The 57,671-nt window shown below is 70.3% G+C and carries 45 protein-coding genes and 2 pseudogenes (1 of these 47 only partly in view); 20 read left to right on the forward strand and 27 right to left on the reverse strand.

What is annotated here, in order from left to right; genetic code table 11:
• Nucleotides 1–439, forward strand: a pseudogene (locus ACIBX3_RS44170) (nuclear transport factor 2 family protein); its annotated part reaches 320 nt to the left of the window's first position; the annotation flags it as partial.
• Nucleotides 440–542: 103 nt separating this feature from the next.
• Nucleotides 543–758 carry a hypothetical protein gene (locus ACIBX3_RS44175; RefSeq protein WP_397126603.1) on the forward strand — a complete coding sequence of 72 codons (216 nt, stop codon included), beginning with the start codon at nucleotides 543–545 and terminating at the stop codon, nucleotides 756–758.
• A 303-nt stretch (nucleotides 759–1,061) separates the two neighbouring features.
• Here ACIBX3_RS44175 and ACIBX3_RS44180 read toward each other — a convergent pair whose 3' ends face one another.
• From ACIBX3_RS44180 to ACIBX3_RS44195, 4 genes are all read right to left on the reverse strand, one after another.
• Nucleotides 1,062–2,405 carry a hypothetical protein gene (locus ACIBX3_RS44180; RefSeq protein WP_397126604.1) on the reverse strand — a complete coding sequence of 448 codons (1,344 nt, stop codon included), beginning with the start codon at nucleotides 2,403–2,405 and terminating at the stop codon, nucleotides 1,062–1,064.
• A 414-nt stretch (nucleotides 2,406–2,819) separates the two neighbouring features.
• Nucleotides 2,820–2,942 (reverse strand): hypothetical protein, encoded by a 123-nt coding sequence (locus ACIBX3_RS44185; protein WP_397126605.1) that lies wholly within the window; start codon nucleotides 2,940–2,942, stop codon nucleotides 2,820–2,822.
• Nucleotides 2,939–6,151 carry a DUF6493 family protein gene (locus tag ACIBX3_RS44190; protein ID WP_397126606.1) on the reverse strand — a complete coding sequence of 1,071 codons (3,213 nt, stop codon included), beginning with the start codon at nucleotides 6,149–6,151 and terminating at the stop codon, nucleotides 2,939–2,941. Before ACIBX3_RS44190 ends, ACIBX3_RS44185 begins: the two co-directional genes overlap by 4 nt.
• Nucleotides 6,148–7,476: an SWIM zinc finger family protein gene (locus ACIBX3_RS44195; RefSeq protein ID WP_397126607.1), complete on the reverse strand. Its 1,329-nt coding sequence runs from the start codon at nucleotides 7,474–7,476 to the stop codon at nucleotides 6,148–6,150. Before ACIBX3_RS44195 ends, ACIBX3_RS44190 begins: the two co-directional genes overlap by 4 nt.
• 238 nt (nucleotides 7,477–7,714) lie before the next feature.
• On the opposite strand from ACIBX3_RS44195, the gene ACIBX3_RS44200 reads away from it, so the two are divergent.
• Nucleotides 7,715–7,849, forward strand: coding sequence for a hypothetical protein (locus tag ACIBX3_RS44200; protein ID WP_397126608.1), 135 nt, complete (start codon nucleotides 7,715–7,717; stop codon nucleotides 7,847–7,849).
• A 195-nt stretch (nucleotides 7,850–8,044) separates the two neighbouring features.
• On the opposite strand, the gene ACIBX3_RS44205 is transcribed toward ACIBX3_RS44200, so the two are convergent.
• Nucleotides 8,045–9,253, reverse strand: a complete 1,209-nt coding sequence (locus tag ACIBX3_RS44205) for an MFS transporter (protein ID WP_397126609.1) — start codon at nucleotides 9,251–9,253, stop codon at nucleotides 8,045–8,047.
• 59 nt (nucleotides 9,254–9,312) lie between these two features.
• On the opposite strand from ACIBX3_RS44205, the gene ACIBX3_RS44210 reads away from it, so the two are divergent.
• Nucleotides 9,313–10,311: a helix-turn-helix domain-containing protein gene (locus ACIBX3_RS44210; protein ID WP_397126611.1), complete on the forward strand. Its 999-nt coding sequence runs from the start codon at nucleotides 9,313–9,315 to the stop codon at nucleotides 10,309–10,311.
• Nucleotides 10,312–10,561: 250 nt separating this feature from the next.
• Nucleotides 10,562–11,587 carry an NAD(P)/FAD-dependent oxidoreductase gene (locus ACIBX3_RS44215; RefSeq protein WP_397126612.1) on the forward strand — a complete coding sequence of 342 codons (1,026 nt, stop codon included), beginning with the start codon at nucleotides 10,562–10,564 and terminating at the stop codon, nucleotides 11,585–11,587.
• Nucleotides 11,588–11,999: 412 nt separating this feature from the next.
• Here ACIBX3_RS44215 and ACIBX3_RS44220 read toward each other — a convergent pair whose 3' ends face one another.
• From ACIBX3_RS44220 to ACIBX3_RS44235, 4 genes and pseudogenes are all read right to left on the reverse strand, one after another.
• Complete coding sequence (locus ACIBX3_RS44220; protein ID WP_397126613.1) at nucleotides 12,000–13,214, reverse strand: RNA polymerase sigma factor; 1,215 nt, start codon at nucleotides 13,212–13,214, stop codon at nucleotides 12,000–12,002.
• Nucleotides 13,214–13,629: pseudogene (locus tag ACIBX3_RS44225) on the reverse strand (YciI family protein). The gene ACIBX3_RS44220 and the pseudogene ACIBX3_RS44225 overlap by 1 nt, the downstream one beginning before the upstream one ends.
• Before the next feature lie 220 nt (nucleotides 13,630–13,849).
• Complete coding sequence (locus ACIBX3_RS44230) at nucleotides 13,850–14,125, reverse strand: hypothetical protein (protein WP_397126614.1); 276 nt, start codon at nucleotides 14,123–14,125, stop codon at nucleotides 13,850–13,852.
• Nucleotides 14,126–14,144: 19 nt separating this feature from the next.
• Nucleotides 14,145–14,270 (reverse strand): hypothetical protein, encoded by a 126-nt coding sequence (locus ACIBX3_RS44235; protein WP_397126615.1) that lies wholly within the window; start codon nucleotides 14,268–14,270, stop codon nucleotides 14,145–14,147.
• Nucleotides 14,271–14,456: 186 nt separating this feature from the next.
• On the opposite strand from ACIBX3_RS44235, the gene ACIBX3_RS44240 reads away from it, so the two are divergent.
• Entirely contained in the window at nucleotides 14,457–14,636 is a 180-nt protein-coding gene (locus ACIBX3_RS44240) for a hypothetical protein (protein ID WP_397126616.1), read from the forward strand.
• 339 nt (nucleotides 14,637–14,975) lie between these two features.
• Entirely contained in the window at nucleotides 14,976–15,188 is a 213-nt protein-coding gene (locus ACIBX3_RS44245) for a hypothetical protein (protein ID WP_397126617.1), read from the forward strand.
• Nucleotides 15,189–15,498: 310 nt separating this feature from the next.
• Here the strand turns inward: ACIBX3_RS44245 and ACIBX3_RS44250 are convergent, their stop codons facing one another.
• Entirely contained in the window at nucleotides 15,499–18,465 is a 2,967-nt protein-coding gene (locus tag ACIBX3_RS44250; RefSeq protein WP_397126618.1) for a BTAD domain-containing putative transcriptional regulator, read from the reverse strand.
• 326 nt (nucleotides 18,466–18,791) lie between these two features.
• On the opposite strand from ACIBX3_RS44250, the gene ACIBX3_RS44255 reads away from it, so the two are divergent.
• The gene (locus tag ACIBX3_RS44255) at nucleotides 18,792–19,298 is read left to right on the forward strand and encodes a hypothetical protein (RefSeq protein ID WP_397126619.1); all 507 of its coding nucleotides are present in this window, start codon (nucleotides 18,792–18,794) and stop codon (nucleotides 19,296–19,298) included.
• A 647-nt stretch (nucleotides 19,299–19,945) separates the two neighbouring features.
• Here the strand turns inward: ACIBX3_RS44255 and ACIBX3_RS44260 are convergent.
• The 7 genes from ACIBX3_RS44260 to ACIBX3_RS44290 all read right to left on the reverse strand — a co-directional run bounded on the left by ACIBX3_RS44260 (nucleotide 19,946) and on the right by ACIBX3_RS44290 (nucleotide 30,027).
• Nucleotides 19,946–21,880 (reverse strand): TIM-barrel domain-containing protein, encoded by a 1,935-nt coding sequence (locus tag ACIBX3_RS44260; protein WP_397126621.1) that lies wholly within the window; start codon nucleotides 21,878–21,880, stop codon nucleotides 19,946–19,948.
• A complete protein-coding gene (locus tag ACIBX3_RS44265) occupies nucleotides 21,877–24,159 on the reverse strand; it encodes an alpha-L-arabinofuranosidase C-terminal domain-containing protein (protein ID WP_397126622.1) in 2,283 nt (760 codons plus the stop codon). Before ACIBX3_RS44265 ends, ACIBX3_RS44260 begins: the two co-directional genes overlap by 4 nt.
• On the reverse strand, nucleotides 24,156–25,682 hold the full coding sequence (locus ACIBX3_RS44270) for an alpha-N-arabinofuranosidase (protein WP_397126623.1): 1,527 nt from the start codon (nucleotides 25,680–25,682) through the stop codon (nucleotides 24,156–24,158). Before ACIBX3_RS44270 ends, ACIBX3_RS44265 begins: the two co-directional genes overlap by 4 nt.
• On the reverse strand, nucleotides 25,679–25,933 hold the full coding sequence (locus ACIBX3_RS44275) for a hypothetical protein (protein WP_397126624.1): 255 nt from the start codon (nucleotides 25,931–25,933) through the stop codon (nucleotides 25,679–25,681). The genes ACIBX3_RS44270 and ACIBX3_RS44275 overlap by 4 nt, the downstream gene beginning before the upstream one ends.
• A gap of 78 nt (nucleotides 25,934–26,011) precedes the next feature.
• Complete coding sequence (locus ACIBX3_RS44280) at nucleotides 26,012–27,781, reverse strand: glycoside hydrolase family 127 protein (protein WP_397126625.1); 1,770 nt, start codon at nucleotides 27,779–27,781, stop codon at nucleotides 26,012–26,014.
• Nucleotides 27,782–28,003: 222 nt separating this feature from the next.
• Nucleotides 28,004–29,002 (reverse strand): LacI family DNA-binding transcriptional regulator, encoded by a 999-nt coding sequence (locus tag ACIBX3_RS44285; protein ID WP_397126626.1) that lies wholly within the window; start codon nucleotides 29,000–29,002, stop codon nucleotides 28,004–28,006.
• Nucleotides 28,999–30,027, reverse strand: a complete 1,029-nt coding sequence (locus tag ACIBX3_RS44290) for a LacI family DNA-binding transcriptional regulator (RefSeq protein WP_397126627.1) — start codon at nucleotides 30,025–30,027, stop codon at nucleotides 28,999–29,001. The genes ACIBX3_RS44285 and ACIBX3_RS44290 overlap by 4 nt, the downstream gene beginning before the upstream one ends.
• Nucleotides 30,028–30,102: 75 nt before the next feature.
• On the opposite strand from ACIBX3_RS44290, the gene ACIBX3_RS44295 reads away from it, so the two are divergent.
• Entirely contained in the window at nucleotides 30,103–30,492 is a 390-nt protein-coding gene (locus ACIBX3_RS44295) for a hypothetical protein (protein WP_397126709.1), read from the forward strand.
• Nucleotides 30,493–30,594: 102 nt separating this feature from the next.
• Nucleotides 30,595–31,083, forward strand: a complete 489-nt coding sequence (locus tag ACIBX3_RS44300; protein WP_397126628.1) for an inorganic diphosphatase — start codon at nucleotides 30,595–30,597, stop codon at nucleotides 31,081–31,083.
• 70 nt (nucleotides 31,084–31,153) lie between these two features.
• Here the strand turns inward: ACIBX3_RS44300 and ACIBX3_RS44305 are convergent, their stop codons facing one another.
• The 7 genes from ACIBX3_RS44305 to ACIBX3_RS44335 form a co-directional block, all read right to left on the reverse strand.
• Nucleotides 31,154–35,743 (reverse strand): ThuA domain-containing protein, encoded by a 4,590-nt coding sequence (locus ACIBX3_RS44305; protein ID WP_397126629.1) that lies wholly within the window; start codon nucleotides 35,741–35,743, stop codon nucleotides 31,154–31,156.
• A gap of 179 nt (nucleotides 35,744–35,922) precedes the next feature.
• A complete protein-coding gene (locus tag ACIBX3_RS44310; RefSeq protein ID WP_397126630.1) occupies nucleotides 35,923–36,756 on the reverse strand; it encodes a sugar phosphate isomerase/epimerase family protein in 834 nt (277 codons plus the stop codon).
• A gap of 42 nt (nucleotides 36,757–36,798) precedes the next feature.
• Nucleotides 36,799–38,016 (reverse strand): ABC transporter substrate-binding protein, encoded by a 1,218-nt coding sequence (locus ACIBX3_RS44315; RefSeq protein ID WP_397126631.1) that lies wholly within the window; start codon nucleotides 38,014–38,016, stop codon nucleotides 36,799–36,801.
• Entirely contained in the window at nucleotides 38,003–38,953 is a 951-nt protein-coding gene (locus tag ACIBX3_RS44320) for an ABC transporter permease (protein ID WP_397126633.1), read from the reverse strand. Before ACIBX3_RS44320 ends, ACIBX3_RS44315 begins: the two co-directional genes overlap by 14 nt.
• Nucleotides 38,950–39,933 carry an ABC transporter permease gene (locus ACIBX3_RS44325; protein WP_397126634.1) on the reverse strand — a complete coding sequence of 328 codons (984 nt, stop codon included), beginning with the start codon at nucleotides 39,931–39,933 and terminating at the stop codon, nucleotides 38,950–38,952. The genes ACIBX3_RS44320 and ACIBX3_RS44325 overlap by 4 nt, the downstream gene beginning before the upstream one ends.
• Nucleotides 39,930–41,381, reverse strand: coding sequence for a sugar ABC transporter ATP-binding protein (locus ACIBX3_RS44330; protein ID WP_397126635.1), 1,452 nt, complete (start codon nucleotides 41,379–41,381; stop codon nucleotides 39,930–39,932). The genes ACIBX3_RS44325 and ACIBX3_RS44330 overlap by 4 nt, the downstream gene beginning before the upstream one ends.
• The gene (locus ACIBX3_RS44335; RefSeq protein WP_397126636.1) at nucleotides 41,366–42,460 is read right to left on the reverse strand and encodes a Gfo/Idh/MocA family protein; all 1,095 of its coding nucleotides are present in this window, start codon (nucleotides 42,458–42,460) and stop codon (nucleotides 41,366–41,368) included. Before ACIBX3_RS44335 ends, ACIBX3_RS44330 begins: the two co-directional genes overlap by 16 nt.
• 112 nt (nucleotides 42,461–42,572) lie before the next feature.
• Between ACIBX3_RS44335 and ACIBX3_RS44340 the strand changes: the two genes are divergently transcribed.
• The 9 genes from ACIBX3_RS44340 (at nucleotide 42,573) to ACIBX3_RS44380 (ending at nucleotide 51,321) form a co-directional block, all read left to right on the forward strand.
• Entirely contained in the window at nucleotides 42,573–43,778 is a 1,206-nt protein-coding gene (locus ACIBX3_RS44340) for an ROK family protein (protein WP_397126637.1), read from the forward strand.
• 117 nt (nucleotides 43,779–43,895) lie between these two features.
• The gene (locus ACIBX3_RS44345; protein WP_397126638.1) at nucleotides 43,896–45,035 is read left to right on the forward strand and encodes an inositol-3-phosphate synthase; all 1,140 of its coding nucleotides are present in this window, start codon (nucleotides 43,896–43,898) and stop codon (nucleotides 45,033–45,035) included.
• The gene (locus ACIBX3_RS44350) at nucleotides 45,032–45,877 is read left to right on the forward strand and encodes an SCO3242 family prenyltransferase (protein ID WP_397126639.1); all 846 of its coding nucleotides are present in this window, start codon (nucleotides 45,032–45,034) and stop codon (nucleotides 45,875–45,877) included. Before ACIBX3_RS44345 ends, ACIBX3_RS44350 begins: the two co-directional genes overlap by 4 nt.
• Complete coding sequence (locus ACIBX3_RS44355) at nucleotides 45,874–46,755, forward strand: sugar phosphate isomerase/epimerase family protein (protein WP_397126640.1); 882 nt, start codon at nucleotides 45,874–45,876, stop codon at nucleotides 46,753–46,755. The genes ACIBX3_RS44350 and ACIBX3_RS44355 overlap by 4 nt, the downstream gene beginning before the upstream one ends.
• The gene (locus tag ACIBX3_RS44360; RefSeq protein ID WP_397126641.1) at nucleotides 46,700–47,206 is read left to right on the forward strand and encodes an EboA domain-containing protein; all 507 of its coding nucleotides are present in this window, start codon (nucleotides 46,700–46,702) and stop codon (nucleotides 47,204–47,206) included. Before ACIBX3_RS44355 ends, ACIBX3_RS44360 begins: the two co-directional genes overlap by 56 nt.
• A gap of 1 nt (nucleotide 47,207) precedes the next feature.
• Entirely contained in the window at nucleotides 47,208–48,050 is an 843-nt protein-coding gene (locus tag ACIBX3_RS44365) for a TatD family hydrolase (RefSeq protein ID WP_397126643.1), read from the forward strand.
• 2 nt (nucleotides 48,051–48,052) lie between these two features.
• Nucleotides 48,053–49,165: a metabolite traffic protein EboE gene (gene eboE / locus ACIBX3_RS44370; RefSeq protein ID WP_397126644.1), complete on the forward strand. Its 1,113-nt coding sequence runs from the start codon at nucleotides 48,053–48,055 to the stop codon at nucleotides 49,163–49,165.
• A complete protein-coding gene (locus tag ACIBX3_RS44375; RefSeq protein WP_397126645.1) occupies nucleotides 49,165–50,496 on the forward strand; it encodes a nucleotide pyrophosphatase/phosphodiesterase family protein in 1,332 nt (443 codons plus the stop codon). Before eboE ends, ACIBX3_RS44375 begins: the two co-directional genes overlap by 1 nt.
• A gap of 138 nt (nucleotides 50,497–50,634) precedes the next feature.
• Entirely contained in the window at nucleotides 50,635–51,321 is a 687-nt protein-coding gene (locus ACIBX3_RS44380) for an SRPBCC domain-containing protein (protein WP_397126646.1), read from the forward strand.
• Between the two features lie 549 nt (nucleotides 51,322–51,870).
• Here the strand turns inward: ACIBX3_RS44380 and ACIBX3_RS44385 are convergent.
• The 3 genes from ACIBX3_RS44385 to rox form a co-directional block, all read right to left on the reverse strand.
• Nucleotides 51,871–52,803: a nitroreductase/quinone reductase family protein gene (locus ACIBX3_RS44385; protein ID WP_397126647.1), complete on the reverse strand. Its 933-nt coding sequence runs from the start codon at nucleotides 52,801–52,803 to the stop codon at nucleotides 51,871–51,873.
• A 964-nt stretch (nucleotides 52,804–53,767) separates the two neighbouring features.
• A complete protein-coding gene (locus ACIBX3_RS44390; RefSeq protein ID WP_397126648.1) occupies nucleotides 53,768–54,655 on the reverse strand; it encodes a hypothetical protein in 888 nt (295 codons plus the stop codon).
• 225 nt (nucleotides 54,656–54,880) lie between these two features.
• Nucleotides 54,881–56,305 (reverse strand): rifampin monooxygenase, encoded by a 1,425-nt coding sequence (gene rox, locus ACIBX3_RS44395; protein ID WP_397126710.1) that lies wholly within the window; start codon nucleotides 56,303–56,305, stop codon nucleotides 54,881–54,883.
• Nucleotides 56,306–56,856: 551 nt separating this feature from the next.
• Between rox and ACIBX3_RS44400 the strand changes: the two genes are divergently transcribed.
• Nucleotides 56,857–57,291 (forward strand): DUF6196 family protein, encoded by a 435-nt coding sequence (locus ACIBX3_RS44400; protein ID WP_397126649.1) that lies wholly within the window; start codon nucleotides 56,857–56,859, stop codon nucleotides 57,289–57,291.
• Nucleotides 57,292–57,671 lie beyond the last annotated feature (380 nt).

The raw sequence follows: 57,671 nt of genomic DNA on the forward strand, positions 1-57,671 counted from the left end.
CAGCGGCAATGACATGTTCGCCACGCTCAGCGAGCCGCGGAGCGAGGCGCCGGGGCAGCGGTGGTTCACCGCGTACCACAAGAAGCTGGTCACCGCCTTCGTCGACGAGTTGCTGGTCCGCAAGGACCTGGCCGCCGTCGACACCTATGTTGACACCGAGTACCACGAGCACAACCCGAACATCCCCGACGGCGCGGCCGGTCTGAAGGCCGGGCTGGGCTTCTACTTCGAGCAGTTCCCGCAGCTGAGCGTGACACCGAAACGGGTCATCGCGCAGGGTGATCTGGTCGCCGTGCACAGCCACTACATCGACACACCCGGCGACCGCGGCCGGGCGGTCATCGACCTCTTCCGGGTACGCGACGGAAAGATCGTCGAGCACTGGAACGCCGAACAGGCCGTACCCGAGACCGCCGCCAACGACAACACGATGTTCTGACACCGGCCGGGGCCGCCGCGAATCGCGTACGGCCCTCACCCGGGCGCCCACGAGTCCGCTTCGCGGCGGTTCCTGGGCGGACTGATTCCAGCGCTCTGCGCGGGTGCCGGTGCGGTCGCCGACGGGTGCCCGCGACAAGATCGACTGGCTGCCGGTACGCGCCCCGCACCCGGAGACCGGCGCGTTCCTCGTCCTGTCCAGGCCCGCCGTTGAGCTGATGACCAGCCACCGCCTGACGCCCGAGCAGACGACCGCCGGAAGCATTCCCGGTCACCCCAGCGACGATCTTGCGCTGGCACCGCCACCTGGTAGCGCGTAAATGGACGTTCACCGACAGGAGACGCCCAGGTCGGCCCCGCAGCCACCGGCCGGTCAAGGCACTCATCAGATCTTGAGCGTCACCGCCTAAGCGATCGCTCAAAACGACTTGTGCAGTCACTCAATCGATTGAGCGACTGCACAACATCGCTGGAGCGCCCGCTTGAGCGATGATCTTCCCTCATTGACGACTCGCAAGTGAGACCGTCGGACGCGTTTTCGGCACTCGCGGTGTTCCCGCCCTCGCGCTTGCTCTGACCTGCCTGCACGCCGACTTCTGCAACACCCTTGAGGCGTTCGATCGTCAGCGAGGCGCCTGCGGGGACGAGTCGTTCTTCACCGGGAAGATGACCGTGCCGGTGCTGCCGTTGTAGTTCGTGTTGCCTTCCCAGGTGGCGGTGTAGGTGGTGCTACCTGCCTCGGGCGGGGTGTCGGTGATGGTGAACGTGCCGTTCGCGGACGTCGTCACGGCAGGGAGGTGCTGGGTGGCACCGTCGCCGATCCGGCGGCGCGTGACAATGAGCTGCTGGGCGCCGGGCTCGGTGCCGTCGCTCAGCGTGAGCTTGCCGGTGACGGTGAGCGGCTTGCTGCGCACGGCGTCGGAGGGCGCGGTCAGGGTCAGCGACGATGGGGTGCGGGTGATGTCTTCGATCCGCCACAGGTGCAGTTGGTCCCCGGACCCTCTCAGCAGGGCGTAGAGGTTTGTGCCCGAGAACGCGAGCCCGCCCGTGACGAACCTTCCCGCTGGGTTGTCCCCTGAGAAGACCGTCGCGCCCGTCGCCGCTTCGTAGACCGTGACATCGGTGTTCCAATCACGTCCGCCGGCGACATAGGCATCGCCCGGGCTGATCGCCAGACCTGTGGGGAACGCCTCGTGCCGCTGACCGTAGCGGCGCGCCCGGGACAGGGTCGTGGTGTTCCAGGTGTCGAACCGGTACGGCGTGTCGAACGCCGAGATCACATGCGTTCCGTCGGAGGTCAACGCGAGGTCCCTCACCTCCGACTGGTCTTGCGTCTCGCCGTCGATCTTGCCACGCAAGGTGGGAGTGGGGCCGCTGATGTCATAGACGATCAGGTCGGCAGGGACGCCGGTCACCTCACCGACCACGAGCGTGTCGCCCGCGGCCACGACCTTCGGTGCGCTGTGGAGGCCGAGCCCGATGGCGACCGGCGTAGGTGAGGTCGCCGCCAGGTCGAGAGCGAGGAAGCCGCCCTGGAATCTGTCGAAACAGCCGTAGCCCACCCACAGCCGCTCGCCGGTCAGCGCCAAAGAGGTCGGGCACGGGTGTTCGGGCAGGTCGATTCGGCGCTTGATTTCGAGGGTGCCGGTGTCGATTTCGGCCACCTGGTTCGATCCGGCCATTGCCGCGTAGAGGGAGGAGCCGTCGGCCTTGGCGGCCAGGCCGTACACACTGGACAGGCCCGCGATGGAGCCGGTCAGGTCGCCTTGGGCGTTCGTGACGATGATCCGGTCTTCGGCGGAGACGAAGACCTTGCCGCCGCCGACGGCAAGGTCACCGCTACTCGAACCGTAGGTGAGGGATACGCCGAGGTCGGTCGTGGTGCCGGCGGCCGACGCCGGAGTCGCCAGGGTGGTGGCCATGAGGACGGCCGCCACGGCCAGGCCGGTCAAACGGCGGATGATCACAGGCAGCTCCTTGTTCCGGGAGTGGAGGGAACGCCCTGATCAAGCCAGACCATCCGGACCTCGGTCAAGATCGACGATGCGTGACATCCTCCTTTTTCGAACTAGCGTTCACGTCTCCGTTGACCTGGCGGAACGGCACCTATCGCGCCTTCCTGCGAAAGGTCACTCTCCGCGATACCCCCAGCTCAGCCATTGTCGATCGAGACCAAACCGTGATCAGGTTCGCGTGAGTTGCTGGACTTTCCATTCAGGTCGGGCATATGGCTTCCGCGGCCGCTCTGGCCACGGCGTCCGGGGATGGTTCGCGTCGGCCGCCCAGGACGTTCATGTCTGGTGGGACGCCGGTCTCGGGGGCGACGTGATGGTCATCACCTTGGCCGGGACATAGGCGAACATGCGCTTGCACGCGTAGCATCAGCCGATCGTGGTGATCTGATCATCGTCCATCTCAGCTGGTCTTCGCTTGAGGTGCAGCGGCCGGTAGACCAGACCGTCGGAGCTCCAGGGGATGGCCTCCAGGTCCTCGTGAGAGGTCATGACGTGGCTTCGGTGAGCTGAGCGTGGAGGCGCTTGCACTCGTGGACGAAGCGGATCGTCCGGCGACTCCGCGCGAACTCGCCGATGACCGGGATCTCCCCGCGCGCGCCGGTCCAGCGTGCCACGTCGGCGGCGAAGGCGACGAGTTCGGCGTGGGTCACGGTGATGCGCTGCCCCTCGCCCGGCAGCATCCCGGGCAGCAGGGTGCGCAGGATGCGCCACACCTCGTGGTGGCCGCCGGCGTCGGCCAGCTCTGTCAGGGCCGCGATGGCGGGGCGGGTCTCCCGCCAGGTGCGGCGCAGCACCAGCGCGAGCTGGCGGCCGATCGCCTCGGCGGGCAGCTCGCCCCTTGCGGCCATGCTCAGGACCAGCGGGATCATGTCGGGCACGCTGTCGGCCAGAAGGAAGGCGAGGATCACCGCCGTGGACTCGCCCATCGGGCCCTGGGCGATCTCCAGGCCGGTGATCTCCGTGGGCGTCACCCCCGCGTCCCAGCGGCCGCGCAGCAGGAAGGGCAGGAAGTTGACGGCCACGATCTCGCGGTGCGAGGGCATCATGGCGGGCCACGCCCGGAGCGTGCCGCCGAACTCGTCGACCGCCCAATCGAACGGCTGACGCAGCAGCACCTCGTCGATCAGCCGATGGCCGGTCGGGGCCGTCACGCGCAACACCGGTTGCAGCCTGACCTCGGTGAAGTGTTCCGGTTCGCCGTCGCCGAACTCGACCATGGACGCGTCCACCATGTGGCGCCACACGTGGCCGCACTCGGGGTCGGCCATGCCGTCACCGGCGAGCCAGCGGGCGGCCGAGCGCGCCGCCTCCGAGTCGACCTTGGCGGCCCGGTCGGCCGCGGCCCGGTGGCTGCCCCGGGGCAACCGCAGCAGCGCCTGCGCCAGGTCGGCCGGGGGCGGTTCCACGCCGGCGGCGGCGCAGGTCTCCAGCCGGTCGATCAGCACGTCGGGGTCGAGGTGGCCGCTCATCCAGGTCGGCGTGGCCAGCAGCACCGGCGGCAGAGTGCCGTCGCGGAGGGCCTCGGCGAGTTCCGCGTAGCGGTGCAGCAGGAAGTCGTGGGGCGGGGAGACGTGATTGGGGTGGGGCAGCTGGTTACGCCGCCGCCACTCGTCGTGCTCGGGCAGCTCCTTGGGCATGAAGGAACGCAGCCGGGGCGGGACGAAGACGACGGTCACCTCCACGAGCGGCTCGCTTGGGCCTGGCGGGGGTACCTGCTCCTCCGCCCGCATCGCCGCAATCCGGGCGGGGTCCACGCCGAGCTCGGCCATGCGCTCGTAGGCGCGGTCGAGGATGAAGGACGGCATGGCCTCCACGGAGTCGTCGTACAAGACGCCGGGTCTCGTCCGCGCCGGACGGAGGCGATCCGGCAGTCTGTCGTCGATTTCCTCGTCCTCTTCTTCGTCGTCGGCGCCGTAATACCGCGGCTGCTCGACGTCGGTGGGGGAGCCGTACAGGTGGATCCGGCCCCTAGCGAAGGGGATCTGCCGGTCGCCCTCGTGGGCCACCGCCCCGTCCGGGCCGTCGTCGCTGGTCCAGGTGATGAAGAAGGCGCGCAGCGGGGTGTCGTCGTCGAGATAGCGGCCAGGCCGGTAGGCGCCGCCCACCGTGATCCGCCGGGGCGACGGCTCCGGGTCGGGCTCCTCACCACGCGTGAGGACGCGTACTCGCACGGAGTGGCTCCCGCCGTCCCAGAACTTCTCCGGCCCGATCGGCGGCAGCTCCGGCACACTGCCGGGGGTGACGAGCTCGGCGGACAGCGCCGACTGCCAGTCGTCGGGGCCGAGGCGCACCTCCCCGGACCGCCAGTAGCCTTGGTCCTGCTCGACGTGGGGCTTGAGATTGCGGCGCAGTTCCGCCCGGTCGTCGGCGATCCCGGCGACGAAGGCCGCCAGCCAGCGCTCCTGGTCGATCCAGCGCTCGTGGTAGTCAGGGAAGATCGACGGCTCGGGGAACCGCCGCGCCTCCGGCAGCTCGGGCAGCGGCGGGAACTCCTTCTGCTCCAGCAGTTCCTCGATCGGGTTCTCCCCGCCGAACCGCTCGGCCAGCTTCGCGCCCAGGTCGGCGGAGAGGTGGTGGACGCCGTCGAGGATCGCCTCGGCGTGGTCGGCGAACAGACCGTCGTATTTCAAGGTCAGCTCGACCGCGCGGTTGCGCACGTCGAAGGACTTGTGCGCGTACGCCGTGGTCAGCGCGGTCACGAAGTCGGCGGCCGCCTCGGGCGTGGCCCGGATCGCCTGGTCGAGCCAGCGCAGGCCCGTGACGGCGAGCTTGGCCTCGGCCCGGAAGGTGAGCGCGTCGACCGCCTCGACCAGGTCGGCATGGTCGAGTGGCATCGCCCCGCGCACCTGCCCGGCGGCCAGCTCGGCGACCGTGCCCGGAGCCGACGGCAACAACCGCAGGTAGTCACGCAGGCGAGGCGCGGACTCCGCGGGCGTGGGGTCGAGGAGCGTGTGCAGCCGGACGAAGAACCGCAGGTCCTGCGCCTCGCCGCCGCGAAGGAAACGGCTCACGCAACCGTCGAGTACCTGCTCCCGGGGCAGCTCGCGGGCGGCGGCGGCCAACCAGCGGGTTGGCCGGGGCTCCAGCCGCTCGTCACGGAGGGCGCGGCCCGCGCCGTCAGCGGCGAAGACACGAGGCAGCAGCACGGGGGTCAGCGGGTCACCGGCCACGCTCGGTGCTGCCAGCCAGGCGGCCACCAGCGGATCGTGGTCGGGCGGCACGGCGCCGGACTCACGCAGCAGCGCCACGGCCAGCGGCGCGATGCGGTCGGCGGGACGGCGCACCCGCCGGGCCAGCCGGACCGCGACATCGCGACGCCACTCCAAGGGGCGGGTGGCCGCCACCCGGCACACCTGGGCGACGTCGGGGTCCTCGGCCCAGCGGCGGTTGACGTCGCGGCCGGTCATCCACGTCACGGCGGCCGCCGGGCCGGTGATGACGCCGACACCGGTCAGCAGCAGTGCGCCGGCCAGTTCGTCGAGCAGGTCGCCGACCTCCCAGGAGGCCATCTCCTCGAAGTCGTCGGGATGCTGGGCGCGCACCTGCTCGGTGCGGGCGCGGCGCAGCTCCTTGACGAGGCCGGGCAACTGCCCGCCCAGCTCGGCGCGTTCCTCCTCGGTGAGCGTGACCAGCCGGTCGGCCAGGCGGGTGACCTGGTTGCGCGTGACCAGGTCGCAGAGCTCCGTCCAGAGGGTCATCGGGAGACCTCCACGGCGGCGCGGGCGACGATCCGGGCGGCCAGCACGTGTTTGCACGGCCCACGGGAGCCGCGATGGTCCCACCACCACTCGCAGGTGCAGGAGCCGTCGGCCAGCGAGACGCGGCGCGCGCCGCCCGAGGTGCGGACGGTGGCCAAATCGCCTTCGAGGCGCACGGCGCCCGCGTCGACGAGCTTGCGCGCCTTGGCCAGCCGCGGGTTGAGCAGGATCACGTTGTCCTTGTCATAGGGCAGCTCACGGTGGAAGTGGGCGGCCTCCGACAGGTCGTAGCCGACCCGGCCGGCGACGCCGAGCTGCGTCAGCGCGGCCCGTACCCGGTCGGCGGGGATGCCCGCTCGGTCGGCCAGCAGGCCGATCTCGACCTCGGGCTCGAAGTTGAGCAGCATGCCCACTACGTCGGCGTCGTTCTCGGCCTCGTCGGTGGCCAGGTCGTCGAGCACCGCGCCCTCGCCGGAGAAGCCGCGCCAGCGCTCGGGCGAGAGGGTGAGCGTGTAGCGCATGCCGGGAAGCTCCAGTTCCCAGGCGCTGGAGGCGGCGTCGGCTGGGCCGTACACCCGGAGGGACTTCGCGAAGCGCAGCAGCGGCAGGAGGGTGCCGAGCCGGTTGGGGCCGGCGAGCTGGACCGAGCCCGGAACCTGACGGTCGGAGACCTTCAGGTCCCGCCCCGCCTGCGCCACCCACACCGTGCCCTTCTTGGGCAGCCCGCGCAGGAACCGCACCGCCGCCATGCCGGTCAGCTCACCGCGCTGGTCCATGCCCGAGGCGATGACCTGCACCTCGGCGAATCCGCGTAACCAGCGCTCGGGCAGCGGCACCTTCTTCTCCACCACCGCGCCGTCCGTCGTGGTCACGACCAGCTCGTCGAGTCCTACCCCCAGGTGCAACGGGTCACGCGCGCCGATGCGCGCCAGCGCCTCCCGGAGCGGCGCGTTCACGTCGACGTTGGTGGTGCCCCGGTCGAACACCTCGCCGTCGAGCGCGCCGTTCAGCAGATCAAGCCGGGCGTACACGCCGCCACAGGCCGAGAACGACTCGAACCGCAACCGGTCTCCGTTGCACGTCACCACCGGGTCGCGCACCCAGCCGGGCCGCGCCTGCGGCTGGTGGTAGCGGGCCAGCGCCACGTCGGCGACGCCGAGCAGGGCCGCCGCGGCGGGGGCCGCCTGGGTCACCACGCCGCTGAAGAACCGGGGGGCCACGGCCGGGCCGGACAGGGCCCGCCCGCCGGAGGTCGCCAATCCGAGACGACCGTCGACAAGGGAGGAGGGCGCGGCGTACGTGTACGCCTGCGTCGCTGAAGTCATGGCCGGGACAATAGATCGCCTCACCGACAAACCGGCACGGCAGATATCGAGGAGGTGAAAGATCCTGTGAACATGCACGCCCTCACCGGACGAACCGGGTGACTCGTCGTGTGAGATGACCGGGCTGCTGGTCGATGTCCTGCGTGAAGTCGGTGGGGATGGCCGCTGCTCTGCTCGATACCGCCGGTGCGGGGCCGCCGCGGCCGGCCCCGGTCGACGACCCAAGGTGCTGTTCGCCGTGATCGTAGCCCCGGTCGGCATAGACCGGCGGATGGTGTGGGCCACCGGGGTCAAGCCGATCATCGCCCGCCGGGGTACCGAGCACGGCAGGATCAGCGATCCCAGCATCACCCGCCAGCTCGTCGCCACCTAGGCCGATGCCTTCGAGGGTGAAGGCGCGGTTCCAGCCGCGCACCCACTTCGGCCCGAAGCCCTTCGTGGTGTTCAGACTGGTGCGGGGTCGAACGTGCCCGTGGCCGGGTCTCTCGGCCTTGTTTCGCAGTCCCGGGCGCACCGGAGGCGACCTTGACCAAACCCTCCTCCGACATCGGCCGCTCCTCATGCGCTGCTACGCCCCCGGCGACGCGAGCACGCGCCAGAGACCCAACACGGCCAGCAGGGACGCCGCGCCCGCCGCGCCGACGACCAGGCCGGGCGCTGACACCTCGCCCAACGCCCCGCCGCCGGCCGCGAACAGCCCCTGCAACGTCATGGTCCCGGTCAGCGCCAGCCCGAAGGCCTGGCCTCGGTTCGCCTCCGGCACCGCCTTCAGGAAGCGCCGGGCCAGCCCCAGCTGGTACGCGACCCCGAACCCGGACACGGCGAGCAGCAGCGCCGCGATGACCGGCCGGGGCGAGAGCACGAACCCGAGCAGCGGCGCGCCGAGCAGCAGCGCCAGCGGCCCGGCCAGCCGTTCCCTTCGTTCCGGAGTGACCAGCCGGCCGATCGCGAGGTCGCCGGTGAGCATGCCGAGCGCCACGGCGGCGAACAGCAGCCCGGCCGAGTCCGGCATGCCGATCTGGACGGCGTACGGGACGAGCACGCCCTCGGCGCCGACCATGAGTGCGGGCGGCAGCCACTGGGCCAGCAGCAGCGAACGGATCGCCGGCCGGCGCAGCAGTTCGCGATTGACGCGCCAGGTCTCGCGTACCGCGTACCCTGCGGCCGTGCCGCGGCGCGGCTGCTCGGCCAGCCGCAAGCGCAGCAGCGCGGCGGACAGCAGGCAGCTCGCCACGGTGATCCAGAGCGCGCCGTACGGGCCGAGCGCCGCGATCAGCATCCCGCCCACGGCGAAGCCGAGCACCTGCGTGCCGCCGGCGGCCATGGAGAACACGGCCCGGCCGAGCACGTACCGGTCGCCGTCGAGCAGTTCGGGCAGCAGCGCGCTGCGCGCCGCGGAGGCGACCGCGCTGGGGATGCCGGTGACGAACACCAGCACCAGCATCGCGGTGGGGGAGAGCAGCCCGGCGGCGAGCACAGCGGCGACCGCGGCGCGGACCAGGTCGTAGCCGACCATCACCGCCCGCGGCGGCCACCGGTCGGCGTACGCCAGCAGCAGCGTGCCGCCGAGGGCGTAAGGCAGGAAGCCGGCGACGTAGGCCAGCGCGGCCAGCAGGGGCGAGCCGGTGCCGGCGTAGACGGTCACCGAGAGCGCGAGCATCTTCACCGTCTCGCCACCGAGGAAGAGCGTGTAGCCGGTGAACAGCACGCGGAACTGGCGCACCGCGAACACCTCGCGGTAGGTGGCCCGCGCCGGTGCGGCCTGGAGCGTCGTCATGCGGGCCAGTCTCTGGGCGGTGCAGGCGGCAGCGTTAAGCTTTCGCGTGGAGGCGAAAGATGCTTGCCATCGAAGTCGGGCCGGTCGACGTGGCGCACACCCGCTACGCGATCTCGCCGCTGGGTGAAGCAATGAACGCGCTGCGGGTCGCGGCGGGCAAGCAGCCGGCCGGGCCGCTGCGGCCCTGGGCGGAGCGCATCGCGCCGCGGTACGCGCGGCTGCTCTGCGAGACGCCCGCGGTCGGGGCGCTGACCACGCTGTTCCGCCGCGGCGGCTACAACGCCGACTTCATCCATCCTCCGCCTTCGGGCCCCGGCGACGACTTCGCCGTCGAACTCGCCGCGGTGCGAGCGACCCCGCTGCGCCAGGTTCGCGCGGAGATCGCCCGCAACCTGGTCGGGCTGCGTACGCCGCCCCGCCACGTCCAGCGGATCCTGGCCGCCCCGGACGTGCTCACCCGGCTTTCGGACGCGATCGAGGCGACCTGGCACGCGCTGGTCGAGCCCGACTGGCCGCGGCTGCGTACGGTGCTGGAGCGCGACCTGGTGCACCGCGCCGGGCACCTCGCCATGTACGGCTGGGCCGCGGCGCTGTCCGACCTGGATCCGCGGGTGGGCTGGCGCTCCGAGGGAGCCGACGGTGTGATCGAGGTGCGCACCGGCCCCCGGAACGCGTGGGAGCGGCACCGGCTGGGCGGCAAGGGACTGCTGCTGATGCCGACCGTCTTCGGCACCCTCATCAGCTACGTCGAGCCGCCCTGGCCGTACGCCCTGGTGTATCCGGCGCGTGGCGTCGCGAACCTGCTCGGGCCGCCGCCCCCGCAGGGCGGTGCGGCGGCGCTGGCGCGGCTGGTCGGCCCGCACCGCGCGCAGGTGCTGCGGGCGCTCGCGGTGCCGGCGACGACCACGCAGTTGGTCCGCCAGCTGGGACTCAGCCTGGGCGCAGTCGGCGGCCACCTGGCCGTGCTGCGCGAATCTGGCCTGGTCACGCGGACGCGGACCGGCCGATCCGTGCGCTACGAGCGCACCCCTCTGGGCGGGACCCTGGCCGGCGACTGAGCGCGGCCACCGGTGGCGGGCTGGATCCGCAGCCGGCCGCCGGGGCCGCTGGGCGCCGCGACTATGTCTGATCAGTTCACGCATCAGCTCTCTGGGGAGGTCGTCGGCCGATGTCCTCGTTGCCCGCAACAGCACCTGGCTCCAACTCGTCCGCGAAGCCCCACCAGCAGTCCTCGCCCGAACCTGATGAGTCGCGTCTGGTGGCCGATACCCGGTGTCGTGGCAGTGCCTCACCTGCTAGAACACTGGCATGGCGGATCGCAGCATCGTCGTGGTCGGCGCCGGCATCATCGGGGCGTCGCTGGCGTACCACCTGGCCGGGCGCGGCCGACCCGTCACGTTGATCGATGCGGGCCTGCCTGGTTCAGGCGCCACCCGCGCTTCTTTCGCCTGGATCGGACGACCGCTCGCCAGCGACTTGCCCTCGGCGCCGCTGCGCTACCTCGCACTGGACGAGTACCGGCGGCTGGAGACGGAGCTTCCCGAATTGTCGATCCGCTGGTCGGGTTCACTCAGCTGGGACGGCTTCGACGAGACCCCGGGGCCGCGCACGGACGATGCCGGAGCGCTGGAACCGCACCTGCTCCATCCCCCGGTCGTGGCCATCCATCGCCCGGAAGATGCGGCGTTCGACCCGGTCGCGGCGACCGATCTCCTGGTCGCCGCCGCGCGCGACCGGGGCGCGCGGTTGCTGACGGGGACGCTGGCGACTGCCCTCGACCACCAGGCGGGCACGGTGAGCGGCGTCCAGACGACCGCCGGAGTTGTTCCCGCTGAGACCGTCGTCTTGGCCGCCGGTACCGGCACGGTTGCCCTGTGCTCCGGGATCGGCATCACCCTGCCCGTCGAGCCGTCGCCCGCCGTCCTTGTCCGGTTGCGCGCAGCGCCGGGCCTGGTCCGGACGATCGTCGCGACGCCGTCGCTGGAGGTCCGGCAGCTCGACGACGGTACGGTCCTGGCCCCCACGGCGTACAGCGGCGAGACGGACCAGGCCGCGCTGCTCGGGACCGCCCGACGTGTCCGCGACCGGTTCGCTGCTTCCTTCACCGGAGCCGGCGGCACGAAGGTTGTCTCCGTCGAGATCGGCTGGCGCCCGATGCCTGCCGACGGGGAACCGATCATCGGCCGGCCTGCCGGCACCCGGGGTCTGTACGTCGCCGTGATGCACTCGGCGATCACCCTGGCCGCCGCCGCCGGCCGCCTTGCCGCTACCGAGATCCTCACCGGGTTACCAGCCCCCGAGCTCGCCGGTTGCCGGCCAGACCGGTTCCACTGATTCCCTCAGCGACGACCTGGCCGTGCGAACGTTGCGCTCTGGCCGGCCACCTGACACGCCGGGGATCCGGAGTCTGACGCACATCGATGCCCTGCACCGACCGCGGCCGAAACCTTCACAACGCCGCGGCAGCCCCTGAGTCACCGACTGCCGACTCATCGCTGTCGAACAGCTCGGGTTACCAAGCTACAGCGATCACAGGCCAGGTACGAGCTGGGCGAGCGCCGTCCGGCGCCGAGGTGATTTTGTTCGCGAGAACGAGCGCCACTTGTTGATCAGCGCCACGATGTGAGTTTTCTCCCCGGGTTCGCCGCGCTCCCGCCGTCCGCATTCGGGGGATCCGGCCGTCAGGGCCGATGCGATCGACGGCATCCGGACCGCGCTTGAGTCCCGGCTGGCCGAGCTGGAGAAGTCAGCTCAGCGTGGCCGCCTTGCGCAGCAGCACTGAGCGTTCGCGCTGGTTGGCGCACAGCCGGGCCGCCAGCTCCAGCTCGGCGCGCGCTTCCGGTCGCCGTCCGAGTCGGGCCAGCAGCTCCCCGCGTACGGTCGGAACCAAATGCGAACCGGGGAGCCGGTCCAAGGCGATCAGCTCGTCCACGATGGCCAGAGCTTGCGCCGGGCCCGAGGCCATGGCAACGGCGACGGCCCGGTTGAGCTCGACCACCGGCGAGGGTGCGACCCGGCCGAGTGCCTCGTAGAGCACCACGATCCGGTCCCAGTCGGTCGCCTCGACCGAGGGCGCCGCCGCGTGGGTGGCGGCGATCGCGGCCTGCAGGCCGTAGGGGCCGAGGCCGCGAGTCGATGCCTTGGCCAGCGCGGCCAGCCCACGGCGGATCGCCGAGAAGTCCCACCGCCGGCGGTCCTGGTCCTCCAGCAGGACCGGCGAACCGTCCGGGCCGGTCCGGGCCGGGAAACGCGCGGCCGTCAGCTCGCACAACGCCAGCAGGCCGTGCGCCTCCGGCTCGTCCGGCTGCAGCGCGGCCAGCGTGCGGGCCAGCCGGATCGCCTCGTACGCGACGTCGGGGCGCAGCAGCCGGTCGCCCGACGTGGCCGTCGACCCCTCGGTGAAGATCACATAGAGGACGCTGAGCACGCCGCCCAGCCGCTCCCGGCGCTCGGCGGCCGGCGGCAGCTCGAACGGCACCCCGGCAGCCGCGATCGTCTTCTTGCCCCGGGTGATGCGGGCCTGCACGGTCGGCACGGATACGAGGAACGCGCGGGCGATCTCCTCGCTGGACAGGCCGCCGACCACGCGCAGGGTCAGCGCCACCCGGGCCTCGGGGGAGAGCACCGGGTGGCAGCTGACGAACATCAGCGCCAGCACGTCGTCATCGATCTTGTCGGGATCGATTTCCTCGTCAACCGCCGAGCCGGCCGCCAGCAGGGCGTATCGGTCCTGGAGGGCGGTCCGGCGGCGGATGGCGTCGATCGCCCGCCGCCGGGCCGTGGCCATCAGCCAGCCGGCCGGATTCGCCGGAGAGGCGAGCGGCCACGACACCAGCGCCTCGGCCACCGCCTCCTGGGCCGCGTCCTCGGCGAGCCCGAAATCGCCGGTGAACCGGGTCAGCGCGGCGACGATCCGCGCCGACTCGATCCGCCAGACGGCTTCGACATCGGGCGTACCCATCAGATCCGGCCGTTGCTCTCGCGCCCGGCCCAGTCCTTGGTGATCACTTGTCGACCTGCGGGACCTCGTCGCTCCCGGGCACCCTCCGGACCTCGATCTTGGACCCGGGGGCCGCCGGGACCCGCTTGGCCCACTCGACCGCCTCCTGTTTCGAGGCGACGTCGAGCAGGAAGAAACCCCCGAACAGTTCCTTGGTCTCGCCGTACGGCCCGTCCGTGACCACCGGGGCCTCGCCGCTGAAGTCGACCACGACGCCCTGGCCCGGATCGTCCAGTCCTTCCGCCGCGAGGAGAACGCCGGCCTTGACCATCTCCTCGATGAACTGGCGGGTCGTGGCCATCATCTCGTCGATGTCGGCCATCATGGCCGCGTTCGACTCGTCGGTGCCCCGCATGATCAGCAGGTACTTCGGCATCGCGTTCTCCTCGTCCGGCGGGGCCGCCCCTCGGCCCTCGCACCCACACGTCGAACGAGCGGCCCGTGGATCGACACGGCCCCGGAGAAATCTTTCGCCGCGACGCAGCGGATCCCTCCGAGCCGCGTTTCGCCCGTCAGAGCGGCCCCTGAGCGATGGCTGACGCGGACGCCCTGCTGATCAGAAAGCTTATCGTCGCATCTTTGGAAGGCGGCGACGCTCACACGGATCTGGGGAGAAGCATTCGGGACGCGCTCAGTGACCGCGGCAGGCGGCGCGCCCCGTCGGCGCCCTCCCGCGCCGTTACCACGGCCGCCGGATCCAGCGCCTCGATCCGCCGCCGGTAACCGGGCTCGCTTCCGGCCGCCGCTGGAGCGCTGGGCAGCAGGTCCGGCACGACGCGCTCGCCCGCCCGCCACCGCCCCAGCAGCACGTACACCTGACGCCGTGAGATCCCTAGCTCGGCCGCCGCCGCGTCCGCGGCCGCCAATCCCACCCGCGGCTCGGCGGCCAGATCAGTGCGAGGGGGCCGCAGCGGGGCTGAAGACCTTCTCCAGGAACTTCTCGCGCGTCTCATCGTCGAGTTTGCCGTCCAGAGCCAGGGCGGTAGCGATCGAATCCTGGCTGACCTCACGGGGCACCTTCGGATACCGGTCTTGATCTCTTGGACCAAGACTGACGCGAGCCCGTAGCCGTCGTGAACGTCTGCGGGTGCGAGGGCCTGTCCGCTTGTGACCACTCGGCCATTCTGGGGTGGACGGGCGGGCATGTAGCACTGATGCTGGTGGACAGTACTGTCGTGATCACCGGCCGACTGGGAGAGCCGTATGAAGACCCGTACCTGGACTCGCCGTGCCGCCGCTTTAGCCGCCGGCCTGGCCGCCGTGCTGGCGCTGGGCATCACTCCTGCGGATGCGGCTACCGTGATCCGCAAGCCGCAAGCACCATCACCGCAAGGGGCCATGGTGCTGGCCGACGGCGAATCGGGTCTCAAGCGCCCGGTGTGAGACGCGGCGGTACATTGTCCCCCTGTTCGGCAGGACGGGGGGACGTTCCGTCTTCATAGCCACCGGCGGGTCGCCGAAGAGCGGGCCGGGAGTGGCGAGCACCGCCATCGGTGCGCCGGCGACGGGGTCGGGCACCACGATGCAGGTCAGGCGGAAGCGACGCCGTGGGCGCCGTGGCGGAGCTGCTGCACGTGCTGCTGGAGATCGGCGCGGCCGCCGGCCAAGACTTCGTCTGGGATCAGGACCGCGCCCAGACCTCCGATGAGCCTCCCATGATGGAGCGTTCGGCTGTGCCGCCGATGTTGCTCCCCGACCCGGCGCCCGGGCCTCATTCATGCGATGCTGGTGGCACGCGCGAAGCTCGGCAACCTTCCGGAACGCGAGGTCCTGAAACAGGAAGTCGATCTTCACGCCGCCAGACTCACAATCCAGAACCTGCTTTCCGAGGCCGAGTATCAGAAGCGGCTCATCGGTATGTCTCGGCAAGAGGCCGAGGCAGTCCAACGGCTCATCCGCGGGGACCGACAGGCAGCGACCGGACTGGTGCGGTGATCACGAACGTTCACGGCCTGGTGAGGACTCCAAACTCATCGCCGTGTCCGTGGCGTGTGTAGCGGGTGACCCCAGACCCGGCGCCGGGCAGGGTCGGTCGGTCGAGGGCATGAACCTTTCCAGGCGGTCGCCCCGGTTGGCCGCCCCGGGCTCATCGTCCCCGGCTACGCGGGACTCACTCGCTCAACAATGTGATCAATCCAGAGGGGAGCACGGATGAGCAGTGCCGCACAATCCACAAAGTCACGCTGAGATCGCTGCGCGGATCCAGGCTGTGCTCGGCGATGCCCGGACCTGGAGCACAGGGCATTCACGTGTCGCCGCGGAGCATCAACGGCCGCTTCTCCGCAGCGGCGATGGCGGCGCGCACCTGGGCCGCCTGACTGTCCGCCAGCTCGTCGAAGATCTCCAGCGCCTCCCTCCAGGCATCCAGCGCCGCTGCGGGCCGGTCCGTCGCCGCCAGCGCCTGACCGAGGATGTGCAGCGTGCGGGCCTCGGTGTTGCGGTCGCGGGTCTCTCGGCTGCGCTCCAGTGAGCGGGCGCACCAGGCGATCGTCTCCTCATGCTCGCTCAGTTCGGCGTACGTGAGGCAGAGGTCGGTCAGCGCGATGCCCTCCCCCCACGGGTTGCCGATGGCGCGGAAGGCGGCCAGGGCGGCGAGGTGGTGTTCGAGGGCGAGGCGGGGACGGCCGAGGCCTAGGAACGCGCGGCCGAGCCCCGCCGAGGCGATGCCCTCGCCCCACGGGTTGCCGAGATCGGTGAAGATGGCCAGGGCCCGCCGGTGGCAGGCGATGGCCCGTTCCGGCGCGCCGAGGTCGCGGTGGATCAGGCCGAGCGTGTTGAGGGCGTGGCCCTCGCCCCGCTGGTCGCCGAGATCGCGCTGGAGCTCCACCGCCCGCTCAGCGTGGGGCAGCGCGTCGCCGAACCCGCGCCGGTCCCAGTGGGCCACTGCCAGGCTGATGCGCACGTACGCCTCGGCGTGTCCGTCGCCCAGCAGCAGCGCGGCCTCCATCGCGATCTCGTGACTGCTCACCCACGAGTCCCAGTGCTTGCGCAGGTTGAAAAAGCTCCACAGGGCCACCGGCAGCAGCCACGCCATGTCGCACATGCCGAGCTCGAAGGCCCGGCGCGCGGCCGACGTGAGGTTGGCGTGCTCGCTCTCCAGCCACAGCAGCGCGTCGTCGTGGCTGGAGAAGGTGTACGGCTCGCAGGACGGCTCAGGCGGCGGCAGCGGGAGGCCCCGGTGCTCCGGGTTCAGCACCAGATCCGCCTGGCCGGCGGTGTGCAGGTACCACGACAGCAGGCGCCGGGCGGCGGCTTCGCGGCCGGGCGCGGGCTCTTCGGCCTCTGCGCGTTCGGCCGCGTACACCCGCATGAGGTCGTGGAACCGGTACCGGGCGGTGCCGGCGGCCTCCAGCAGGCCTCGGTCGGCGAGCGTCTCCACCACTCGCCGCGCCTCGGAGACCGGCACCCCGATCAGCGCGGCGGCGGCCCCGAGCCCGAACTCCGCTCCCGGGTGCAGCCCCAACAGGCGGAACGCCCGGGCGGCCGGCGCGGCGAGCGCCCGATACGACCAGGCGAACACCGCGCGCAGCCTCGCCTCCGGATCGTCGTCCAGGCCGAGCACGTCGAGGCGGGTCCGCTCGTCGCGTAACTGGGCGACCAGGTCGGTCAGCCGCACGCCGGGCCGCCGCGTGGCGTGCTCGGCGCTGATCGCCAACGCCAGCGGCAGGTGGCCGCAGAGCCGGGCGAGTTCGTCCGCCGCCTCCGCCTCGGCGGCGACGCGCGCGCCTCCGAGGATCTTGCCGAGCAGTTCCCGTGACTCCGCCGCAGGCAGCCTGCCGAGAAGAACGTGCCGGGCCCCCTCGCGTACGGCCAGCCCGGACAGGCGGTTGCGGCTGGTCACAAGCACCAGGCAGGCGGAACCGGGGAGCAGGGGCCGCACCTGGGCCGTGTCGCGGGCGTTGTCCAGCAGCACCAGCATCCGCCGCCCGGCCAGCGTGCTGCGCAGCAGCGCCGAGCGGGCGCCGGTGCCGTCGGGGATCTGGTCGGCCGGCACGTGCAGGGAACGCAGCATCGCCTCCAGGGCGGCGGCGGGCTCCACCGGCTCGCCCGGCCCGAACCCGCGCAGGTCCAGGTGAAGCTGCCCGTCGGGGAACCGGCCGCGCACCTGGTGGGCCCAGTGCACGGCCAGCGTAGTCTTGCCGACGCCGCCGGCGCCGCCGATCGCGGCAATGACAATGGGCCTGTCGCCACCGTCGTCAGGAAGATCGTCAGGAAGATCGTCAGGAAGCAGGCCGTACAGCTCCGCCAGGCTCGCCCGGCGGCCGGTGAACCGCGCGATGTCGGACGGCAACTGCTGCGGCGCCCGCCGCCCCTGCGGCGCGGCACCTCTCCGGACAAGGGTCCCCGCGGCGGACGCCGTGTCTTCCTCCCGTACCTCCGGCGCGAGGCCGTGTTCTGCGGCCGCGAGCGGGTCCGGATCGTCGTTCAGCACCGCCCGGTGGAGGCGGCGCAGACCGTTGCCCGGGTCTATGCCGAGCTCATCCCGCAGCAGCCCGGCGACCTGGCGGTACGCCTCCAGCGCCTCGGCACGGCGGCCGGAGCGGCGCAGGGCGAGCATGAGCTGCTCCCACAGCCGCTCCCGTAACGGATGTTCGGAGGTGGCGGTCCGCAGCCGGAGGACCAACTGCTCGTGCCGACCTGCCCGCAACTCGAGCTCGAACCACCGCTCCAGCAGGCGTAACCGCTCTTCCTCCAGCCGCGGCGCCACCTCGCGGCGCAGCGGCTCCGACGGGACGTCGGCCAGGGCCGGGCCCCGCCATAGGTCCAGTGCCTCGCGTAGGAGCGCGCTCTCCTGGACATGGTCCTCGGCCTCGCCGACCCGCGCGGCCTTCCGGGCCAGCTCGCGGAACCGCTCGGCGTCGAGCGTGTCCGGGTCGGCTCGCAGCACGTACCCCTCGCCCACGGTCTCGATCAGCGCCGCCGGCCCCCCGGCGCCCGTGGCGCCGGTTCGTGGTGAGGCGCCTGTCGCGTCGCCGAGGGCGCGGCGCAGCCTGGCGACGTGGGTCTGTAACGCTCCCCGCGCGTTCACGGGCGGGGACTCCTCCCACAGGTACGCGACGAGCCGGTCCGACGACACAGGCCGGCCGGCGTACGCCAGCAGTGCAGCCAGGGTGACGCGCTGCTTGGCCGCGGCGAGCCGTACCGGCCGACCGTCGCACGTCACCTCCAGCGGTCCGAGCACGCCTAACCGGATCCCCGTACCCGTCTCCATCCTGGCCCTCTCCGCGTCTCCGTCCGGGGCGGCCTGGCTCACGCATCCGGCGCCGTCCCCAACGGCGTGATCGCCCCGTTCGCACCCTCTACCTTGCAGCACGATCGGCGTCCATCCGCGTTCGCCACCATTTACGCCACCCGAAGCCGACCAGACGGCCAGCCGAAACACACCCACCTGCGGTTTGCGGTCCCCGTACGGTCCACGTCATGCCGGCGTCAGCGGGACGACGGTCCGACGACAGCACCCGCGCCTAGCGTGATGGCCGCAAGGGGGCCGCGGAAATCCCGCGGATCATCAGAGCTCCGCTCAACACAAGGGGAGACATGCGTAAGAGGTATCTCGGACTGGCCATCGCGTCGGCGGCTGTCGTCACCGGCACCCTCGTGACCGCTCCAAGCGCGTCGGCGACGCCATTGTCGGCGACGAGCGTGGCGGCCCAGGCGCACGCCACCAGGGCGGCGGCCGGGCCGATCGACTGCAGCGGCTGGTGGCACTACACCGGCAACGCCCCGTCGTCCGCCCGCATGGTGCGGTGGGGCGGGCCCAACGGGCGCCCGCAGTTCAACCTGATGTACGGCAACATCCAGGGCATCCAGCACGGCTGGGCCCAGCTCTCCGGCGCGAAGAAGGGCGACTGGGTCACCCTCGACGTGACCACGGACGGGGGCAGGACATGGGGTTACTGCGGACCGTTCGAAGCGCGATGGGACGGCGAGAAAGTCATCACGCCCGCCGCACGCACCTCGAGCGATCCGAACCTGCGCTTCCGCGCCTGCGGCGCACCTGCGGGTGTCCCGGGCAGCCGCGCCATCTGCACAGCGCCCTGGTAAGCCGGCGCTGGTGACCGGACCCGGCGCCTGCCACGTTGCCGAGCAGCGCCGTGAACGACGAGATCAGCACGTTCACGGCGGACACCGCGAGCAGGAGTCCCGGCAGCATGGCTCGCTGGCGCATCTTGGACCCCTCATCTGCGCTTTCCTCCCCCAATAGTGCATCAAAACGCTGGTGGAGACGGGGGATCCGGGTGCGGCCGGGGCAGGCCTCGTGCGGGTTGGCCCGCCGGCCACGGACCGTACCGTGGCCGGCGGGCCAAGTGCGGTGATCGGTGCTGGAACGAATCACGAGCGAGGCTGCCCTGTGGTGTGCCGCTCGGAGTTTCGAGCCCGGGGTGTGAGCTGGGGCTTTGTCTGCGGCGGCGTGAGCCGGTCTGGGAGTCCTGCGAGGTCCTGTTGTTCCTCGCTTACATGATCGTTCGGCGGGGTCCTGGAGCTGATCGTCGTGCTGGTTCGCACCGAGCGGTCCAAGGATGCCGGCCTTTGGTCGACGCAGGCGCCGGTCAGGAAGCTGATCCTGGCCGTGGCCGCGGACAATCCGAGGTGGGGGCGTCGGCGGATGCAAGGCGAGCCGGCGCGCCTGGGGTGCAAGCTCCAGCACCCGGCGAGACTGCGGGCCGCCGGCGCCTTCAGCCTGCTCCGCCTCACAGCAGGTGATCATTGCCCTCGCGGGCGAACACGGGGATGCGTTCCAGCGGAGTGGCGGCCTCGACTGTCCCGCTGTCGTGGATGTGGCCGGTGGCGAGCTCCACCCAGCGCGTGCCCTGCGGCAGGTAGACACTCCGCTCGGCCATGCCGGGGGCCAGCACGGGTGCGACCAGCAGGTCCGGGCCGAGCATGAATTGGTCGTCCACGCTCCAGGCCCGTTCGTCGCCGGGGAAGTCGAACAGCAGCGGGCGCAGCACGGGCTCGCCCCGCTCGTGCGCGGCTTCGGCCAGTGTCATCAGGTACGGCCTGAGCCGTTCGCGCAGGAACAGGTGCTCGCGGAGGATCTGGTAGGCGCGCTCGCCGTAGGACCAGACCTCGTTGTCCGCGCCGGTCTGCTCGGCGGTGAACGGGCCGGATGGTTCGCGTACCCCGTGCAGGCGCATGACCGGGCAGAACGTACCGAACTGGAACCAGCGGATCAGCAGCTCCCGATACTCCTCCGAGGAGGGGCCACCGCCGTGGAAGCCGCCGATGTCGGTGTTCCACCAGGGGATGCCGCTGAGCGCGACGTTCAGCCCGGTGCGGACCTGAGTGGCCAGCGCGTCCCAGGTGGGCCGGATGTCACCCGACCACAGGGCGACGCCGTACCTCTGACTGCCCGCCCAGCACGAGCGCACGAGTGACAGCGGCCGCTCGACGCCCGCCTCGGCCAGGCCGTCGTGGACGCCGGCGGCATGGTAGTGGCCGTACATGTTGCCGACCTGCCGTCCCGGGCCGGCGGCGTACAGCGCCTGTTCTGCCTTGCGCGGAATCAGGTCGGGCTCGCCGGCGTCCAGCCAGAACGCCTCCACGCCCAGCTCGACGTAGTGCTCACGCAGTTCCCGCCAGAGCGTGCGCCGGGCGTCGGGGGCGGTGGCGTCGTAGTAGGCCGAGGGCAGGAAGCTCTCGCCGCGTCCCTTGGCCGGCCAGTCCTGGGTGAGCAGGCCGCCCTCCACGCTGCCCACCAGGTGCCCGGCCGCGCGCATCTCGGGGTGGTTGTCGCTGTCGGCTTCCACGGTCGGCCAGACCGACACCACCAGCTTGACGCCGAGGTGGTCGAGCTCCTTGACCATCGCCTCGGGGTCTGGCCAGAACTCCGGGTCGAAGCTCCAGTCCCCCATGCGGGCCCAGTGGAAGTAGTCGGCGACGATCGCCGACAACGGCAGACCCAGCTCCTTGTGGCGGCTGGCCACGGCGAGGAGTTCGGCTTGTGTGCGGTAGCGCAGCTTGCTCTGCCAGAACCCGGTCGCCCACTCCGGGATGAGCGGGGCGTGGCCGGTGGCGTCGGCGTAGCCGGCCATGATTTGGGCGGGCGAGTCGCCTGCCGTGATCCAGTAGTCGATCTGGTGCGCGGAATCGGCCACCCAGCGGGTGGCGTCGCGTGCCAGTTCCACCCTGCCCATGGCGGGGTTGTTCCACAGCAGTCCGTATCCGCGGGAGGAGAACAGGAACGGGATGGTCGTGGTGGTGTTGCGCTGGACGAGGTCGATCACGCAGCCCTTCTGGTCCAGCAGGCCGTGCTGGTGTTGTCCCAGGCCGTAGAGGCGTTCGTCGTCGTAGGCGCGGAAGTGCTGCTCGAGGCGGTGGCTGCCGTCTCCGAGCGGGGCGTGCACGCGCGGGCCCCGGTGCGCGACGTAGGGCTGCTTGTCGGCGAGCAGTTCCCTGCCGGTCTCGGTGTGCAGGAAGCGGAGGCGTCCGGACTCGATCTCGGCGGTGATCCGGCCGTTCACGATGGCGCTGTCCCGCTGCTCCGGCTGCGCTCCGGCGGGCGGGGTGGTGAGCGCGCCGGGCAGGTCGTTCCTGATCGCGTGCGGCGCGGAGCGGACCCGGAAGGCATGCGGGCCCCACGGTTCGACGTGCAGGATCTCATGCGGGCCGGATTCGATGATCAAGGGACCCTCCTGATGACCGCCGTGACGAACGACCAGGGCGGTAGGTTCAGCGTGTCGCCGGCGGCCGTGGCGGCGACCGGAGTCACAGGTGATGAGGTGAAGGGCAGGCCGTCGTCGGGTCTCGCGCCGGCGAGCGTGGTCACCGTGGCCACCGCCGTCCCGAATGGCTCGGGGAGCCGTATCGACGCCACGCGGGCGATGGGATGGGCGTTCACGGCGCGAATGACGTACTCGGTTGTCCCGTCGGCCGCCGTGCGCGAGGCCGCGCCGACGACCACCCGGTGCTCGGGCCGCAGGTCCTGTTCGTAGTCGTGCCGCAGTTCGTCGTCGATCCGCACGCGCACGCGTGCGCCGTCCAGACGTACTTTGACGCGCACCGGGATGCCGGTCTGCATGCCTTGCCAGCGCAGCGGCCCGTGATCGTCGTTGGTGATGTCGTCGTCGCCACGCATCACGAGGGTGGATTTGTTCTCCCAGGCCCCGACGTGCACCTGCAGATAGCTGTCACCGCCCAGTTCGACGACGAACCCCTCGCCGCCCGCCCGTTTGGTGGCGGTGAGCTCGAGCGTCGCCGCGGCGGGGTCGATGCCGCCGACTTCCACGGGCTCTCCGCTCGATCCGGTGGTCACAGGCTGCCGTACGAGGCCGTCGAGCACGACGTCGGTGTAGTCGACGCTCGCGCCCGGCGAGGTCAGCCGCAGCGAGCCGGTCTCCGGCAGCGTCACGGGCTCCGGCTCGACGCCGCTCAGCGTGACGGGGTGGAGCCTGGTCCCGCGCTCTTGCGAGAACATCCGCTGGACGTGGTACGAGGCCGAGGGCAGCACCTCGGTGGCGGTGAAGTAGATCAGGTCAGGGACCCACTGAGCGTGCCCGACCCTGGCCAGGAGGGGTGCGTAGGAGGCCAGCCGCACCACGCCGGGGTAGCGCTCCAGACCGATCATGTAGGCGGCCTCGGCCAGCGCCGAGCGGATCGTGTTGCTGCGCGCGGCATACTCGCCCACGTAGACCTGAGGGCCGGGCTCGTAGGCGCCATAGCGGTCGACGTTCTGGTGGAACCAGCGCGGATTTCGGTAGCCGTGCTCGTCGACCATCGCGGTGCCGCGCTCGCGGGCGAACGCCCAACCGGCCTCGAAGTCGCGGCCGAAGAACTGCGGACCCGACGTGCCGATCACGCAGATCTCGGGGTGGCGCTCGCGTACGGCGTCCTCGATGCGCGCATAGCGGTCGCGGAAGTCGTCGGTGATCTCGTCCTCGTTACCGACCCCGAGGTAGCGCAGGTTGAACGGTTCGGGATGGCCGAGGGCGGCCCGGCGCGCGCCCCACGGGGTGTCGGCCGGGCCGTTGGCGAACTCGATGAGGTCGAGGACGTCCTGGGTGTAGGCGTCCATGGCGTCGTCGTCGATCGACTGGGCGCCGCCCGGGTAGTTCTGGCAGCACACTCCGGCCGCGACCACGGGGAGCGGGGTGGCTCCGGTGGCCTGGCACAGCTCGAAGTACTCCAGGTAGCCGATTTGGCGGGACTGATGGTAACCCCAAAGGTTGGGCAGCTGGACGCGCTCGTGGCGCGGGCCGACCGTGGTCTTCCAGTGGTACATGTTGTCCAGACCGAGCCCGTGCGCGACGCAGCCGCCGGGGAAGCGGATGAAGCTGGGCCGCAGGTCCTTCAGCGCCTGAAGCAGGTCGGGCCGGAAGGTCAGCGGCTCGCCGTCGGGGCCGGCGGGCCGCAGCGAGACATGATCGAGGTCGACGACGAGCCCCGCCGGGATGTCGATGCGCAGCCTGCCCCGGCCGCCGGCGACCGCGGTGAGGGTCGTCTCGCATCGGTGCCAGCCGCCCGGCGGCACGGTGACCTCCGCGCGAGCGAGGTCGTTGTCACGAGAACGGATGGCGGCCGACAGGCTCGCCGGTTCCGCTCCGGTGCGGGCGAAGAACGAGAGCCGGAAGGCCTGCCCTGTGGTGGTGCCGATGCCGTCCCATCCGTCGTTGACCAGGGTCACCGGCCCGGTCAGGCGCAGGTAGTGAGCGTTGTTCGCATGGATCGGGGCATCGGTGCGGACCTCGGCACGGTGCACGACGTAGGCGCTCCACGCGGTCAGCGCGTCCCAGCCGTCATGGTCGTCCGCGTTGAACTCGAAGTCGCCGTTGCGGACGCATTCGGCGTTCAGGCCTCCATCGAGCGCGTCGTTGAGGTCCTCGATGAACAGACCCCACAGGTCCGGGGCGACCTCGACGCCCTCGTGGGCGCCGACGTCGATGGTGATGCGCTCGGACGCGGTCATGCGAGGCGTCCTTCCACGGTGACGAACGAGTGCGCGGGCAGGTGCACCCGCAGCCCACCAGCGGTGGCCGTGACCTGGTCGTGGGCGCGCGGGGCGACCGCGTCCGGCGTCTCGGGGGTGTTGCAGGCCTGGAGCTTCTCGGCGGTGAGGATCCGGGCTCGTACGCCGGCCACGGCGCCGCCGCGCAGGTCGAGCGAGATCTCGGCAGCCTCGTCGGCGTCCAGGTTGGAGATCGAGATCAGCACCTTGCCGTCCTTGCGGCTCGCCGACACCGACACGGTCGCCAGCGAAGCCGGCCCGACCTCACGGGCGGGCACCCCCGAGGGGATGTCGACCCGCAAGGAGGCCGCGTCCTGGTGGCCCTTGTTCATCTCGAACACGTGGTAGGTGGGCGTGAGGACGAGCGCCCCGGAGTCGGGGTCGGTCAGGATCATGGCCTGGAGCACGTTCACCGTCTGGGCGATGTTGGCCATCGCCAGCCGATCGGCGTGGCGGTGGAAGATGTCGAAGTGCAGGCTTGCCACCAGCGCGTCGCGCAGGGTGTTCTGCTGGTAGAGGAAGCCGGGGTTGGTGCCCGGCTCGACGTTCCACCAGGTGCCCCACTCGTCCACCACCAGGCCGACCTGCTTGCCCGGGTCGTAGCAGTCCATGACGTTGGAGTGGCCGGTGAGCAGTTCGTCGATGCGGGCGGCCTGGACCATCGTGGCGTAGTAGTCGTCGGTGTCGAACACGGTGGCGTCGCCCTTGTCCTGCCAGGTGCCCGGGATGGTGTAGTAGTGCAGCGAGAGCGCCTGGTAGAACGGCTGGGGCCGGTAGGCGCAGCCCAGGTCGCCGAGCTGCTTCATGAGCGTCTCGGTCCAGGTGTAGTCGTCGGTGTTGGCGCCGGCGGCGATGCGGTAGAGCTTGTTGTCGCCGTGGTCGCGGCAGTAGGTGCCGTACCGCCGTGCCTCGGCGGCGTACTGCTGGGCGCTCATGTGGCCGCCGCAGCCCCACGCCTCGTTGCCCAGCCCCCAGAAGCGCACCCGCCAGGGCTCCTCACGGCCATTGGCCTTGCGCAGGCGCACCATCGGCGAGTCGCCGTCGCGGGTGAGGTACTCCACCCAGTCGCTCATCTCCTTGACCGTGCCTGAGCCGACGTTGCCGCTGATGTACGGCTCGGCGCCGAGCAGCTCGCACAGCGCCATGAACTCGTGGGTGCCGAAGTGGTTGTTCTCCTCGACGTTGCCCCAGTGTGTGTTGACCATCACCGGGCGTTGCTCCTTGGGCCCGATGCCGTCCATCCAGTGGTACTCGTCGGCGAAGCAGCCGCCGGGCCAGCGCAGGTTGGGGATGTTCAGGGCACGCAGCGCCTCCACGACGTCCAGCCGGATGCCGGCTGCGTTGGGGATGTCGCTGTCCTCCCCGACGTAGAAGCCGCCGTAGATGCAGCGGCCCAGGTGCTCGGCGAAATGGCCGTAGAGGTGACGGTTGATCACCGGCCCTTTGACGTCGAGATTGATGATGGCGGGGACGACCTGACTCATGAAGGATTCCTTGGGCGAGGGAGTACTCGTGTCGACCACAGGTGGGCGAACGAGAGATAGGCGGGGGCTACGAACCCGAAGACCGGGACCAAGCCGGGGATGACGTAGTAGACGCAGAGCACGACCGCCACCACCAACCCTGTGAAGGCGGCGGTGAGCGGTCTGCCCAGCACGAACAGGGCGCTGCGCAGCACCAGCTTGGGGACGCTCTCGGCGAAATGCGCAGCCAGTGGCCAGGCGACGACGGTCATGGCGAATTGGCCCCGAACAGGGGCTTGACGTTCGGCATTTGTCGAGGTCGTCGCTGAGGTCCTCTCATGGACGTCTCCTTACAGATCGTTGGCGGGCAGCCAGACGCGCATGGCGCGGGAGCCGGTGCTGCCCCAGGTGGCGAAGGGCACTGCGGGTACGGCGAGCGCAGTCGAGGTGGTCACGCGCTCCGCGGCCTGGTACAGGCCGGCTGGTGCTTCGACGAGGTGCACGGTGAGCTCCGGGCCGGGCGGGACCGTCACGTCGATCACGAGGTCGTCGATCGCGACGCCCTCCGGCAGGCTGCTCTGCTCGACGCAGTAGACGATCGGTCCCCGTTCGAGGGCGACGCAGCCCCGCAGTGCGTCCACCCGCGGATGAGCTCGGGTCCACCGGGGTCTGACGTCCAGCTCCAGCCGGAATCCCGGCCTCGGGTCGACACGCAGGTAGCCGTCTTCGTCGGGGGTAAGAGCGCCGCGCGACCAGTCGGGGATCCGCAGGGCCAGCCGTACCCCGGGCGTGAGCCGGCCGCGTACGCTCAACTCGACCGTCCCGCTCGACGGGTAGTCGGTGCGCATCTCCAGCACGCCCTCCCCGAGGTGGGCCGGGAGGTCGATGTCAGCGTCGGCGTACTGGTGGATCCGCACCTCGTCCTCGCCCTCCGAGGCCACATAGGCCCCGAACTGGGCGACGAGCCGCGCCACGTTCGGCGGGCAGCACGCGCAGGCGTACCAGGCCGCCCGCTCCCTGGGGGCGTTCTCCTCGTCGTAGCGGTCCGGGCGCAGTTGGAGCGGGTTGGAGTAGAAGAACCGCGTCCCGCTCGCATCGACCGAGGCCGCGATCGCGTTGTGGATCTCCCGCTCGATGACGTCGGCGTAGCGGGACTCGCCGGTCGCCAGCAGCATCCGCCACGACCAGTGCAGGTCCGCGATGGAAGCGCAGGTCTCGGCGTAGGCGCGGTCGGAGGGAAGCTCATAGTCGTCGCCGAAGGCCTCGTCGCGGTGGCGCGAGCCGTACGCCCCGGTGATGTACATCTTGCGCTGGTGCACGTTCTCCCACTGGGCGCGCTGCACCTCCAGCAGCTCCTTCTCTCCCGTCTCCAAGTAGAGGTCGGTCACGCCCGCGTTGAGATAGAGCTGCCGTACGGCATGGCCGACGGCGGTCCGCGCCTGCCGTACGGGCAGGTGGTCCTGGAAGTACTGGGCGCCGAAGTGGCCCGTCTTGAGCAGGCCGAGGCCGCGGAGGTCGATCATGCGCTGGGCGAGGGTGAGATCGCGCTCCTCGCCGGTGTGGCGGTAGAGCTCCACCAGGGCGGTCTCGATCTCCGGGTGCCCGCAGACGCCCTCCTCACGTCCGGGGCCGAAGTGCCGGTGCAGCAGGTCGGTGAAACGCCGGGCGATCCTCAGCAGGTCGTCGCGGCCCGCGGCCCGGTCGAGCGCGACCGCCGCCTGGATCAGGTGGCCCAGGACGTACATCTCGTGCGTCCATTCGAGCTCGGCGAAGCGCTTTTCCGGGTGTACGCCCTGGATCCAGGTCATGACGTATCCGGTGGAGTCCTGAACCCGGCCCACCAGGCCGATGACCTCGTCGAGCCAGGCGTCCCAGCGGTCGGTTCCTGAGCGCCCGATCTCCCAGGCGACCGCCTCGATGACCTTGTAGAGGTCGGAGTCGGCGAAGACGAAGCCGCGGTAGGCGGCTCCGGACTCGCCGACGACGCGCCGGAAGTTGTCGAGCACGCCGCTGGTCTCGAGCTGAGTGATGCAGTGCGGAATGGTCGCTTCGGCGTTGCGTTGCTGCCAGGCGCCGAGAACGCCGTGGGGACTCAGCTTGGCGGTGAGGGGAGGCAGCACAGCTACTCCGGAACGGGGGAGAGCGGGGCTGCGAAGGCGTGGCGAAGTGGGGCTGGCCAAGGATGGCTCCATCGGGTCGAAGTGTGAAGCAGACGTTAAGTCCGTTAGTTCAGCGTTGTCAACGATGAGACAAACGTGACGCGCGAGTAACAACGCCATCAGCGGCAGTCGGGCGGACTTCAGGCAGGAGGAGTCACACAGCGCACCACGGCCGTGCGACGGTCAGGCGGACGAGTCGCGCAGCAGCAGGCGGACATCCGTGCGAACCTGGCGGCCGGGCCCGTCGAACCCCTCGATCCGGTCGAGGAGCATGCGGATCGCCACGTCCACCATCTCCGCTTGCCCGGGGCTGACCGAGGAGAGCGAGGGGATGGTGAATTCGCCCTCGTCGGTGTTGTCGAACCCGGTGACCGCGACGTCCTCGGGAACCCGGATCCCGTGGCTGCGCAGCGCGCGCAGCACGCCGCTGGCGGTGGCGTCGTTGACGCAGGCGACGGCGTCGAACCGCACGCCGGAGCGGAGCAGCCCCACCATCGCCTCGTATCCGGACATGCGGCGATCCCAGTCCGAACCGAACGTCAGGAGCGTCTCGTCGAACGGCAGGCCGTATTCCTCCAGCGCCGCGAGATAGCCGGCGAACCGATGCCCGGCCGGAGGGACTACCTTCGGGCCCGTCATGACGAGGGCGATCCGGCGCCGACCGGAGGCGAGCAGGTGCCGGACGATCGCCTCGAACCCCTCGCGCTCGCCCATGATGACGCAGTCGACCAGCGGCGTGGGGTAGCCGCCCAGCTGGACCACGGGGCGCAGCGGCACCCGGTCCTCGATCATGTGACCTGTGAAGTGATGGGGGCAGATGATCACGCCGTCGACGTCGCGGGTCGTCACCCCGAGCGCGGCGTCCAGCTCGGCCTCGCGGTCGTGGGCGATACGCAACGTCGTGGACAGGTTCTTCTCCGACAGCGCCAGGATCAGGCGTTCGGCGATCTCGGCGAAGTAGGGCTGGTAGAGGTTGGGTACGGCGACGGCGATCCGCCCGGTCCGGCCCGATGCGAGCCCCCGGCCCGCCTGGTTCACCACGTAGCGCAGCTCCGCCACGGCGGAGTGCACTCGCTCGCGGGTCACGGCCGAGACGTTGGGACGGCCGAGCAGCACGTTGGAGACCGTTTTCGCGGAGACTCCGGCGCGCGCCGCAACGTCGGCGAGCGTGGGCCGCCTCATCCGGCGCCCGTCCCGAGCGTCGACTCCCGGCGCACCAGCTTGACGGGCAGGACCACCGCGCGGGCGTGCGCGGGCGCCGTCCCGTCCAGGCGTCCGACGAGCAGGTCGAACGTGGTGCGGGCGAGCCGATCCCGGCCCGGGTCGATGGTGGTGAGCGAGGGCGTGGAGAACCAGCCGTCCTCGAGGTTGCCGTACCCGATGACCGCGACCCCTCCGGGCACGTCGACTCCGCGCGCGGCCAGCGTTGCCAGCGTGCCCAGCGCGACCTCGTCGTTGACGCAGAGCAGCGCGTCGACCTCCGGATGCCGGGAGAGGACCTCGGCGGCGGCCCGCGCGCCGGCCCGACGGTCCGCGAGAGGTTCGAGGGGCATCACCGGAACCTTCTCCGGGTCGATCCCGGTCGTGACCAGCGCAGCACTCAGCACCGCCCCGATCCTTCCTGCGCCGGCACCGGGCGCCGCCGACGGGGACCCACCGTAGGCGCCCAGGACGGCCGGGCGGGTCCTGCCCATGACCGCCAGGTGACGACCGACGAGCATCGCGGCCTCGACCACGTCGTCGTCCACCCGGTCCACCCCGGCCTGCTCCTGTTTCCCCTGGACGACCACGACCGGCCGCTGCCCCAGGCCGTCCGCCACCGCGTCCGGCAGGTCATGACCGATGAGGACCACCCCGTCGAAGGCCCGGCCACGGGCTTCCAGGATGCGGCGGACGCGCTCGGGATCGCGCAGGGTCGGCTCGACGGCGACCTGCATCCCTCGCTGGTTCGCCTCCGTCACCAGGGCTTCCACCAGACCCGCCAGGTACGGCCTGCGCAGTTCTGCCACCCCGATGCCGACGATCCCGGTCAGTCCAGTCCGCAGGGCGCGTGCAGCGCCGTTGGGCACCCACCCGAGCTCGTCGATGGAGGCCCGCACCCGCTGAATCACCTCGGGGCGGGTGTGCGGTTCGAAGTTGACCACGCGCGAGACGGTCTTGATTGAGACTCCGGCGTGCTTGGCCACGTCTCGCATGGTCACGCGCATGCAGCCAGTCTACGGTGATCCGCTGGCGGCGGGGCCGAAGCGCCGGCGACCGTCAGCGACGCCCCCACGCGGTGGCTGGCCGAGGTTGCGCGGGTCCGGCCGGTCGAGGCGCGGTGGCGCTTGATGAGCCTGTCGGTGCTCTACGAGGGACGGGACGACGATCCGGAGGGTACCCGCAGCCGCCGCCACATCGGGGAGACTCTGACGGGTGGCCGCGTGCGGCATATCATGGAAGTACTCGGTGGTGGAGCCCACCGAGGCCGCTTGACACCACCGAGTGGCGGCTCCGCCGAACCGGCCAATGGGTCCTGTCCTCGTGATGAGGGGACTGCCCTGTGTGCGATGTTCCAGCCGGGCGAGCAACGTTTTGATCGTCCTGTCGGTTGTCCTGCCATGGGCACGGCAACGGCTGCCCGCGGACGCCTGGAGCGATCTGGCCGACGTACCCGAGAACAAGGTGGATGAGCTGCTGACGGCGCTCCTCGCTGCGGGAATCGCTGCCTGGACGGCATACCACAGCGCTGCCGAGGATGTGGCCGGCCGGGAGGGGCGGCACAGGAGGTTGTGATGCGCTTCGACGTGATCGTGGAGACACCGCGGGGATCGCGCAACAAGTACGAGATGGACCAGGCCAAACAGCGGATCAAGCTCGACCGGCTGCTGTTCACCGCCACCGCCTATCCCTACGACTACGGGTTCGTGCCCGGGACGCTGGCCGAGGATGACGATCCGCTGGATGCGCTGGTGCTGGGGGAGGTGCCGACCTTTCCCGGATGCGTGATCAGAGCGCGTCCGGTGGCGGTGTTCTGGTTGCATGACGAGCACGGACCCGACGCGAAGATTCTCTGCGTGCCCGCCAACGACAGCCGCTACGCCCACATCGAGGATTTGCTGGACGTGGATGTCCACGTACTCGGCGAGATCAGTCACTTCTTCGACGTCTACAGGGACCTCGAGCCGGGCAAAAGCACCGACACCCGTGGCTGGGAAACCCGCGCCCATGCCGAGGACGTGATCAGGCGCGCCGCCCGCCAGGCCGCACGAAGTCCCGCCTGACAAGGCGGTCCATGACGACCGCCGCCCCGCGCGTCGCGGGGCGGCGGCCGTCCATGAGGATGTCCAGCTGTCAGCCGCCGATGACCGAGATCATCTTGTCGGCGTCGCGGGTGAGCACCTGGCGCACGTCGGCACGTGGGACCAGCTTCACATCCGCGACGAGTTGCTTGAACTCGCCGAGGAGCCGCACCGCCCGGCGGTCGTTGCCGGACGCCTCCGCCCTGCGGGCTTCGGTCAGCTTCCTCGTCAGCTTGTCGTGGGCGCCCGCCGACAGCCAGCTGGTGGCCCGGAAGCGGTCGAGCAGGTTCTGCATGTCCCGCAGCGAGGTGGTGACGCCGAACCGCACCGACGTGGTCACCGCGTTGCCGGCGTTGTCGGCCGAGGTCACCGCGACCGTGTGCACGGCCAGCGCCTGGGTGAACAGCGGCAGCACCGAACCCGACGTGTGCGGGGCGCCGTCGATGGTGCCGGTCGTGCTGCGGACGCCCGAGGTGGCGTCCACGGCCTCCCAGGTGATCACCACGTCCTGGGAGTCGCCGTACACCTCGCCGTCGGCCACGCCCGACACGAGCAGGATGGGCTTGGTGGCGTCGATCTTCAGCACCGCGGCCTTCTCCTCCTCGACGTTGCCCGCCGTGTCGGTCGTGCGGTAGCGCAGCTCGTGCTCGCCGTCGCCGTCCACCACCACGGGCTCCCCGGCGTAGGCCGTCCAGTCACCGCCGTCGAGCGCGTACTCGATGCGCTTGACGCCGGAGTGGGCGTCCTGCGCCGCCAGCTCGACCGGCACCGAATCCTTGCTCCATCCGCTCTCGTTCGGCTGGGCGAACGACGCGGTGGTCTGCGGGGCGGTGGTGTCGATCCGCACGGTGAGCGAGCGGGCCGCCTCGACGTTGCCCGCGCCGTCCCTGGAGCGGTACTCGAGGGCGTGCGCCCCGTCACCGCTGACCGTGAACGGCATGCTGTAGGCGGTCCACGCTCCGCCGTCGACCCGGTACTCGGTGGCGGCCACGCCGCTGCCGTTCTCCTCGTCCGCCGCGGTGAGGGTGATCTCGACAGGGGTGGCGGTGTACCAGCCCTCCTTGCCGTTCGGCTCGGCCGGGTTCTGCTTCGCCGTGGTCGTGGGCGGGGTCTGGTCGGCGGGTTCGCCGCTGACCTTGGTGAGGCGGAACGTCTGGTTGAGGGCGTTGGAGCAGGTCCACTGGATCACCGCGGCGCCGTCCGCCTGCGAGACCCCGTTGATGTCGGCGCACAGACCGCTCCTGGCGGAGATGATCTGGTAGAGGCCGTCTCCGCCGCCGGTGGACACGAGGTTGAAGTACTGGTTCACCGCGTCGGCGGCGGTGTCGGGGTGGCACGTCCACTGGACCAGCGGGGTGCCGCCCGTGGTCGAGCCGTCCTGGACGTCCATGCACTTGCCGCTGCCGGCGTTCTTGAGCTGGTAGCCGCTTGGCGCGCGCATCACCTCCCACCGCTGGATGGGATCGTCGGTGGCGCCCATCTGGACGAGCCTGGCCTCGTCGGCCGTCGAGGCGTTCTGCGTGGTCACGTTCTTGCCGCTGTGCTGGGCTGTGATCGTGTACATGCCCGGCTCGACCCCGGCGGGAGGCTCGCTCACGAACTGGACGGCGTCCAGGTCGAAGGCGTTGTCTGCGGAGTTCTTGAACACCACGTAGAGGGTCGAGGTGGTCGCGTTCGCCGCCACCGGGACCGACGCGGTCTGCTGGTAGTCGTTCCAGCCGCCGGTCTTGGGGACGGCGGTGCTCGCCAGCAGCCGGCCGGTGGGCGAGTCGGCGTGCAACTCGATCGAGCCGCCCCCGTTCGGGCTGGACAGCCGGTAGTTCACCGCGGCGACCGCGTGCAGGTTCATCGGGGTGAACGCGATCCAGTCGTTGTTGCTGATGTCGCCGATGCGCTTGCCGCTCTCCGCGCCGGGCTCGTCGATGACCCGGACGCCGGACTGGGAGGTGAAGAACTCGGCCTGCTTGCGCATCGGCTGCAGGATCGCCTTGGCGTGCCCGGTGAGCGGGATTTCCTGCGACTCGTCGGTGTAATGGGCGTTAAGGACGTAGTACAGGTTGGCGCCGTCGGGGTGGCCGCCGAGGTCGCCGGTGTTGACGACGCCCTCGCACCCGGGGATCTCCACGGTCTCGTGCTCGTGGTCGTCATGGCCGAGCGTCGGGTTCAGGAACACCTTGGCGCAGTCGATCTCGCCGTCCTCGGGGTCGGTGACCTTGATCTTGTACGGCACCTCCTGGCCGAACTGGATCGGCGTGCCGTTCAGCGGGGTTTCGATGGTCACCGTGGGCCGGCTGTTGCCCGCGGTGATCTCGATGTTGGCGAAGCCCTCCTTGCCGGTGTTGTCGGTCACCTTGAGCTGGGCGGTGAACCGGCCCGCGGTCTGGTAGACGTGACTGGCCTTGACCTCGGTGGAGTCGGTGGTGCCGTCCCCGTCGAAGTCCCAGGCGTAGGTGAGGGAGTCGCCGTCGGGGTCGTAGCTGCCCGAGGCGTCGAACTCCACCGTCAGCGGGGTCAGGCCGTCGATCCGCGAGCTGGTGGCCTTCGCCACGGGCGAGCGGGCGCCGGCCGAGTAGTCGATCCGGTAGAGGCCGGAGTCGTTGTTGCCGCCGCCGAAGTCGGTGCCCCACTCCAGCAGGTACATCGCGCCGTCCGGGCCGAAGGTCATGTCCATCGGCTTGAGGAAGGGCGTGTTCCCCAGGAAGCTGTTGATCTTGAAGACCTGGTCGTCGGCGTCGAGATGGATCTCCTTCACGTAGTGGCGCGACCACTCGTAGAAGAAGTTCACCCCGTCGAAGTAGGGCGGGAATTTGGTCTTGGACGGGTTGTTCGCGTCGTAGCGGTAGACGGGACCGCTCATCGGCGCCGAGCCGCCCGAGCCGACCTCGGGGAAGGTGGGGGAGGCGCCGTAGCCGTACCACATGACCGGCTTCTGGATCGGCGGCAGCTCGGTGAGGCCGGTGTTGTTCGGCGACTCGTTGACAGGGGCGGCGCAGTTGAACTTGGCGCCGATCTCCTTGGTGTCCGGGTTGTACGGCGCGTACGCCTGGTTGTCGCCGTGGCAGAACGGCCAGCCGAAGTTGCCCGGCTGCTTGATGACGTTGTACTCGACCAGGCCCTCGGGGCCGCGGTCGGTCGTGGGACCGCCCCGGTCCGGACCGTAGTCGGACACGTGCAGGTAACCGGTCTTGGCGTCGACGGTGAACCGGAAGGGGTTGCGGAAGCCCATGGCGTAGATCTCGGGACGGGTCTTCGCGGTCCCCGGCGGGAACAGGTTGCCCTCGGGGACGTCGTAGCCGCCGTCGGCCTTCGGCTTGATCCGCAGGATCTTGCCGCGCAGGTCGTTGGTGTTGCCGGCGGTGCGGGCGGTGTCCAGCATGTGCTGGCCGGGCCGCCAGTCGAGCGGCGCGTAGCCCTGCCAGTCACTGGACAGGTTCGGCGGGACGTCGTCGCCGACGCTCAGGTAGAGGCTGCCGTCGGGGCCGAACTCGACCGCGCCGCCGGTGTGGCCGGGCTCGGCGTAGGTGCGGGCGCGATAGGCGGGGATGTCGATGATCTTCTTCTCGGTGCTCAGGTCGATGGTGTCGCCCTGCACGGTGAACCGGGACAGCCGGTTGACGTCTTCAGCGCTGTCGGCCGGCGACCAGTACAGGTAGATCCACTTGTTCTCCGCGAAGTTCGGGTCGAGCTCCATGCCGACCAGGCCGTCCTCGCCGCCGGTGTAGACGTTGAGGGTGGCGGCGGTGACGGTCATGTGGGTGTCCGGCTTGTAGATCTTCACCTCGCCCTGGCGCTGGACGTAGAACACCCGCCCGTCGGGGGCGACGTCCAGCTCCATCGGGTTGCTGGTGTTGTCGTCGAGGGTGACCTTCTCGAAGCTGCTCCACACGGTTCCGCCGCAGTCGCCCTTCTCGACGCCTCCGGCCCACTTGACGCCGCCGAGGACGTGCTCGCGGAACTCCGGCTCGGAGTAGGAGGCGGCCTCGTGCCCCATGGCGGTGGCCCAGACGCGAGCGCCTTCGGCCTGGCGGCACCAGGAGATCGGGTGATCCGCCCCCATGGCCGAGGAGCCGGGGTTGTAGGTCGTCTCGTCGGCGGTGACCAGCACGTGTACGTTGCCGCGCGGGTTGGGCGCGAAGTTGTACCACTCCTCCGGTCGCTGCCACCGCGCCGGCAGGCTCTTGGTGGACGGGTGCACCCGGTCGACGACCTTGGCCAGTCCCTGCAGGGTGCCGGGCGAGTGCGCCGGCATGTGCGCGCCGCCGTTGACGAGCTCGTCCCACCAGGGGAACTCGTTCTCGATGCCCATGTCGAGCGCGTTGTGGACGGCCACGACGCCCTTGCCCGACCGGACGAACTTCTGCAGCGCCTGCCGTTGGGCGTCGTTCTCCCAGACCATGCCGGAGTTCTGCAACATGATCAGTACGTCGAACGTGGCCAGGTCGGTGTCGTTGAACACCGACGAGTCGGCGCTCTGCACCACTTCGAAGTCGTTGGCCGCGGCCAGTTCGTTCATCATCTGGATGCCGGCCGGGATGGAGTCGTGGACGTATCCGGCGGCCTTGGTGAACAGCAGGGCACGGAACTGGGCTTGCGCCGTGGCGCCGGCCGCGGGGGCGGGAGTCAGCGCCAGTGTCAGGAGCAAGGCTGGAAGTAAGAGGGCAGCGAGAATTCTGCGCATGGCGAATCTCCGGGGGTGCGGGGACACCTCGCAACGAGGCGTGAAGGGAACGCCGCTCGGAGGGCGGGCGTCAGAGGGTGCGCGGGTGACGGGTCATGGGGTGCGCGGGTGGGGGAGTCAGGGGGTGCCGGAGTGAGGGGGTGTCAGAGGGTGCGCAGGTAGGCGAGGCCGTCCACGGCCAGCGCATCCTGGCTTTCTGCGAGCGGCCGCCAGATGGAGGCCGCGGTGGCGATGGTCTGGTTGTGCGCGGTGAAGGACTCGATGACGAGCGGCCCGTCATAGCCGGCGTCGTGCAGAGCCCGGGTGAAGCCCGGCCAGTCGAAGCGGTCGGCTCCCGGTGTGCCGCGATCGGTGCCGCACACCTGCACGTGCGCGATCCGGCCCGCCGCGACCCGTACCGCCTGGGCGGGGTCCTTCTCCTCGATGTTCATGTGGTAGGTGTCGAGGGCCAGGTGACAGTCCTCGGGCAGCGCGTCCAGCGCCTGTTCGACGGTGTTGACGAGGCTGGTCTCGTATCGGTTGAGCGGCTCGACCGCAAGCTTGATCCCGCGGCCGGTCGCGTGGTCCAGGACGGGCCGCAGGTTCTCGCGCAGCTCGGCGTACGCGCTGCGGCGCTCGTCCGGTGACAGCCGCCACGTACGGCCGACCGAGGCGTACGCCGGCCCCCCGATCACCGGGGAGCCGACGGCCACCGCCACGTCGACGCAGTGCCGCAGATAGTCCTGCGTGTCCCGGATCACGTCCGGGGAGGCGGCCACGAGCTCCCGCCCCGGCGGCATGACCAGCACCACGGACGCGCCCAGCCCATGCTCGGCCAGGACCGCCGCCGCCTTGCCCGGATCCCAGTCACCGGGCTGCTCGACGGGCAGCTCGATGACGTCGAAGCCCCACCCCGCGATGCGGGGTGCGAGCCGTGCGAGATCGTCGTCGGTCAGCGGGGACACCCAGACCCAGGTGTTCACTCCGATGGAGAACATGTGCCCAGAGCCCTCTCTGCGTCGTCGGTCCGTGGAAGCGGTTCAGCTCTTCTTCCCGCCCCAGTTCTCCGGGAACCCGGGCAGGTCCTCGCAGCCGCAGAGCGCGTAGTGCAGCGGCGGCATGTTCGGCTTGAGGTAGGTCGACAGGTTCTCGCTGGTGACCTTCGGCTGCGGCAGGTTCCACGCCTTGGGCACCTCTTCGCCCTTGAGGATCTTCAGGGCGGCGATGATCGGGGTGCGCCACTGGTAGGTCGGGTAGGTCGGCGCGACGGCGGTGAGGTTGGCGTCCTTCCACTTCTGCAGGAAGTCCTGCTGGTCCTCGCCGTTGATCGGCGGAACGGGCAGGCCGGCGTCCTCGAACGCCTCGATCGCCGCCACCGCCGTGGCGCCCGCGTCCATCCAGACGCCGTCGATCTTGCCGTGCCGCTGGATGTAGTCACTGACGATGCTCTTGGTCTTCGCGGCGTCACCGTCGGTGAACTCGACCCCCACGACCTGGACCTTGCTCTTGTCGAACACCACCTTCGCCGCCGACCACCGGGTCTCCAGCACGTCCACGCCGGGCAGGATGCGCAGTGCCAGGACCTTCCCGCCGGCCGGTACCTTCTCGACCAGGAACTCGGCGGCGTCGGCGCCGAAGGCGTAGCCGCCGATCGGCTTGATGAACGTCACGGGACAGTCCGTTTCCACGCCCCGGTCGAACACGATGACGGGCACCTTCTCGCACGCGGCCGTCACGGCCGGGGTGAGCGTGGCCGTGGTGTTGGGTGAGATGATCAGCGCGTCACAGCCCTTGGCCTGCAGCTCGGCGATGTCGGAGATCTGCTTGTCGTCCTTGCCCTCGGCATCCAGCGCGGTGAACTTCTTGATTTCCTTGTGCAGGCCGGCCTCGGCCTGCATCGTCTTCCAGCCGACCTGTCGCCACGGGTTGTTGACCGCGGCGTTGGAGAAGCACAGGTGGTACGGCCCGTCCTTCTTGAATTTTGCCGTGTCGATCATCTGCGGGGCGATGGCCTGCTCCCACGGCTTGTCCGTGGGCCCCTGGGCGGTCTGGGAGCGCATGGCCAGCTGGGCGTCGAAGTCGGCCTGCACGAAGAACTTGGACTGCTCGCCCGTGCCCGAGCCCTGGCCGGTCTGGGCGGCACTCTGGCTGGCGTCCGCGGCGGGCGCGCTGCTCTGGGCTGCCGGTGGTTTGTCGGTGGTGCAGCTCGCGAGGGCGAGCATGGTGAACACGGCGACTGCGGCCTTATGACGCGGCATGTGCGTCTCCTTTTCGGGGGGTGAACTTCCGGGGAAGTCGGATGGCTCCCGCCGCGACCGCGGCGATGATGATGACGCCCTGCACGGTGAACTCCAGCGCCCCCGAGATTCCGTACAGGTTGAGCAGGGTGAACAGCGCCTCCAGCGTGAAGGCCCCGGCCATGGCGGCGAGCACGGAGCCGCGGCCGCCGCCGAGCACCACGCCGCCGAGGACGACCGCGGTGATGGCGGAGAACTCCAGTCCCTGGCCGACCTGGGCCGAGACCCCGGCGAAGCCGCCGAGCAGGATCGCCGCGACGGCCGCGGCCAGTCCGGAGAGCATGAAAGCGAAGGTCTTGGCCCGGTCGACCCGGACCCCGGACAGTGCCGCGGCCCGCTCGTTGTCGCCGGTGGCGATGAGTGTCTTGCCGAAGTCGGCGCGCATGAGCAGGATCGCCGCCGTGCCCACGGCGAGGAGGATCAGCACCGACCACGGCACGGGTCCGAGGCCGCCCCGGCCGAAGGCCCGGAAGCCCTCCGACAGCGCGCCGCGCGGCGCGCCGCCCGTCCACAGGAACACCGCTCCGCTGAGGATCAGCAGCATGCCGAGCGTCACGATGAACGACGGCACCCGCAGCTTGGTGGTGACCACGCCGTTGACCAGCCCGACCAGCAGCCCGATGACGACCAGCAGGGCGATGACCGGCCAGGTGGCGGACTCGTCGCCGTCGATGAGGCGCGCGGCGATCACCACCTCGGCCGTCACGAGTGAACCGACCGAGAGGTCGAACTCGCCGGAGACGATGACGAAATACTGTCCCGCGGCGAGGATCACCAGCGGCGCGGCCCGCTTCAGGAACGCCAGGAATCCGGCGGGCTCCAGGAAATAGGGGTTGGCGACCGCGATCGCGGCCAGCAGCACCACGAGGACCGCGACGATGGGGAGTGCCCGCTTCATGCCGACCGCCTCATTCCGCGCCGGGCGTAGACGGCCACCGCGATGACGATGACCACGCCGCGGACCACGTCCTTGACGAAGGAGTTGATCTCGAGCTGGTTGAAGATGGTGTCCAGGACGGCCAGCAGCAGAACCCCGCCCACGGTTCCGGCGATCCCGCCCTTGCCGCCGGCCAGGGCGGTCCCGCCGAGCACGACCGCGGCGATGGACTCCAGGTCGTAGCCGCCGTCGGTGCCCACCGTGGGCGCGCCCGCGCCGAGCCTGCTGGCCAGCAGCAGCCCGGCGATGCCGGCGCAGACGGAGCAGAGCACGTGGGTGAGCACGATGACCCGGCCGGTGCGGATCCCGGACAGGCGGGCGACCTCCTCGTTCCCGCCGACCGCGTAGATGCGGTAGCCCAGCCGGGTCCTGCTCAGCAGGAACCAGGCCACGACGGCCACGCCTCCCCAGAGCAGGGCGGAGACCGGGATCGGTCCGATCCGGGAGTAGCCGAGGAGCTGGAACGACTCGGGCACCTTGCCCGCCGGGCCGTCGTACAGGTGGTCGACGATGCCCTTGATGATCAGGGCGACGCCGAGCGTGGCGATGAAGGCGTGGACCTGGAGCCTGGTGATAACCAGCCCGTTGACCAGCCCCACCAGCGCGCTGATGCCCAGCACCGCGGCGACCGCCGGCCCGATGTTCCCGTCCTGGCCCGCCATGATCTCCGCCGCGACCAGCGAGGTCAGGCTGATCAGGTACGCCACGGACAGGTCGAGCGACCCGGCCAGGATCGCCAGCGTCTGCCCGACCGCCACGATGCCGAGGGCCGCCGAGCGCTGCTGGATCCCGACCACGCTCTCCATGGTCAGGAACTGACCGCCGTCGAGTGCGACGAGGACCCAGCCGACCGCGATCAGGCCGAGCAGCGCGAGGAACACCACCTGCGTGGGCTCACGCAGCCGCGCCGTCACCGGCACGCCGTTCATGGCGCTGTTCATGACACCACCTCTCCGGCGGCCAGGCGCATGATGGCCTCCTCGGAGGGGCCCGCCGGCAACGTGCCCGCGATCCGGCCGTCCCTCAGGACGACGATGCGATCGCTCATGCCGATGAGCTCGGGCAGCTCGGAAGAGATCATCATGATGGCCATGCCGTCATTCGCCAGTTCGCGCATGAGGTCGTGGATCGCGGCCTTGGCCCCGACGTCGACGCCCCGGGTCGGCTCGTCGAACAGCAGCACGCGCGGCGCCATCGTCATCCATTTTGCGAGCACGACCTTCTGCTGGTTGCCGCCGGAGAGGTAACGGACCTCCTGTTCCTGGCGTGGGGGCGCGAGCCGTACGCGTTCGAGCAGGTCGCGGACGCCCGTCCGGTTCTTGGCGCCCACCGCGCGGGCGACGAGCAGGGCGTTGTCGCGTACCGACTGGCGCAGGACGAGCCCTTCGGCCTTGCGGTCCTCGGTGACCAGCCCGATGCCCATGGCCACGCCTTCCCTGACCGAGCGAGGGCGCGACGGGGTCATCTCGCCGCTGGTGAACGGCTCCGCGCCGAAGATCGCTTTGGCGAGTTCCGATCTGCCGGATCCCTGCAGGCCCGCGATGCCGACGATCTCTCCGGCACGCAGCTCCAGATCGATGTCGCGGAGCTTGTGGTTGCCCGCTCCGCGCAGGCTGAGGCGTACGTCACCGGCGCCCGGCGAGCGGGGCGGGAAGTAGGTGCCGAGGTCGCGGCCGACCATCAGGCGGATCAGCTCGTCGGAGGACACCTCGCCGATCGGGCACGTGGTGACGCGCGAGCCGTCCTTGAGCACGGTGACCCGGTCGGCGAGGTCGAACACCTCGCGTAACCGGTGGGAGATGTACACGACGGCGACGCCGCGCTCCCGCAGTCGCCTGATCAGCTGGTAGAGCAGCTCGACCTCGTGCTCGGCGAGCGCCGCGCTGGGCTCGTCCATGACGACGAGCCGGGCGTTCACCGACAACGCCTTGACGATCTCGACGACCTGCTGCTGCGCGATCGACAAGCGCTTGATGGCGTCGCGAGGGCCGAAGGAGTGCTCGCCGAGCTCGTCGAGAAGCCGCCCGGTCGCCTCCTCCATGGCGGCCCGGTCGACCATGCCCCGCCTGACCGGCTCGCGCCCCAGGAAGACGTTCTCGGCGACGCTGCGCTCGGGAAGCAGGTTGAACTCCTGGTAGATGATCGCGATGCCGGAGCGCTGCGCGTCGAGCGGGTGGCCGAAGGAGACCGGCCGCCCGTCGATCTCGATCGTGCCCTCGTCCGGCGCGTACACCCCACAGATGATCTTCATCAGAGTGGATTTGCCGGCGCCGTTCTCGCCGACGACGGCGTGCACCTCGCCGGCCGCCACGTCCAGGTCGACTCCGGACAACACCCGCACGCCCAGGAAGCTCTTGCCGATGCCGCGCATGCTCAGCACTCGGTCCATCTCCCTGCCTGTGCCGAGGCGAGGACGGCCTCGCAGATCGTCGCGGCGCGTGCGCCGTCCGCGAACGCCGGCAATCCGTCGCGATGTTCCCCGCGGAGCGCGGCGTAGGTGTCGGCGACGAAGGCGTCGAAGCAGTCGTGGTATCCCTGGGCGTGCCCGGCGGGGAGCGGGGAGTAGGCCCGGGCGGCCTCGGTGAGGGTTTCCGGGTCCCGCACGAGGGCCCGCGACCCGGTGCGGTCTCCCATCCAGAGCAGTTCCGGCTGTTCCTGGTCGAAGGCGAGGCTCGCCTCGGTGCCGGAGATCTCGAGGAACAGCCGGTTCTTCCGGCCGGGGGAGACCTGGCTGGTGGCGAGCGTGCCGATGGCCCCGGAAGCGGTGCGGAACTGGACGGTGGCCACGTCCTCCGTCACCACGGGGGAAGTGCTCGCACGCATCGGCTGGACGACGGCGGTCTGCGCGCAGACGCTGACGATGCGGTCGGAGGTGACGAACTCCGCCAGATCGCACCAGTGGGAGCCGATGTCGGCGAACGTCCGGCTCGGACCGCCCAGTTCGGGGTCCACCCGCCAGTTGTCGTCGTCCGGGCGGAGCAGCCAGTCCTGCAGGTAGCTGCCCTGGATCAGGCTGATCCGGCCGACGTCGCCGCGGGCGATCCGCTGCCGGGCCTCCCTGACCATGGCGTGGAAGCGGTACACGAAGGGCACCGTCGCGACCAGTCCCGCTTCGGCCGCCCGCCCCGCCATCAGCGTGGCGGTCGTCGCGTCCGTGGCGAGCGGCTTCTCGCAGATCACGGCCAGTCCGGCGGACAGGGCCTTGAGGGCGAACGGGGCGTGGAGGTGGTTGGGGGTGCAGATGTGCACCAGATCGATCTCGCCGGACTCGATGAGCTGGTCGGCGGAGGCGAATATTTTCGCCGAGCCGAGACCTGCCTGCCGCGCCTTCTCAGGTCGCGATCCGGCCACTCCGGCGATGGTCGCACCGGCGAGCCGGGCGGCGCGGGCATGTACCCGCCCCATGAAACCTGTCCCGATGATGCCCACTCTGGGGCTATCGGATGGTTTCAGGCTTATATCCCTCATATTGCGGGATGCTAAGCGGGGCTTATGTCGATGGTCAAGCAAAAGGCGTCGCCGGTGCGGCATAATTGGGAGGTGATCGCACAAGATGTCGTCTTGATGAACGGAGCAGGTGTTGACTGAGAGCACGCTGATCGACGCCGGTGGCCCGGCCACCGGAGCAGGGGCACTGCTCTCGATCCTGCGCGACGGTCGGCCACGCACCCGCGCCGAGCTGGCCCAGCTCACCGGATGGGCCCGTTCGACGCTCTCTGTCCGGCTGGACGCCCTGCTGCATCAGCGCCTGGTGGTGCCGACCGACGACGCGATCCACTCCGGCGGGCGTCCCGCGACGACGTTCGCCTTCAATCAGGGCGCACGGGTCGTGCTCGCGGCCGACCTCGGCGTGACGCACGCCCGGCTCGCCGTCACCGACCTCGCGGCCATGGTGCTCGCCGAGCGCAGCGCCGAGATGCCCATCGACCGGGGTCCGGTGCCCGTGCTGACCTGGCTCGTCGAGACCTTCCGCGAGTTGCTCGGCGAGTGCGGACGCGGCACCGCCGACGTGTGCGGCATCGGCGTCGGTCTCCCCGGCCCGGTGGAGCACGACACCGGCAAGCCGGTCAACCCGCCGATCATGCCCGGGTGGGACCGCTTCACGGTGCCCGAGTGGCTGAGTGAGCGACTCGGCGCTCCGGTGCTGGTCGACAACGACGTGAACATCATGGCGCTCGGCGAGTACTGGGCGGTCAGGTCGCAGGTCGAGCACATGATCTTCGTCAAGATCGGCACCGGCGTCGGCTGCGGGATCATCAGCGAGGGCCGGCTGCATCGGGGCGCCCAGGGAGCGGCCGGCGACATCGGCCACATCCGGGTCCCGTCGTTCGAGGACGTCGTCTGCCGTTGCGGCAACACCGGGTGCCTGGAAGCCGTGGCGGGCGGTGGCGCGCTGGCCGCACGCCTGCGTGCGGCGGGCCAGGACACCTCTGTCAGCCGTGACGTCGTCGACCTGGTGCGAGCGGGCAACGTCCCGGCCACCCAGGCGGTCCGGCAGGCGGGCCGGGAGATCGGCACGGTCCTGGCCTCGGTCGTCAACTTCTTCAACCCCTCGCTCATCGTCGTCGGCGGCGACATCGCGGAGGCGGGCGAGCACCTGCTCGCGGGCGTCCGCGAGGTGATCTACAGCAGGTCCCTGCCGCTGGCCACGCAGCATCTCGGCATCCTGGCCAGCGAACTCGGCGACCGCGCGGGCGTGACCGGCGCGGCGGTGATGGTGATCGGGCACGTGCTCGCGCCGGAGGCGGTCGACCAGGCGGTGGCGGCCCTAAGTGGCGGACGATAAGACAGGAACCATCCATCTTCTGCTTGACCATCGACAAAAGTCGCTCTTAACATCGCGGTTACTTGCATACCGGATGCGTGCCGCATACCGGGATGGTGCCGACAAGTAGGAGCTCCTATGGACAAGGTCGGTGTGTGGCTCATCGGGGCACGGGGATCCGTGGCGACCACGGCGACAGTCGGCGCCGCGGCCATCAGGGCGGGGGTGGCACCACCGCAGGGATGCGTGACCGAGTCCCCAGGCTTTCCCGGACGTCTGGTCCCGCTCGCCGGCCTGGTCTTCGGCGGGCACGACATCACCGAGACCTCGCTCCGCAAACGTGCCGAGCAGTTGAGCCGGGCAGGGGTGATCCCATCGGGCCTGGCGGAATTGCTCGCCCCGGATCTGGACGCGGCCGACGCCGAGATCCGGCCGGGCCACGTTCCCGGCGACGGTGCCCAGGCCGCGGCCGCGGCCCGGCTGATCGGCGACATCAGCGGGTTCCGCGACCGGCACCGGCTGGGCCGGGTGGTCGTCGTCAACGTGTCGTCCACCGAGCCGCCCGCCGGGCGGCGCCCGGAGTTCGACAGGCTGTCCGACCTCGAGGAGCGGCTCGCGGCCGGGGACGACGTGCTGCCGCCGAGCTCCCTGTACGCCTACGCGGCCTTCCACGCCGGCTGCGGCTACGTGGAGTTCACGCCGTCGACCGGGCCCGCCTTACCCGCCCTGGCCGAACTCGCCGCCCAGCGGGGCCTGCCGTACGCGGGGCGCGACGGGAAGACGGGCGAGACCCTGGTCAAGAGCGCTCTGGCGCCCATGTTCGCCGGACGGGCGCTGCGGGTGCGCTCCTGGTCCGGGCTCAACCTGCTCGGCGGCGGCGACGGGGCGACGCTGGCCGACCCGGCCGCCAGGTCCAGCAAGGAGCTCTCCAAGGACCAGGTCGTCGCCGGGGTCCTCGGCGAACCCGTCGAGGGGCGGACGCACATCGACTACGTCGCGGATCTCGGAGAGTGGAAGACCGCCTGGGACCACGTGACCTTCGAGGGCTTTCTCGGCGTGCGGATGGCGCTGCAGTTCACCTGGCAGGGCTGCGATTCCGCGCTGGCCGCCCCCCTCGTCCTGGACCTGGCCCGGCTGGTCGCCCGGGCGCACGAGAAGAAACGGGCCGGCGCGCTGCCCGAACTCGGCTACTTCTTCAAGAACCCGCTGGGGACGGACGAGCACGCCTTACCTGCCCAGTACGCCCGGCTGCGCACCTTCGCCGAGGAACTGTCGTGAGAGCCCTGCTGGAGCTGGTGCGCGCACCGGCCGCGCTGTCCGTGCCCGGGGACACCATGGCGGGAGCGGCCGCGGCGGGGCGGCGCCCGAAGGCCGGTCTGGCCCTGGCGTCGGTGCTCGTGTACTGGTCGGGCATGGCGCTCAACGACTGGGCCGACCGCGAGGCCGACGCGATCGAGCGGCCGGAGCGCCCGATCCCGTCGGGCAGGGTCCGCCCGGGGGTCGCGCTCGGGCTCGCGGCCGCCCTGACCGGCGCCGGCCTGACCACGGCCGCACTCGCCGGCGGCCGCCGCGCTCTCACCCTCGCCGGGCTGCTGGCCGGCGCGGTGTGGGCCTATGACCTGGGCCTGAAGCGGACGGCCGCGGGGCCGGCCTCGATGGCGGCCTGCCGCGTACTCGACGTGCTCCTGGGCGCCGGCACGCAGACCGCGGCCGCCGTGCCGACCGCACTGGCGATCGGCGCGCACACCTACGGGATCAGCGTCCTGGGCCGGGCCGAGGTGGCCGGGGCGACGCCCGCGACCGTCGGACGCGCGCTGGCGGCCAGCACCGCGGCGGCCGGGCTGGCGGTCGCGTCCTGTCTGCGCAACGGGCCTGCCGCCCAGGTGGGTGCCGGGATCCTCATCGCCGGCTATCTCGCCTCGACCCTCCCCGTCCAGGCCGGGTTACGGGCCCGTCCCGATCCCGAGAACGTGCGGCAAGCCGTCCGGCTGGGCATCCTCAGCATGGTCCCGCTCCAGGCGGCGGCGGTCGCGGGAGGCGGGCGGCTCCCGGCGGCGGGCGCGCTGTTGTGCGCCCTGCCCGTGGGCAGGTGGCTCTCGGCCCGGATGGCGACGTCGTGACCGGCACCCCGTTGAAGTGGGCGTACTGCACCAACGGCTTCTCCGACCACCGGCTCCCCGAGGCGCTCGCGATCCTGTCCGACCTGGGTTACGCCGGCGCGGCGATCACGCTCGACCACGGCCACCTCGACCCCTACGCCCCCGGCCTGGCCGCGGAGGTGTCCCGGATCGCCCGTCTGCTCGAACGGCTCGGGCTCGACGCCGTCGTCGAGACGGGCGGACGCTACACCCTCGATCCCCGGCGCAAGCATCATCCGACACTCATCAGCGACGATGCCGAGCGCAGAGTGGAGTTCCTGACCACGGCGATGCGTGTCGCCGCCGACCTGGGCGCTCCCGTGGTGCACCTGTGGAGCGGGGCCCGGCCCGACGGCATGCGGGAAGGGGAGGCGTACACGCGGCTGGCCTGCCAGTGCGCACGACTCCTCGACGAGGCCGACCGGGTGGGCGTCACGCTGGGATTCGAGCCCGAGCCCGGAATGCTCGTCGCCGACCTGGACGGATACGAGCGGCTGAGCGCGATGCTCGGCGCCCATCCCCGGTTCGGCCTCACTCTCGACGTCGGGCACTGCCAGTGCGTGGAGCGGGAGCCCGTGCCCGCGTGCGTCCGGCGGGCGCTGCCGTACACCGTGCACGTGCAGATCGAGGACATGCGCCGAGGCGTCCACGAGCACCTGGAGTTCGGTGACGGCGAGATCGACTTCGCGCCGGTGCTCGCCGCGCTGGCCGGCTACTCCGGCCTGGTGGCCGTGGAACTGGCCCGGCACAGCCATGCGGCGCCGCAGGTCGCCCGTCGCTCGATCGCCTACTTGAGGAGGGCACATGAGAGAGCCGCCGAAGGAGTGGCTGGCACAGGCCGTACGCCGGGTCGAGGCTGATCCGCAGGCGATCCACCTGCTCTTCCCGCAGGCCGAACGGCGAGGCGGCCCGACCGCGCGGCGCGCGCTGCTGGAGGCCCTGCGCGGCGACCACACGGTGATCCGCGACCTGTACGAGCGGGGCGACACCGGCGAGCGGCTGGCGATCCTGTCCGCCCTGCCCGAACTCGACCTCGGGGCGGCGGCGGTCCCCCTGGTCGAGGACGCGCTGCGCGCCAACGACCCGCGGCTGGTGGCCGCGGCCCTCGGCCCGTACGGCTCGGCGTGGCTGGACGACCACTCCTTTCGCCAAGGGGTGCTCAAGTGCGTCTTCATGTCCATCCCGCTGGCCGCGGTGGCCGACCTGGAGCGCCGGTTCGACGCCGAACTGGCCCGGATGTTGTCGGACTACGCGAAGGAGCGACAGGCGGCGGGACGCCCCGTCCCGCCCGACGTCCTGGAGAGGATCTGAATTGCGCATCTTCGACCCCCACATCCACATGACCTCCCGCACCACCGACGACTACGAGCGCATGCACGCCGCAGGGGTCCGGGCCGTGGTCGAACCCGCCTTCTGGCTGGGCCAGCCCCGCACCAACGTGGGCAGCTTCCTCGACTACTTCGACGCGCTGCTCGGCTGGGAGCCGTACCGCGCCGCCCAGTACGGCATCCGCCACCACTGCGCGCTCGCCCTCAACCCGAAGGAGGCCAACGACCGTCGCTGCGCGGGCGTGCTGGCCGAACTGCCGCGATACCTGCTGAAGGACTCCGTCGTCGCGGTCGGCGAGGTCGGCTACGACTCGATGACCGCCGAGGAGGAACACGCCTTCGAGGCCCAGCTCGCCATGGCCGCGGAGAACGACCTCCCCGTCCTGGTGCACACGCCGCATCGGGACAAGGTCGCCGGCACCCGCCGCACACTCGACGTCGTCCGAGCCGCCGGAATGGCCCCCGAGCGCGTGCTCGTCGACCACCTCAACGAACCGACCGTCGGCATGGTCGCCGACTCGGGCTGCTGGATGGGGTTCTCGATCTACCCCGACACCAAGATGGACCCGGATCGGATGGTGGCAATCGTCCAGGAGTACGGCACGGCCCGGATTCTGGTGAACTCGGCCGCCGACTGGGGGCGCAGCGACCCGCTGAAGACCCGCGCGGTCGCCGACGCCATGCTCGCCGCCGGCTTCGGCGAGGACGACGTGGACCAGGTGCTCTGGCGCAATCCCGTCGCCTTCTACGGGCAGAGCGGCCGGCTCGACCTGGACGCCGCCCTCGCCGACTCCGACTACGCCGGCAACACGATCAAGCGGGGCTGACCATGCGGCTGCGCCATCCGGACGGCTCGACGGTGCACCTGTCCTACTGCACCAACGTCCACCCCGCGGAGGACCTCCCCGGCATCCACGCCCAGCTCTCCGGCATCGCGGCGCGGGTCAGGGATCTGCTCGGCGCCGAACGGCTCGGCCTCGGCCTGTGGCTGTCCCAGCACGCCGCCGCGGACCTGCTCGCCCGGCCTGACGAACTCGCCAGGTTGCGCGAGCGGCTGACCTCTCTCGGACTGGAGGTCGTGACCCTCAACGGGTTCCCGTACCGCGGCTTCCACGACGAGATCGTGAAGTACCGCGTCTACAGCCCTGACTGGGCCGACGCGGAACGGCTGCGCTACACGCTCGGGCTCGCCGAGATCCTCGCCGCGCTCCTGCCGGACGACGTCACCGAGGGAACGATCTCGACACTTCCCCTCGCCTGGCGGACCGGCTGGACCGAGGACAAGGCGGGGACGGTCGGGGCCAACCTCGACGCGGTCGCCCGAGGTCTGCGCGCGCTGGCCGGGCGGACCGGCAAGGTGATCCGCCTGGGCTTCGAGCCGGAGCCCGGCTGCATCATCGAGACGACACCGCAGGCGACCGCCCTGCTCAGCGACGTGGATCGCGACCACCTCGGCCTCTGCCTGGACGCCTGCCACATGGCCGTGGGCTTCGAGGAACCCGGCGCGGGCGCCGGCACAGGGCTCCCCATCGTGAAGCTCCAGGCGTCGTGCGCCTTGGAGGCCCCGCCGGGGGCACAGCAGGCGCTCGCGGCGTTCGACGAGGCCAGGTTCCTCCACCAGACGCGCTCCGCCAGTGGATACGTGGACGACCTCGGCGAAGCCCTGACCGGCGGCCTGCCGGCCGACGAGTCCTGGCGGGTGCACTTCCACGTCCCGCTGCACGCCGCCCCGCCGCCTCCGCTCACCACCAGCGCGCCGTACCTGCGTGGCCTGCTGCACGCGCTGCTCGGTGGCGGCGCCCCGCTGACCAGGCACGTCGAGGTGGAGACCTACACCTGGAACGTGCTCCCAGGCGCGCCGGCGGACATCGCCGAAGGCATCGCCGCCGAACTCGACTGGATGCGGAGACAGCTCGCCGTGCTCGGGCTGAAGGAGACGTGATGGCACCGCTGATCGTGATCAACGTGGTAGGGCTCACCCCTCGCCTGCTGGCGCACATGCCGAACGTCGCGAAGGTGGGGGCGGCGGCCGCGCTGCGGCCCGTGCTCCCGGCCGTCACCTGCTCGATGCAGGCCACCCTGCTGACCGGTTCGATGCCCCGCGACCACGGCATCGTCGGCAACGGGTGGTACTTCCGCGACCTCGGCGAGGTGCTGCTGTGGCGCCAGCACAACGCGCTCATCCAGGGCGAGCAGCTGTGGACCGCCGTGCCCGGGCTGCGCACCGCCAACGTCTGCTGGTGGTACGCGATGGGCGCGCCGACCGACCTGCTCGTCACCCCGCGCCCCATTTACCACGCCGACGGCCGCAAGTCCCCCGACTGCTACACCCGCCCGCCCTCACTCCACGACGACCTCGAGGCCGCGCTGGGCCCGTTCCCCCTGTTCACCTACTGGGGCCCGAACGCGGGGATCACATCCTCCGAATGGATCATCGCCGCGGCCCGCCGCATCCTGGCCCGCGAACGACCCGGCCTGCTGCTGGTCTACGTGCCCCACCTCGACTACGACCTGCAGCGGTACGGTCCCTCCAGCCCCGAGGCGATCGCCGCGGCCCGCGCCGTCGACGCCGCGCTGGCTCCGCTCCTGGCCGAGGACGCCGAGGTGGTCGTGCTGTCCGAATACGGCATCACCCCGGTGTCCCGCCCGGTGGACATCAACCGGGCGCTGCGCCGTGCGGGCCTGCTGGAGGTCTACTCGCAGGCCGGGATGGAGTATCTCGACCCGTGGGCGTCCCGGGCCTTCGCCGTCGCCGACCACCAGGTGGCCCACGTGTACGTACGCGACCCCGCCGACCTCGCCCGCACCCGCGCCGTCGTCGCCGAGCTGACCGGCGTGGACGAGGTGCTCGACCAGGCGGGAAAGGCGAAGTACGGGCTCGACCACGAACGCGCCGGCGAGCTCGTCGCGGTGGCGGAGCCCGACGCCTGGTTCACCTACTACTACTGGCTCTCCGACGACCGGGCCCCGGATTTCGCCAGGCTCGTGGACATCCACCGCAAACCCGGCTACGACCCCGCCGAGTTGTTCATGGACCCGAAGGATCCTTTCGTCAAAGTCCGTGCCGCGGCGGCGCTGGCCAAGAAGAAGCTGGGTTTCCGCTACACGATGCCGGTGGTGCCGCTCGACCCGGCACCGGTCCGGGGCAGCCACGGCCGGCTGCCCGACGTGCTCGACGACGGCCCGCTGATCATCGGCCCCTTCGACCGGGACTCCTGCGAGGCGACCGAGGTCAAGGAACTGCTGGCCGGCCTGGCAAGGAGAGGAGACTGACCCCCGTGCCACCCGGCAACTTTTCAAGGGTCACCAGGTCCACCCGCTGACGGAAGCACACCGCAGATGCCCTGAAGGGAGTCAAAACGCGGCATCGCGGATGTGATGTATCGGCCTTTTCGGCTCGGAAGGACTGCCATGGGTGATGTCTTCGAGATGACCTTCGTACTCGACCTGCGGGTCGAGCAGGCGTGGCAGGTCTTCACGACGCCTGATTACCTGGAGGCTTGGCTCGGCACCATCGTGGAGTGCGACATCCGGCCCGGTGGCCGGATCAGGTTCACCATCCCTGGTCATGGCGAATTGATCTGGTCGATCGAGCAGGCGGAAGAGCACAAGAGGTTGGTGTGGTTGGAGCCGCCCGCGGCGGTCCCCAGCGAACGTCGAACGACGGTGACCTTCAAGGAGACCGCCAAAGGCACCCGGGTGCGCATCCAAGAGGCCGGATTCGGTGAGAGCGACGCATGGCGGGGACATCTCGACGGCACCCGCCATGGTTGGACCCAGAACCTGGCGGGCCTGCATCTCTACCTGCGAACGGGCGTCAAGTTCGACCGTATGAACACCTTCAGGGCCGATCTTGGTGCGCACCTGGTCGACACGCCGGCCGGCCCCGAGGTGGTGAGCGTGGCGCCCGGCGGGTTCGCCGACCAGGCCGTGCTGCGCTCAGGCGATATCGTGGTCCGGCTCGGCGCCGCGCCGGTCTTCGACATCGCCGACGTGTGGCTCTTCTGCCGGGAGCATACGGGTGGCACGGAGGTCAGCGTCACCTTCGTTCGTGACGGAACCCTCCGCACCGCCCATGCGATCTTGGGGTACCCGTGAGCCCGCCGCGATGACGGTCTGGACCCGATCAGCGTCGCCCAGGCGAAGTGCAGCATCGCCACGTCGTAGAGCGTCGGTCCTCAGGTATGTGGCGCCGCCCAGGTGGTCGAGCGTGGGCTGGTGGCGGGTGAACACCTCCGCCGAAACGCTGTGCACCAGCACCGTGTCCCGCTTCCCGACGTGCTCAGGGTAGGCCATCTGCCGCTTGAGGCATCGAGGCCACTCCCAACGGAGTGGCCTCGTGTCCTATCGCAGGAGCGGCCACCTGGTCAGGACGGCGCACCCCAGACGGGGCGAATCTCGATGCCCGCACCCAGGGGGCGGCAACGTGCGATTTCCTCGGCCTCCTCCAGGCCCGCGCCCACACGGCCGAGGTGTGCCGGTTCCTCGGCCCGACGGTCATGCCACTGGTCGAGGGGATGACCGTCGAGGAGCGGCGGTCGGCTGCAGTCCCGGCGCCACCATGGAAAGCTTCATGCTTGTGGGGCCCGGCGCGCAGCGGTCACCCCGCGCCGAGGAAGGGGTCGGCCCGGGGCTGCCGGTGGATGATCAGCCGAATTTGGGAGCTGGGGCCGTGGCGTTGAGCGCCGTCACGATCGTCTCCTCCTCGTACCTGAAGTGGGACTCCAGCTGGTTCGTCAGCCGCTCCAGGTCGGCGCGCAGCTGCACGGAGTCGGTTTCGCCGGGTACGAAGCCGTCGACGAGCCGCTGGATGTCGTCCTGCAGCCGCGCCACCACCTTGTGCTCCTCGCCGAGCTGCGCCAGCGCCGGAGCGAGTGCGGGGAACTGCTTGGCCAGCATCGGGAACATGGCCATGTCCTCGCCGCCGTGATGCTTCTTCAGCGCCCCGCAGAAGTCCAGGCAGTGGGTGCGCATCTGCTGGGCGAGGTCCGGCGGCGTCCGCTCGATCGTGTCCACGCCGCCCTCGATCGCCTGGTCCGCCTGGGCGCGGAGCGTCTCGAGCTCCTTGCGCAGCCAGTCGTGCACCTCGACGATCCAGTCGCCCATGCCCTTGACCCGCTCCTCGCCGGGCTTGGGGCCGATCCGGTGCAGTATGACGACCGGGATCTCCCTGGTCGTCTTGGCCTGGTGGTCGGCGTACCCCGGCGCCTCGACGATCACGCGGTCGAAGAGCTTGTCACGCTCCTGGGCCGGCGGGATGGCGGCGATCGCCTGATAGGTGTCGCTACCCGTCTCGACCGTCACGATCGGGTTCTTGCGGATGTTGTGGTACCACGCGGGGTGCTTGTCGGCGCCATTCGAGGACGCGACGACGATCCCTTTTCCGTCGAAATCGAGATACCCCAGGATGCTCTCCCGTCGCAGGTCGCTCTTGGCTCCGACGGTCGTCAGCACGGCTAGTGTCCAGCCCTCGAACATGCCGCTCATCTTCCCGCTGTTCGCCCGAAACTCGGCGATGACCTGACGCTGGAACTCATTGACGTCGAAGCCCGCCCAGGTCTCGGCCTGTTCCTTGCTCATGCACTGCCTTTCCGCGTCGATTGATCGCGAAGGAGGGCCACGCCACCGGAAATCGACACAGAAATACCCCGCATGCCTACGCAGTGAAGATGGGCGCAGCAATCCCAGGACAGGGATTGACAAGCTGCGAGAGACGGAACGTGCCGATCTCTGCAATGGCTGAGTAGCCGCTACCTCCATGCGTAGGCCCATACGGGGCTCGGTGAGACCGTAACACCGTCCCCGCTGATCGAGCAACGCCACCTTGGCGGGTGCAACCGGGAGCCGGTGGACCGGATTTGGGCCTGGCGAGTTTCTCGTTGCGAGACTCCAGCCTTGCGGTGTCGGCCTTGAGCTTCTTGGTCTCGGCCCGCAGCCCGGGCCGGCTGCTCATCCGTCACCCGGCCATCTTGCCCCGTCAAGGCGGCCTGGTCGGCGAGGATCATCGTCACTGTCTCGATCGTCTTGTATCGCCCTGATTCACGTCAAAAGGACTTATATGTCCCATGTATCACAGCAGTCTGGCAGAGAGGGGGTGGCGGTCAGCTCACGCATGGCGAAGTCGTCCAGGATGAAGATGTCCGGCCGGGTCGGGCCGCGCAGGCGTTTGTGCCAGGTGCGGTCGGCGTAGTTGCCGGCCAGGTCGGCCGGCAGAGGACAGCACCGGCAGAACCTGCGGCAGCTGCCGGGCGACCGACAGGGCGATCTCGGCCTGGTCGATCGACAGCAGGACCGCCTCGACGGGGCCGGCCCAGAAGCCCTGGCCCGCTGGCAGGAAAACCGTGATCCCGCCGCACGCCGACCCTGATCAAGGGGGCCTTGTCGTCGTGTGGCGCAGTGGAGGGCTGGGGCCGACAAGCTTTCACCCCGGGCGCCTGGTCGGCGTCCGGGGCGAAAGGGCGGTGCTGTGAATCCAGCCGTCGTCATCATTGGGTGAGAGTGCGGCCGGGCGCCGCCGTGAGGACGGCGGCCCGGCCGCGCGGGTTCACGGGGTGGCGCAGACGGCGTACGCCGAGCTGTGCCACACGAAGGCAGACGGCTGTCCCGGGGTCTCGAAACCGCTGCTCACGGCACCGTGCGGCAGCGTCTGGGGCATGATGTGAGTGAGCACGACCTTCCCCTCGGCCCCCAGCGTAGGCGGCGGAACCGCGACCGCGCCGCCCAATCCGATCGGCCTCTTGCCGCCAGTGCAGGTCGCCGTGCTGTCCTTGGTGATGGTCGCGGTGTCCGGGCTGTGCGTGACGACCACCTCGTGGCCGGGCAGCGGGAAGGCGCAGATCGCGTAAGCCGTGAGCGACCAGTTGCCTGAGTATCCGGTCACATCCTCGGAGGCCGACACCGTTCCAGCGGTGTTCGTGATGTGCGGTGCGACCGTCTCGAGCAGGACCTGGCCGCCGCCTCCACCGACTGCACCGCCGATGCCGGTCATGTTCAGCCCGGCGGGGCAGAGGCCCGTCAAGTTCTTCTTGGCCGTCGAGTCGGCGGAAAGGGAGGTCGTGGCCAGCTGGAGTCCGGCGACCGGGGCCGCGCAGATCGCGTACGCGGTGACCGACCAGTTCGTGCTGAGGCCCACCTCGGTCTCGCGTGCGGAGACCGTGACCTGGGTCAGCGCGGAGTCGGGCACGATGCGGTCCATCACCACCTTGCCGAGGCCGCTGTTCACCGATCCTCCCGTGCCGAGCAGGTTCTTGCCGCTCGGGCAGGACGCCACGACGCTCTTGGAGAAGCCGGAGTTGCTGGCGCTGGTCAGGGACACGACCTCCAGCCCCGGTACGGCGGCGGATGCCGTTCCGGTGAGCGGGCCGCAGAAGACGATCAGCGTGAATGCGAGAAGCAGGCCGATGGGCCGGGTGGGTGTGAAGATATTTCTCATCCCAGTTCCCTTCCTGGGCCCCCGCGACAAGTAGGCGCCCCACCCCACAGGTCGAACACGTAAAAATCCACACAAACCAATGCGGCATAGATCCCCGGCCGTGAATCAGGGCAGGAACGCGACTGGACGGGGGTGCCGGAGGGCGGCGATCCCGTGGCGGACGGCGCCGCAGATCTGCTCGCCATCTCGCCACGTATATGCGGGATGACCGCTGCTCCGGCGAAATCAGTTGGAGGGCTTGCCGAACCAGCGGGAGAGGTGGTCGTCCAGGTCCTGCTGATCGTCGCCGGCCCAGGCGACGTGGCCGTCGGGGCGTAGCAGGACGCATGGAACATCCAGTACCGCAGTGGGATCCGCGAGGTAATCGACCCGGTCTGACCAGCCGCCGACGGTCAGGCGTTCGGTGCGGTCCAGCATCAGGCCGCGGCCGCGATGCAGCAGACCGTAGAGGTGGCCCTGTTTCACCTCGATGTCGCGCAGGCGGCGGCCGAGCAGGTCGGGGCCTTCGCCGAAGTCGTAGCGGATGCCGATCGCGGTGATCTTCTCGATCAGATGGCGGTTCACCTCGTCGAAGTCCATCAGTTCGGTGAGCAGCCTGCGCACGGCCTGCGGGCCCGGTTCGGCGGACAGCAGTTCCATCTGGGCGCGGGTGTTGTCCAGCACGTCCTCGGCGACCGGATGACGTTCGGCCTGGTAGGTGTCCAGCAGCGTTTCCGGCGCCCAGCCGCGGATCTGTGCGGCCAGTTTCCAGCCGAGGTTGAATGCGTCCTGAACGCCCAGGTTGAGGCCCTGTCCGCCGATGGGTGGATGGATGTGTGCCGCATCGCCGGCCAGCAGCACCCGCCCGACCCGATAACGTTCGGCTAGCCGGGTGGCATCCCCGAAGCGGGACAACCAGCGCGGGGAGTGCACGCCGAAATCGGTTCCGGCGATGGTGCGGAGCTGTTGTTTGAAATCCTCGAGGGTGGGCGGTTCCGTGCGGTCGCTGACTCCCGCGGCGGGGACTACGACGCTGTAGACCCCTTCGCCGAAGGGCCGGAGCCAGAATGGCTGATGGGTCTCGCGGATTTCGGTCACCTTGGCGGCGATCTCCTCCTGCGGCAGGCCCACTTCCATCTCGCCCATCAGCGTCTCGGTCCGCGAGGGCTCGCCGGGGAAGCCGACGCCGAGCAGTTTGCGCACCGTACTGCGCCCGCCGTCACAGCCGATGAGATAGCGCGAACGCAGCTGTTCCCCGTCGGCCAGCTCGACGGTCACACCCTCGTCGTCCTGCTCGAAACCGGCGACCGCGCAACCGCGCCGGACCTGCGCACCCAGCTCGATCGCATGTTCTTCGAGCAGATGTTCGATGGTCGGCTGCGGGATGCCCAGCAGATAGGCGTGCGCGGAATCCAGACCCTTGGGCACGGGTTTGGGGATGGCGGCGAAGAAACCGCCGGCCGGACGCTGTCTTCCATGCTGGAGAATGCGATCCAGCAGGCCGCGCATCGCCATCAGCTCGAGACTGCGAATATGCAGACCGACTATGCGGACGAACGACTTGGGCTCGGTTTCCTTCTCCAGAACGAGTACCCGCACATCGTGCAGCCGCAGTTCGGCGGCCAGCATCGCGCCGGTCGGCCCGCACCCGGCAATGATCACATCGAAGATGAGGGGCGCACGATCGGCGCCGGAGGCCGGCGACCGGAGAACTCCGGGGACGTCGCCCACCGTGGAATCACGCTCGACCCTGTCGTTCGACGGCGGCTCGGCGGGGAACTGCGGAGAGTGCATTGGTGTTGCCTTTCGGGAGTGCCTTGTTGGCGAGGCGCTCCCGGCGACACCTACGTCAATCGCCCGGCCGTGACGGGAAGGGGAGCACCCACATCGATACAGCGTTCATGGGTCTCACCTCCTCGGGCGGTGTCACGGTCAACCGCAAGCTACAAGCCCGAGCATCACCCCGTCCAATCCTTTTCCCGGCCACGTGCACGACAGCCGGGGAACCGGCGCTGACGGCAACGATGGCCGCCTGGGCTGCCAGGTCGGCGCCGGCCTCGCAGAGCTGCCACACGTGCTCGCCGTGAACGCGGCCGGAATCGGCAAGTCGGCGACGACGTTGTGAAGATCGTCGCCAGGACGCTGGAAGCCTTTCCTGCCCGGGCGCGACTGCCCGAGATCTCAGAGTGGATCACAGCCACATGAATCGAGGAGACCCACCCATGGTCAGCGTCAGTATGGAGACTGCGGAGCAGACGGAAGCACGCCTACGACGCGTGATCGCGGCAGCCGGGTTCGTCGTGCACCACGGCGTCTGGTGTTTCGAGGAGTCTCCGGCCGACCGCCCACCAGCCCTTACCGGTGACACACTGGCGGTGGTCCGGGACAACGAGAGCTGGAGCGCCTTGGTCCCGTTCGCCCAGGAGCACGACGGTGTCGAACAATTCGGAGTCTTCTCCTTTCACTTCCCCGCCGACCTGGACAACAGTGGTTTCGTCGGCTGGCTGGCCACCCGTCTCAAAGTTCAGCTGGGGACCGGCGTATTCGTCATCTGCGGCAGCAACCGTGCCGGCGGAGGAATCTACGACTACTGGGGCTGCCCCATCGACCTGGCGGACGACGCTGTCGCAGTCATCAAGGAACTACGCGCCGACTGACCCGGCCCTTCGCGCACTCGCACCAGGCCACCGGGAGTGACACCACGTGCTCGCGAGGAGTGGTGACCAGCACGATGACATGCCCGGTCGATCTGCCCAGGCGTCAACGTCGGCGGCACCGAGCGGCGCTGCCGGACCCGGATCACCGTCTGACGTCGGCCCGAACGCCGCGCGATGCGCTCCGGCACCGGCTTGTAGACCGCGCCGCCATCATGACCGATCCGGTGCGGGGTCCGTGCCGACGGCGACCCCGTTGAACAGGTGACAGCCGTAGAAGGAGATCACGGCGCGCAGCCGGACCGCGACCGTGGCCTCGGAAAATCGGGACTTGCACGGCTCGATCGAGGTGGCTTGAGGGCCGTTCCCGGTTCGCAGCCAGG

This window comes from Nonomuraea sp. NPDC049480 (assembly GCF_044465905.1).
Taxonomy (GTDB): domain Bacteria; phylum Actinomycetota; class Actinomycetes; order Streptosporangiales; family Streptosporangiaceae; genus Nonomuraea.

Coding starts and splice junctions, on each gene's coding strand:
- ACIBX3_RS44185 (WP_397126605.1), bottom strand. CDS start 2,942: ATGACCTCTCACGAGGACCTGGAGGCCATCCCCTGGAGCTCCGACGGT.
- ACIBX3_RS44190 (WP_397126606.1), bottom strand. CDS start 6,151: ATGACCCTCTGGACGGAGCTCTGCGACCTGGTCACGCGCAACCAGGTC.
- ACIBX3_RS44195 (WP_397126607.1), bottom strand. CDS start 7,476: ATGACTTCAGCGACGCAGGCGTACACGTACGCCGCGCCCTCCTCCCTT.
- ACIBX3_RS44205 (WP_397126609.1), bottom strand. CDS start 9,253: ATGACGACGCTCCAGGCCGCACCGGCGCGGGCCACCTACCGCGAGGTG.
- ACIBX3_RS44210 (WP_397126611.1), top strand. CDS start 9,313: ATGCTTGCCATCGAAGTCGGGCCGGTCGACGTGGCGCACACCCGCTAC.
- ACIBX3_RS44215 (WP_397126612.1), top strand. CDS start 10,562: ATGGCGGATCGCAGCATCGTCGTGGTCGGCGCCGGCATCATCGGGGCG.
- ACIBX3_RS44220 (WP_397126613.1), bottom strand. CDS start 13,214: ATGGGTACGCCCGATGTCGAAGCCGTCTGGCGGATCGAGTCGGCGCGG.
- ACIBX3_RS44240 (WP_397126616.1), top strand. CDS start 14,457: ATGAAGACCCGTACCTGGACTCGCCGTGCCGCCGCTTTAGCCGCCGGC.
- ACIBX3_RS44245 (WP_397126617.1), top strand. CDS start 14,976: ATGCTGGTGGCACGCGCGAAGCTCGGCAACCTTCCGGAACGCGAGGTC.
- ACIBX3_RS44250 (WP_397126618.1), bottom strand. CDS start 18,465: ATGGAGACGGGTACGGGGATCCGGTTAGGCGTGCTCGGACCGCTGGAG.
- ACIBX3_RS44255 (WP_397126619.1), top strand. CDS start 18,792: ATGCGTAAGAGGTATCTCGGACTGGCCATCGCGTCGGCGGCTGTCGTC.
- ACIBX3_RS44265 (WP_397126622.1), bottom strand. CDS start 24,159: ATGACCGCGTCCGAGCGCATCACCATCGACGTCGGCGCCCACGAGGGC.
- ACIBX3_RS44270 (WP_397126623.1), bottom strand. CDS start 25,682: ATGAGTCAGGTCGTCCCCGCCATCATCAATCTCGACGTCAAAGGGCCG.
- ACIBX3_RS44275 (WP_397126624.1), bottom strand. CDS start 25,933: ATGACCGTCGTCGCCTGGCCACTGGCTGCGCATTTCGCCGAGAGCGTC.
- ACIBX3_RS44285 (WP_397126626.1), bottom strand. CDS start 29,002: ATGAGGCGGCCCACGCTCGCCGACGTTGCGGCGCGCGCCGGAGTCTCC.
- ACIBX3_RS44290 (WP_397126627.1), bottom strand. CDS start 30,027: ATGCGCGTGACCATGCGAGACGTGGCCAAGCACGCCGGAGTCTCAATC.
- ACIBX3_RS44300 (WP_397126628.1), top strand. CDS start 30,595: ATGCGCTTCGACGTGATCGTGGAGACACCGCGGGGATCGCGCAACAAG.
- ACIBX3_RS44310 (WP_397126630.1), bottom strand. CDS start 36,756: ATGTTCTCCATCGGAGTGAACACCTGGGTCTGGGTGTCCCCGCTGACC.
- ACIBX3_RS44315 (WP_397126631.1), bottom strand. CDS start 38,016: ATGCCGCGTCATAAGGCCGCAGTCGCCGTGTTCACCATGCTCGCCCTC.
- ACIBX3_RS44320 (WP_397126633.1), bottom strand. CDS start 38,953: ATGAAGCGGGCACTCCCCATCGTCGCGGTCCTCGTGGTGCTGCTGGCC.
- ACIBX3_RS44325 (WP_397126634.1), bottom strand. CDS start 39,933: ATGAACAGCGCCATGAACGGCGTGCCGGTGACGGCGCGGCTGCGTGAG.
- ACIBX3_RS44330 (WP_397126635.1), bottom strand. CDS start 41,381: ATGGACCGAGTGCTGAGCATGCGCGGCATCGGCAAGAGCTTCCTGGGC.
- ACIBX3_RS44335 (WP_397126636.1), bottom strand. CDS start 42,460: ATGAGGGATATAAGCCTGAAACCATCCGATAGCCCCAGAGTGGGCATC.
- ACIBX3_RS44345 (WP_397126638.1), top strand. CDS start 43,896: ATGGACAAGGTCGGTGTGTGGCTCATCGGGGCACGGGGATCCGTGGCG.
- ACIBX3_RS44360 (WP_397126641.1), top strand. CDS start 46,700: ATGAGAGAGCCGCCGAAGGAGTGGCTGGCACAGGCCGTACGCCGGGTC.
- eboE (WP_397126644.1), top strand. CDS start 48,053: ATGCGGCTGCGCCATCCGGACGGCTCGACGGTGCACCTGTCCTACTGC.
- ACIBX3_RS44375 (WP_397126645.1), top strand. CDS start 49,165: ATGGCACCGCTGATCGTGATCAACGTGGTAGGGCTCACCCCTCGCCTG.
- ACIBX3_RS44380 (WP_397126646.1), top strand. CDS start 50,635: ATGGGTGATGTCTTCGAGATGACCTTCGTACTCGACCTGCGGGTCGAG.
- ACIBX3_RS44385 (WP_397126647.1), bottom strand. CDS start 52,803: ATGAGCAAGGAACAGGCCGAGACCTGGGCGGGCTTCGACGTCAATGAG.
- ACIBX3_RS44390 (WP_397126648.1), bottom strand. CDS start 54,655: ATGAGAAATATCTTCACACCCACCCGGCCCATCGGCCTGCTTCTCGCA.
- ACIBX3_RS44400 (WP_397126649.1), top strand. CDS start 56,857: ATGGTCAGCGTCAGTATGGAGACTGCGGAGCAGACGGAAGCACGCCTA.